60 protein-coding genes (1 of these 60 only partly in view) are annotated in these 54,765 nt (G+C 71.3%); 38 read left to right on the top strand and 22 right to left on the bottom strand.

Going from position 1 to position 54,765, the window contains the following annotated elements:
* Positions 1–122: 122 nt before the first annotated feature.
* Complete coding sequence (locus ACT4N7_RS18470) at positions 123–1,172, bottom strand: fatty acid desaturase family protein (protein WP_444830011.1); 1,050 nt, start codon at positions 1,170–1,172, stop codon at positions 123–125.
* A 218-nt stretch (positions 1,173–1,390) separates the two neighbouring features.
* Here ACT4N7_RS18470 and ACT4N7_RS18475 point away from each other — a divergent pair, with 218 nt between their 5' ends.
* Positions 1,391–2,230: a class I SAM-dependent methyltransferase gene (locus tag ACT4N7_RS18475; protein ID WP_444830012.1), complete on the top strand. Its 840-nt coding sequence runs from the start codon at positions 1,391–1,393 to the stop codon at positions 2,228–2,230.
* A 57-nt stretch (positions 2,231–2,287) separates the two neighbouring features.
* On the top strand, positions 2,288–3,646 hold the full coding sequence (locus ACT4N7_RS18480; protein ID WP_444830013.1) for an aspartate aminotransferase family protein: 1,359 nt from the start codon (positions 2,288–2,290) through the stop codon (positions 3,644–3,646).
* On the opposite strand, the gene ACT4N7_RS18485 is transcribed toward ACT4N7_RS18480, so the two are convergent.
* The 4 genes from ACT4N7_RS18485 to idi all read right to left on the bottom strand — a co-directional run bounded on the left by ACT4N7_RS18485 (position 3,607) and on the right by idi (position 6,704).
* Positions 3,607–4,116, bottom strand: coding sequence for an SDR family NAD(P)-dependent oxidoreductase (locus tag ACT4N7_RS18485; protein ID WP_444830014.1), 510 nt, complete (start codon positions 4,114–4,116; stop codon positions 3,607–3,609). The two genes, ACT4N7_RS18480 and ACT4N7_RS18485, sit on opposite strands and share 40 nt — an antisense overlap.
* Positions 4,113–5,591 (bottom strand): flavin-containing monooxygenase, encoded by a 1,479-nt coding sequence (locus tag ACT4N7_RS18490; RefSeq protein ID WP_444830015.1) that lies wholly within the window; start codon positions 5,589–5,591, stop codon positions 4,113–4,115. The genes ACT4N7_RS18485 and ACT4N7_RS18490 overlap by 4 nt, the downstream gene beginning before the upstream one ends.
* An 86-nt stretch (positions 5,592–5,677) precedes the next feature.
* Positions 5,678–6,118, bottom strand: coding sequence for a PaaI family thioesterase (locus ACT4N7_RS18495; RefSeq protein ID WP_444830016.1), 441 nt, complete (start codon positions 6,116–6,118; stop codon positions 5,678–5,680).
* Between the two features lie 4 nt (positions 6,119–6,122).
* Complete coding sequence (idi, locus tag ACT4N7_RS18500) at positions 6,123–6,704, bottom strand: isopentenyl-diphosphate Delta-isomerase (protein ID WP_444830071.1); 582 nt, start codon at positions 6,702–6,704, stop codon at positions 6,123–6,125.
* 174 nt (positions 6,705–6,878) lie between these two features.
* On the opposite strand from idi, the gene ACT4N7_RS18505 reads away from it, so the two are divergent.
* Positions 6,879–7,295 carry a DddA-like double-stranded DNA deaminase toxin gene (locus ACT4N7_RS18505; RefSeq protein ID WP_444830017.1) on the top strand — a complete coding sequence of 139 codons (417 nt, stop codon included), beginning with the start codon at positions 6,879–6,881 and terminating at the stop codon, positions 7,293–7,295.
* A complete protein-coding gene (locus ACT4N7_RS18510) occupies positions 7,283–7,675 on the top strand; it encodes an Imm1 family immunity protein (protein ID WP_444830018.1) in 393 nt (130 codons plus the stop codon). The genes ACT4N7_RS18505 and ACT4N7_RS18510 overlap by 13 nt, the downstream gene beginning before the upstream one ends.
* 54 nt (positions 7,676–7,729) lie before the next feature.
* Here ACT4N7_RS18510 and ACT4N7_RS18515 read toward each other — a convergent pair whose 3' ends face one another.
* The gene (locus ACT4N7_RS18515; protein WP_444830019.1) at positions 7,730–8,632 is read right to left on the bottom strand and encodes an FHA domain-containing protein; all 903 of its coding nucleotides are present in this window, start codon (positions 8,630–8,632) and stop codon (positions 7,730–7,732) included.
* 17 nt (positions 8,633–8,649) lie between these two features.
* On the opposite strand from ACT4N7_RS18515, the gene ACT4N7_RS18520 reads away from it, so the two are divergent.
* Positions 8,650–9,108, top strand: coding sequence for a hypothetical protein (locus ACT4N7_RS18520; RefSeq protein ID WP_444830020.1), 459 nt, complete (start codon positions 8,650–8,652; stop codon positions 9,106–9,108).
* 296 nt (positions 9,109–9,404) lie between these two features.
* Here the strand turns inward: ACT4N7_RS18520 and ACT4N7_RS18525 are convergent, their stop codons facing one another.
* Entirely contained in the window at positions 9,405–10,847 is a 1,443-nt protein-coding gene (locus ACT4N7_RS18525) for an amino acid permease (protein WP_444830072.1), read from the bottom strand.
* Positions 10,848–11,132: 285 nt separating this feature from the next.
* Here ACT4N7_RS18525 and ACT4N7_RS18530 point away from each other — a divergent pair, with 285 nt between their 5' ends.
* From ACT4N7_RS18530 to ACT4N7_RS18570, 9 genes are all read left to right on the top strand, one after another.
* Positions 11,133–12,497, top strand: coding sequence for a glutamine synthetase family protein (locus ACT4N7_RS18530; RefSeq protein WP_444830021.1), 1,365 nt, complete (start codon positions 11,133–11,135; stop codon positions 12,495–12,497).
* A complete protein-coding gene (locus ACT4N7_RS18535; protein ID WP_444830022.1) occupies positions 12,478–13,209 on the top strand; it encodes a gamma-glutamyl-gamma-aminobutyrate hydrolase family protein in 732 nt (243 codons plus the stop codon). The genes ACT4N7_RS18530 and ACT4N7_RS18535 overlap by 20 nt, the downstream gene beginning before the upstream one ends.
* Positions 13,206–14,567 (top strand): aldehyde dehydrogenase family protein, encoded by a 1,362-nt coding sequence (locus ACT4N7_RS18540; RefSeq protein ID WP_444830023.1) that lies wholly within the window; start codon positions 13,206–13,208, stop codon positions 14,565–14,567. The genes ACT4N7_RS18535 and ACT4N7_RS18540 overlap by 4 nt, the downstream gene beginning before the upstream one ends.
* 13 nt (positions 14,568–14,580) lie before the next feature.
* Positions 14,581–15,348, top strand: a complete 768-nt coding sequence (locus ACT4N7_RS18545) for a 3-oxoacyl-ACP reductase (protein WP_444830024.1) — start codon at positions 14,581–14,583, stop codon at positions 15,346–15,348.
* Positions 15,332–16,060, top strand: coding sequence for a FadR/GntR family transcriptional regulator (locus ACT4N7_RS18550; RefSeq protein WP_444830025.1), 729 nt, complete (start codon positions 15,332–15,334; stop codon positions 16,058–16,060). The genes ACT4N7_RS18545 and ACT4N7_RS18550 overlap by 17 nt, the downstream gene beginning before the upstream one ends.
* 90 nt (positions 16,061–16,150) lie before the next feature.
* Entirely contained in the window at positions 16,151–17,329 is a 1,179-nt protein-coding gene (locus tag ACT4N7_RS18555) for a class E sortase (RefSeq protein WP_444830026.1), read from the top strand.
* Positions 17,330–17,548: 219 nt separating this feature from the next.
* Positions 17,549–18,265, top strand: coding sequence for a class I SAM-dependent methyltransferase (locus tag ACT4N7_RS18560; protein ID WP_444830027.1), 717 nt, complete (start codon positions 17,549–17,551; stop codon positions 18,263–18,265).
* 105 nt (positions 18,266–18,370) lie between these two features.
* Positions 18,371–19,024, top strand: coding sequence for a 4'-phosphopantetheinyl transferase family protein (locus ACT4N7_RS18565; protein ID WP_444830028.1), 654 nt, complete (start codon positions 18,371–18,373; stop codon positions 19,022–19,024).
* A gap of 57 nt (positions 19,025–19,081) precedes the next feature.
* Positions 19,082–20,110, top strand: a complete 1,029-nt coding sequence (locus ACT4N7_RS18570; RefSeq protein ID WP_444830029.1) for an MBL fold metallo-hydrolase — start codon at positions 19,082–19,084, stop codon at positions 20,108–20,110.
* A gap of 20 nt (positions 20,111–20,130) precedes the next feature.
* On the opposite strand, the gene ACT4N7_RS18575 is transcribed toward ACT4N7_RS18570, so the two are convergent.
* The 3 genes from ACT4N7_RS18575 to ACT4N7_RS18585 all read right to left on the bottom strand — a co-directional run bounded on the left by ACT4N7_RS18575 (position 20,131) and on the right by ACT4N7_RS18585 (position 22,052).
* Complete coding sequence (locus tag ACT4N7_RS18575; protein ID WP_444830030.1) at positions 20,131–20,658, bottom strand: methylated-DNA--[protein]-cysteine S-methyltransferase; 528 nt, start codon at positions 20,656–20,658, stop codon at positions 20,131–20,133.
* Between the two features lie 75 nt (positions 20,659–20,733).
* Complete coding sequence (locus tag ACT4N7_RS18580) at positions 20,734–21,075, bottom strand: hypothetical protein (protein WP_444830031.1); 342 nt, start codon at positions 21,073–21,075, stop codon at positions 20,734–20,736.
* Positions 21,076–21,389: 314 nt separating this feature from the next.
* A complete protein-coding gene (locus tag ACT4N7_RS18585; RefSeq protein ID WP_444830032.1) occupies positions 21,390–22,052 on the bottom strand; it encodes a hypothetical protein in 663 nt (220 codons plus the stop codon).
* Positions 22,053–22,188: 136 nt separating this feature from the next.
* Here ACT4N7_RS18585 and ACT4N7_RS18590 point away from each other — a divergent pair, with 136 nt between their 5' ends.
* Entirely contained in the window at positions 22,189–23,115 is a 927-nt protein-coding gene (locus ACT4N7_RS18590) for a cobalamin-binding protein (protein ID WP_444830033.1), read from the top strand.
* On the opposite strand, the gene ACT4N7_RS18595 is transcribed toward ACT4N7_RS18590, so the two are convergent.
* The 4 genes from ACT4N7_RS18595 to ACT4N7_RS18610 form a co-directional block, all read right to left on the bottom strand.
* A complete protein-coding gene (locus ACT4N7_RS18595) occupies positions 23,090–23,536 on the bottom strand; it encodes a rhodanese-like domain-containing protein (protein WP_444830034.1) in 447 nt (148 codons plus the stop codon). The genes ACT4N7_RS18590 and ACT4N7_RS18595 overlap by 26 nt on opposite strands.
* A gap of 75 nt (positions 23,537–23,611) precedes the next feature.
* A complete protein-coding gene (locus tag ACT4N7_RS18600) occupies positions 23,612–24,658 on the bottom strand; it encodes a hypothetical protein (RefSeq protein ID WP_444830035.1) in 1,047 nt (348 codons plus the stop codon).
* Positions 24,659–24,681: 23 nt separating this feature from the next.
* Complete coding sequence (locus tag ACT4N7_RS18605; protein WP_444830036.1) at positions 24,682–26,319, bottom strand: alkaline phosphatase D family protein; 1,638 nt, start codon at positions 26,317–26,319, stop codon at positions 24,682–24,684.
* Positions 26,320–26,339: 20 nt separating this feature from the next.
* Positions 26,340–27,596, bottom strand: a complete 1,257-nt coding sequence (locus ACT4N7_RS18610; RefSeq protein WP_444830073.1) for a DUF2252 domain-containing protein — start codon at positions 27,594–27,596, stop codon at positions 26,340–26,342.
* Between the two features lie 204 nt (positions 27,597–27,800).
* On the opposite strand from ACT4N7_RS18610, the gene ACT4N7_RS18615 reads away from it, so the two are divergent.
* Positions 27,801–28,565 (top strand): bestrophin-like domain, encoded by a 765-nt coding sequence (locus tag ACT4N7_RS18615; protein ID WP_444830037.1) that lies wholly within the window; start codon positions 27,801–27,803, stop codon positions 28,563–28,565.
* Positions 28,562–29,776, top strand: a complete 1,215-nt coding sequence (locus ACT4N7_RS18620; protein ID WP_444830038.1) for a DUF6923 family protein — start codon at positions 28,562–28,564, stop codon at positions 29,774–29,776. Before ACT4N7_RS18615 ends, ACT4N7_RS18620 begins: the two co-directional genes overlap by 4 nt.
* 62 nt (positions 29,777–29,838) lie before the next feature.
* Here the strand turns inward: ACT4N7_RS18620 and ACT4N7_RS18625 are convergent, their stop codons facing one another.
* Together ACT4N7_RS18625 and ACT4N7_RS18630 are read right to left on the bottom strand one after the other, a co-directional pair.
* Positions 29,839–30,036, bottom strand: a complete 198-nt coding sequence (locus tag ACT4N7_RS18625) for a DUF397 domain-containing protein (RefSeq protein WP_444830039.1) — start codon at positions 30,034–30,036, stop codon at positions 29,839–29,841.
* Positions 30,037–30,058: 22 nt separating this feature from the next.
* Complete coding sequence (locus ACT4N7_RS18630) at positions 30,059–30,922, bottom strand: helix-turn-helix domain-containing protein (protein WP_444830040.1); 864 nt, start codon at positions 30,920–30,922, stop codon at positions 30,059–30,061.
* 490 nt (positions 30,923–31,412) lie between these two features.
* Here ACT4N7_RS18630 and ACT4N7_RS18635 point away from each other — a divergent pair, with 490 nt between their 5' ends.
* From ACT4N7_RS18635 to ACT4N7_RS18665, 7 genes are all read left to right on the top strand, one after another.
* On the top strand, positions 31,413–31,745 hold the full coding sequence (locus ACT4N7_RS18635; RefSeq protein WP_444830041.1) for a hypothetical protein: 333 nt from the start codon (positions 31,413–31,415) through the stop codon (positions 31,743–31,745).
* Positions 31,742–32,113, top strand: a complete 372-nt coding sequence (locus tag ACT4N7_RS18640) for a hypothetical protein (RefSeq protein ID WP_444830042.1) — start codon at positions 31,742–31,744, stop codon at positions 32,111–32,113. The genes ACT4N7_RS18635 and ACT4N7_RS18640 overlap by 4 nt, the downstream gene beginning before the upstream one ends.
* A 199-nt stretch (positions 32,114–32,312) precedes the next feature.
* Positions 32,313–32,705 carry a hypothetical protein gene (locus ACT4N7_RS18645; RefSeq protein ID WP_444830043.1) on the top strand — a complete coding sequence of 131 codons (393 nt, stop codon included), beginning with the start codon at positions 32,313–32,315 and terminating at the stop codon, positions 32,703–32,705.
* A gap of 237 nt (positions 32,706–32,942) precedes the next feature.
* Positions 32,943–33,620, top strand: a complete 678-nt coding sequence (locus ACT4N7_RS18650; protein WP_444830044.1) for a hypothetical protein — start codon at positions 32,943–32,945, stop codon at positions 33,618–33,620.
* Positions 33,598–35,061, top strand: coding sequence for a B12-binding domain-containing radical SAM protein (locus ACT4N7_RS18655; RefSeq protein ID WP_444830045.1), 1,464 nt, complete (start codon positions 33,598–33,600; stop codon positions 35,059–35,061). Before ACT4N7_RS18650 ends, ACT4N7_RS18655 begins: the two co-directional genes overlap by 23 nt.
* Positions 35,058–35,699, top strand: coding sequence for a dTMP kinase (tmk, locus tag ACT4N7_RS18660; protein WP_444830046.1), 642 nt, complete (start codon positions 35,058–35,060; stop codon positions 35,697–35,699). The genes ACT4N7_RS18655 and tmk overlap by 4 nt, the downstream gene beginning before the upstream one ends.
* 44 nt (positions 35,700–35,743) lie before the next feature.
* The gene (locus ACT4N7_RS18665; RefSeq protein ID WP_444830047.1) at positions 35,744–36,202 is read left to right on the top strand and encodes an NUDIX hydrolase; all 459 of its coding nucleotides are present in this window, start codon (positions 35,744–35,746) and stop codon (positions 36,200–36,202) included.
* A 55-nt stretch (positions 36,203–36,257) separates the two neighbouring features.
* Here ACT4N7_RS18665 and ACT4N7_RS18670 read toward each other — a convergent pair whose 3' ends face one another.
* On the bottom strand, positions 36,258–36,425 hold the full coding sequence (locus ACT4N7_RS18670; RefSeq protein WP_444830077.1) for a hypothetical protein: 168 nt from the start codon (positions 36,423–36,425) through the stop codon (positions 36,258–36,260).
* Between the two features lie 469 nt (positions 36,426–36,894).
* Here ACT4N7_RS18670 and edd point away from each other — a divergent pair, with 469 nt between their 5' ends.
* The 4 genes from edd to ACT4N7_RS18690 are packed head-to-tail and all read left to right on the top strand — an operon-like array spanning position 36,895 to position 41,138.
* A complete protein-coding gene (gene edd / locus ACT4N7_RS18675; RefSeq protein ID WP_444830048.1) occupies positions 36,895–38,763 on the top strand; it encodes a phosphogluconate dehydratase in 1,869 nt (622 codons plus the stop codon).
* A complete protein-coding gene (gene eda / locus ACT4N7_RS18680; RefSeq protein WP_444830049.1) occupies positions 38,760–39,380 on the top strand; it encodes a bifunctional 4-hydroxy-2-oxoglutarate aldolase/2-dehydro-3-deoxy-phosphogluconate aldolase in 621 nt (206 codons plus the stop codon). Before edd ends, eda begins: the two co-directional genes overlap by 4 nt.
* A 58-nt stretch (positions 39,381–39,438) precedes the next feature.
* Positions 39,439–40,317 (top strand): SIS domain-containing protein, encoded by an 879-nt coding sequence (locus tag ACT4N7_RS18685; RefSeq protein ID WP_444830050.1) that lies wholly within the window; start codon positions 39,439–39,441, stop codon positions 40,315–40,317.
* Positions 40,311–41,138 carry a class II fructose-bisphosphate aldolase gene (locus ACT4N7_RS18690; RefSeq protein ID WP_444830051.1) on the top strand — a complete coding sequence of 276 codons (828 nt, stop codon included), beginning with the start codon at positions 40,311–40,313 and terminating at the stop codon, positions 41,136–41,138. Before ACT4N7_RS18685 ends, ACT4N7_RS18690 begins: the two co-directional genes overlap by 7 nt.
* Before the next feature lie 58 nt (positions 41,139–41,196).
* On the opposite strand, the gene ACT4N7_RS18695 is transcribed toward ACT4N7_RS18690, so the two are convergent.
* Positions 41,197–42,297 carry a S1 family peptidase gene (locus ACT4N7_RS18695; RefSeq protein ID WP_444830052.1) on the bottom strand — a complete coding sequence of 367 codons (1,101 nt, stop codon included), beginning with the start codon at positions 42,295–42,297 and terminating at the stop codon, positions 41,197–41,199.
* A 308-nt stretch (positions 42,298–42,605) separates the two neighbouring features.
* Between ACT4N7_RS18695 and ACT4N7_RS18700 the strand changes: the two genes are divergently transcribed.
* From ACT4N7_RS18700 to ACT4N7_RS18725, 6 genes are all read left to right on the top strand, one after another.
* Positions 42,606–42,974, top strand: a complete 369-nt coding sequence (locus tag ACT4N7_RS18700; protein WP_444830053.1) for a YidH family protein — start codon at positions 42,606–42,608, stop codon at positions 42,972–42,974.
* A 376-nt stretch (positions 42,975–43,350) separates the two neighbouring features.
* Positions 43,351–43,800, top strand: coding sequence for a helix-turn-helix domain-containing protein (locus tag ACT4N7_RS18705; protein WP_444830054.1), 450 nt, complete (start codon positions 43,351–43,353; stop codon positions 43,798–43,800).
* A 439-nt stretch (positions 43,801–44,239) separates the two neighbouring features.
* Entirely contained in the window at positions 44,240–44,434 is a 195-nt protein-coding gene (locus tag ACT4N7_RS18710; protein ID WP_444830055.1) for a hypothetical protein, read from the top strand.
* Between the two features lie 23 nt (positions 44,435–44,457).
* A complete protein-coding gene (locus ACT4N7_RS18715; RefSeq protein ID WP_444830056.1) occupies positions 44,458–45,258 on the top strand; it encodes a phosphate ABC transporter ATP-binding protein in 801 nt (266 codons plus the stop codon).
* A 73-nt stretch (positions 45,259–45,331) separates the two neighbouring features.
* Positions 45,332–45,691, top strand: coding sequence for an STAS domain-containing protein (locus tag ACT4N7_RS18720; protein ID WP_444830057.1), 360 nt, complete (start codon positions 45,332–45,334; stop codon positions 45,689–45,691).
* Positions 45,692–45,847: 156 nt separating this feature from the next.
* A complete protein-coding gene (locus tag ACT4N7_RS18725; RefSeq protein WP_444830058.1) occupies positions 45,848–47,281 on the top strand; it encodes an ankyrin repeat domain-containing protein in 1,434 nt (477 codons plus the stop codon).
* A gap of 64 nt (positions 47,282–47,345) precedes the next feature.
* Here ACT4N7_RS18725 and ACT4N7_RS18730 read toward each other — a convergent pair whose 3' ends face one another.
* A complete protein-coding gene (locus ACT4N7_RS18730; RefSeq protein ID WP_444830059.1) occupies positions 47,346–49,724 on the bottom strand; it encodes a Tex family protein in 2,379 nt (792 codons plus the stop codon).
* Positions 49,725–49,853: 129 nt separating this feature from the next.
* Between ACT4N7_RS18730 and ACT4N7_RS18735 the strand changes: the two genes are divergently transcribed.
* The 3 genes from ACT4N7_RS18735 to ACT4N7_RS18745 are packed head-to-tail and all read left to right on the top strand — an operon-like array spanning position 49,854 to position 52,617.
* A complete protein-coding gene (locus ACT4N7_RS18735; RefSeq protein ID WP_444830060.1) occupies positions 49,854–50,585 on the top strand; it encodes a (Fe-S)-binding protein in 732 nt (243 codons plus the stop codon).
* Positions 50,586–50,602: 17 nt separating this feature from the next.
* Entirely contained in the window at positions 50,603–52,003 is a 1,401-nt protein-coding gene (locus ACT4N7_RS18740; protein WP_444830074.1) for a lactate utilization protein B, read from the top strand.
* Positions 52,000–52,617, top strand: a complete 618-nt coding sequence (locus tag ACT4N7_RS18745; RefSeq protein ID WP_444830075.1) for a LutC/YkgG family protein — start codon at positions 52,000–52,002, stop codon at positions 52,615–52,617. The genes ACT4N7_RS18740 and ACT4N7_RS18745 overlap by 4 nt, the downstream gene beginning before the upstream one ends.
* 57 nt (positions 52,618–52,674) lie before the next feature.
* On the opposite strand, the gene ACT4N7_RS18750 is transcribed toward ACT4N7_RS18745, so the two are convergent.
* The 3 genes from ACT4N7_RS18750 to ACT4N7_RS18760 form a co-directional block, all read right to left on the bottom strand.
* Positions 52,675–52,878, bottom strand: a complete 204-nt coding sequence (locus ACT4N7_RS18750; protein WP_444830061.1) for a cold-shock protein — start codon at positions 52,876–52,878, stop codon at positions 52,675–52,677.
* Positions 52,879–53,033: 155 nt separating this feature from the next.
* Positions 53,034–53,408: a hypothetical protein gene (locus tag ACT4N7_RS18755; protein WP_444830062.1), complete on the bottom strand. Its 375-nt coding sequence runs from the start codon at positions 53,406–53,408 to the stop codon at positions 53,034–53,036.
* A gap of 20 nt (positions 53,409–53,428) precedes the next feature.
* Positions 53,429–54,004 (bottom strand): TetR/AcrR family transcriptional regulator, encoded by a 576-nt coding sequence (locus tag ACT4N7_RS18760; RefSeq protein WP_444830063.1) that lies wholly within the window; start codon positions 54,002–54,004, stop codon positions 53,429–53,431.
* Between the two features lie 54 nt (positions 54,005–54,058).
* Between ACT4N7_RS18760 and ACT4N7_RS18765 the strand changes: the two genes are divergently transcribed.
* On the top strand, positions 54,059–54,765 hold the 5' portion of the coding sequence (locus ACT4N7_RS18765) for an FAD-dependent monooxygenase (RefSeq protein ID WP_444830064.1). The gene runs 391 nt beyond the window's last position; only the first 707 of its 1,098 coding nucleotides appear in the window; it begins with the start codon at positions 54,059–54,061; the stop codon falls past the right edge of the window.

The raw sequence follows: 54,765 nt of genomic DNA on the forward strand, positions 1-54,765 counted from the left end.
CCGGTGTTCTCGATCTTCTTGGTCGTTGATCGATCTACCGGAGACCTCGCCTATTTGATCAACGACACGCCGAGACCGCGCATCACTGCCGATGTTGACCGGTACGGACTTCGAGACACTGCCTAGCCCGCCGCGGGGCTCAGTTCGCGCCCGCGCAGGGGAGCGCCGACGGCGTGCAGGTGCTCCAGGACGTGGCCGTAGGAGCGGAACAGGCCGCACTCGGCGTAGGAGATTCCGTTGCGGCCGCAGTACTCGCGCACGATCGACTGGGCCCGACGCAGGTTCGGCTGCGGCATGCTCGGGAACAGGTGGTGCTCGATCTGGTAGTTGAGGCCGCCCAGCGCGAAGTCGGTCAGCCTGCCGCCGCGGACGTTGCGGGAGGTGAGCACCTGCTTGCGCAGGAAGTCCAGGGTGGTGCCCGCGGCGATGGTCGGCATGCCCTTGTGGTTCGGCGCGAACGAGCATCCCATGTAGACACCCCACAGTCCCTGGTGGACGGCGATGAACACCACGCCGACGCCGGGGGACAGCACCACGAACACGGCGGTCAGGTACGCGGCCAGGTGGCCGAGCAGCAGCGCCTTCTCCAGCCTGCGCGCCTTCACCTCGCCCGCCCACACCGCCTGCGCGCTGGACACGTGCAGGTTGAGGCCCTCCAGCAGCAGCAGCGGGAAGAACAGGAACGCCTGGTACTTCACGGTCCAGCGGACGAAACCGCGCTTGGCGCGGGCGTCGGCGACGGTGAAGGCCAGCGGGCCGATGTCGAGGTCGGGATCCTCGTCCTCGTGGTTCGGGTTGGCGTGGTGGCGGTTGTGCTTGTTGATCCACCAGCCGTAGCTCAGGCCGGTGAGTCCGCCGTGGACCAGGCCGACCGCGTCGTTGCCGCGCCGGGTGCGCAGGATCTGTTTGTGGCCGGCGTCGTGGCCGATGAAGGCGAGTTGGGTGAACACCACGGCGAAGAACGCGGCCAGGAACAACTGCCACCAGCTGTCGCCGAGGTAGGCGAAGGCGACCCAGCCGCCCGCCATGGCGAGGATGTTGAGGGTGATGCGCACCGCGTAGTAGCGGCGGCGGCGCTCCAGCAGGCCCGCCTGCCGGATCGAGCGGGACAGTTCGGCGAAGTCGCTGCCTCGCAGGGCCTGATCTCGGGAGGGGTTGTCGATCGATGTCATGGGCGGAACCGCGCTCTCGGGGGGTCGGCTGTGCTCGGTGGTCCGGCCTGCTGCACGTGAGGTCCGGTGAGGGGCAGTACCCAGTTCCCGCCGAACTGGACTCGCGGGCGCGCCGGTCCAGCGGCACGGCCTGTCTCAACATCCCGGGGTTCCGGGCTTGGGCAGCCGAGGGTCATCGTACCCGGTGATTCGGCGCCGAAGGCCGGCACGATGGGTCCATGAGTGACGACGCGCCCACACTCCTGGCACGGATGTACGGCGAGGACGACCTGAGTTCACTCCCCGTTTTCGCCGGTGGGTTCATCAACTTCGGCTACTGGCGCGACATCCCGCTCGGCCCCGGCGAGATCACCGTGGCGCAGCGCGTGTGCAGCCAGCTCGCGCTCTACCGGCTGGTGTTCGGTGAGGTCGAGGTGTCCGCCGAGGACCGCGTGCTGGAGGTCGGCTGCGGCCTCGGTATCGGCGGCACCTGGGCGGCGACCGAACTCGGCGCGGGCGAGCTGCACGGGGTCGACCTCAACCCGGCGCAGGTGGCCCGGGCGAGCGAGCGCAACGCGGCGGCGATCGCGGCGGCGGGCGGCAGGCTCACCTTCCGGCAGGGCGCCGCCGAGGCGATTCCCTTCCCCGACAACACGTTCGACGTCGCGGTCTCGCTGGAGGCCGCGCAACACTTCGCCGACCTCGCGGGCTTCGCCGCGCAGGCCCACCGGGTTCTCGCCCCCGGCGGGCGGCTCGCCGTCGCCACGTTCTTCCTGCCCGACGCCGACCACCTCGGGGAGCTGCCGCGCAGGCTGGAGACCTTCGGCAGCGGCGTCGACCGCGAGCACCCGCTGCCCGTGTTCCTCGACCACCTCCGCGCGGCCGGGTTCACCGCGGTGCGCGCGCGGTCCATCGGCGCGCACGTCTGGCCGGGCCTGGACCGCTGGATCGCCCAGCTCGGCGCCGCCGAGTCCGCGTGGCCGCGCCGCTGGCTGCCGTCGTGGCGCGAAGGGCTCATCGATTACTACCTGGTCACCGCCACGACACAAAAGGTTAGGCAAACCTTACCCGGTGCGTGAGGGCCGCCTGCCTGGTGCGATGCTGACGGCACACCCGTTGTGACGGACAGGAGCCGCATGACACCCGTTGTGCCGACATCCGGTCGCCGGACCGAGATCCCGGGCCCGCGCAGCCGGGACCTGCTGGCCCGCCAGGACCGCCGCGAGTCCGCCGCCCGGTCCTACCCGCGCAGGCTGCCGATCGCGCTGGTGCGCGGCGCCGGGAGCTTCGTGGAGGACGCCGACGGCAACGTCTTCATCGACTTCCTCGCGGGTGCCGGGGCGCTCGCGCTCGGCCACGGGCACCCCGAACTGGTCGCCGCCGTCCGCGCGCAGGTCGGGGTGCTCGCGCACGCGCTGGACTTCCCGACCCCCGCGAAGGACGAGTTCACCACGCGGCTGCTCGACATCCTGCCCGCGCCCATGCGGGCCGACACCCGCCTGCACTTCTGCGGCCCGACCGGTGCCAACGCCGTCGAGGCGGCCATCAAGCTCTGCAAGACCGCGACCGGGCGCGCCGAGATCGTGGCCTTCCAGGGCGGGTTCCACGGCATGACGCACGGCGCGCTGGCCGCGTCCGCCGAGAGCGGGCTGCGCGCGCGGGTCGGCGGTCTGGCCGCGGGCGTGCACTTCCTGCCGTTCGCCTACTGCCACCGCTGCCCGCTGGGCCTGCGGCGCCAGACCTGCGAGACGAACTGCGCGGGCTACGTCGAACGCGCCCTCACCGGCACGCACACCGGCATCGGCAGGCCGGCCGCGGTGCTGTTGGAACTGGTGCAGGGGGAGGGCGGAACCGTCGTGGCCCCACCGGACTTCGTGCGCCGGGTGCGGGAAGTGACCGCCCGGCTGGACATTCCGCTCATCGTGGACGAGGTACAGACCGGGTGCGGGCGCACCGGGCGGTGGTTCGCCTTCGAGCACTACGACATCGAGCCGGACGTGGTGGTGCTGTCGAAGATGCTGTCCGGGGTCGGCATGCCCGCCGCGGTGATCGCCTACCACCGCAGGCTGGACACGTGGGCGCCGGGCGCGCACACCGGCACGTTCCGCGGCAACCAGGTCGCGTTCGCGGCGGGCTCGGCATTCCTCGACGTGATGGTTCGCGACGGCGTGCTGGCCAATGTCCGCGCGCGGGGGGCGCAGGCGTTGGCCGGGCTGGAGCGCTTGCGGGGCAGGCATTCCGGGTTGGTCACCGACGTGCGTGGGCTCGGCCTGATGCTCGGCGTCGAGTTCCGCGACGGGGCGGCGGCCACTCGGGTGCAGCGGGCGGCACTGGACCGCGGGCTCATCGTGGAGGTCGGCGGGTACGACGACGCCGTGGTGCGCATGCTGCCGCCGCTCAACGTCGATGAGTCCACTATGGACAGTGCGCTGGCGATCCTGGCGACCGCGATCGATCAGGTCGGCTCGGACTGCGCGGCCACCCTGCGGTCGTAGTCGGCGCGGGCGAGCGGGTCGAGCGAGGTCAGCGCGCGGTCGTCGCCCGCCAGCCTGCGAAAGACGCGCATCACGGGCTCCGGGGTCACCGCGGCCACCAGATCCCAGGCTGCCATCGCCCCGGGCACCGGGATCTCCGCCCGCAGGGTCCGGCAGCTCCGCAGCACGGCGGCGGCGATCGTCTCCGGGTCCACTGTGGGCAGTCCGCGGCCGAGCGGGACACCCGCGGTGAGTTCGGTGCGCACTGCCCCGGGGAGCACGGCGCTCACGCTGACCCCGGTGCGCGCGTACTCCGCGCGGACCGCGGCGGTGAGGCCGACGACGGCGAACTTGCCGGCGTTGTAGACCGCCATCCCCGGCACGGCGAACTTCCCGGCCATCGAGGCGATGTTGACCACGTGGCCGCGTCGGCGCGTGATCATGCCCGGCAGCACGGCGTCGGTCAGGTCGATGGCGGTGTAGCGGCTCATCGCGGCACGTCCTCGGTCGCGCGCACGGTGTACCCGGCGGGGTCGAACCTGGCGATCCGCGCGCGCATCCGCGCGGTCGACCACGGCCAACTGAAACTGTTGCGCCCGTTGACGTCCAGGTAGTAGCTCGAACAGCCGCCCGCGTTGTAGACCGTCGTCGGCAGGGCGGCCTGCACCTCGGCGTTGAACGCCGCCTGCACGTCGGCCCGCACGTCCACGGTGGGCCAGTTGTGCGCGCGGAGCTGGCGCACGGCGTCCATCACGTAGCCGAGTTGGGCTTCCAGGATCATGAACGCCGACGTGTGTCCGGTGCCCAGATTCGGTCCCAGCAGCAGGAAAGCGTTGGGGAAGCCGGACACCGCGGTGCCGAGGTAGCCCTGTGGGCTGCCCTGCCAGTGCTCCGCCAGGCTGCGCCCCGCCGCGTCGAACACCAGGTTCGCCAGCGGCATGTCGAGGATGTGGAACCCGGTGCCGAAGATGATGGCGTCCACTTCGGACTCGACGCCGTCCGCGCCGACCACCGTTGAGCCGCGGATCTCCTTGACCGCATTGGGATGCACCGTGACGTTGGACTGGGTCAGCGCCGGATAGTACACATTGGACATCAGCAATCGCTTGCAGCCCAACGTGTAGTCCGGGGTGAGTGCTCGGCGCAGCCGCGGGTCGCGCACCGTCGCGCGCAGGTGCGCGAGCCCGACGCGCTGCACGGCCCGCAGCAGCCACGGGTGCCGGAACCCGTAGCCGAGGGTCTCCATGCCCGCGTACTCCGCCGTGCGCAACGCCCGCTGTGTGCCGGGGAACCGGCGCAGCAGCCACCGCTCGGCCTTCGACACGGCGTGGTCCGGTTTGGGCAGCACCCACTGCGCGGTGCGCTGGAACAGGTGCAGCCGCCCGACGATCGGCTGGATGCGCGGCACGAACTGCACGGCCGAGGCACCCGTGCCGACCACCGCGACGCGCTTGCCGGTCAGGTCGTAGTCGTGGTTCCACCACGCGGAGTGGAACATCTCGCCGGTGAAGTCGACCAGTCCGGGCAGCTCCGGGATCAGCGGCTCGTTCCACGGCCCGGCGCCCGCGATGAGCACCCGGGCGCGGTACGGGCCGCGCGTGGTGTCCAGCAGCCAGCGCCGCCGCTCCTCGTCCCATTGCGCGCGCACCATCTCGGTGCCCAGCCGCAGGTGCGCGTCGACGCCGTACCGGGTGGACACGTCGCGCAGGTAGCCGAGAATCTCTTGCTGTCCGGCGAAAGCGCGAGTCCACTCGGGATTCGGCGCGAACGAGAACGAGTACAGCGCCGAGGGCACATCGCAGGCGCAACCCGGGTAGGTGTTGGCCCGCCAGGTGCCGCCGATCTCGTCCGCCTTGTCCAGCACCGCGAAATCGGTGACCCCCTGCTGCCGCAGCCGAATCGCGGCGCCGAGGCCGGAGACACCCGCGCCGATCACGATCACGTCGAAGTCGCGCTGGTCGGTCATCGTGCTCCCCTGGTCGGCTGCCGCCGCGCTGTAGATACCGGCAGATTTCGGAGACTAGCAGTATCCGAAACTCGCCGGTAGGTACTTCAGTGGGCGCGCAGTTGGTAGGTTCCGACCGTGGTGGCGACGACGTGACCCTCGGTGTCGGTCAGTTCCGCTTCCAGGATGAACGTCGACTTGCCGTGGTCCTCGGCCTCCGCGCGCACGCGCTCGATCGTCTCCGCGGTGAGGGTGGCGGCGGCCCGGACATCGCTGCGCGCCGGTCGGCGGAAGTCGATCCGCAGGTCCTTGACGATCGGGTAGAACCGCGACAGGTCGAAGATCGGCAGGCAGATGCCGCCGCCGAGCACCTCCGCGACCGTGAACAGCACCCCGGCGTACATCGTGCCCAGGTGATTCCCGTTGTCCGCCAACGGAACCGAGCACACCACCCGGCCCGGCGCCAGCTCGACCGCGGTGACGCCCATCCGGTGCGCCTGCGGGATCAGGTGTTCGATCGCCTGGTTGAAACCGTCGAGGACCGGCACCGGGTCACCGCACCGCGGCGGGCAGCGCGGCGAGGTCGCCTACCGGCCAGGCCAGCGGGTCGGGGCCGAGCGCGGCCAGTTCGCGCACCTGCAGCACGCACCACGGCGACACCGCGCGCGTCCCGTCCAGCACCGTCGCCGCGAAGTCCCGCCACGGCAACCACTTCGCCACGTCCACCTCGTCCGGGTTGGCCATCGGCTCGGGCGCGCCCGCCACCACGACCCGGAACACCGGGCACATCTCGTTCTCCACCACGCCGTTGCCCATCACCGCGCGGTAGCGGAAGCGCGGCAGCACCAGGTCGATCTCGTGTGGACCAGGCAGCCCCAGCTCGTTCGCCAGCCGCCTGCTCACCCCGTCGGCGATCGGCTCCCCCGGTGCGGGATGGCCGCAGCACGAGTTCGTCCACACCCCGGGCCAGGTCTTCTTGTGCCCGGCCCGCCGGGTCAGCAGGAACCGGCCCTCCCGATCGAAGACATAGCTGGAGAACGCCAGGTGCAGCGGGGTGTCCGCGTGGTGCACCCCCGCCTTGTCTGCCACGCCGATCTCGTTGCCCGCATCATCGAGCAGCAGCACCTGTTCCACCATCACGTGCCAACCTTGCCCGCCGCGTCCTGGCGAGGCAACTCACGGATCACGCTCGTCGAGGATGGCGAGGTGTGGATGGCGACGCCGAGGTCTGGCGAGCCCACTTGTCTCCAGGCGCCCACGGGAAGCCGCCTCGTTCTACGCTGGCAGGCCGCCGACGGAGGGGGACGGGTGTCAGTCGAGAAGATCGCCGCCGAACTTGGGCAGGTGCTCGCCCTACTCGACCTCGCCGCCCTCGTGCAAGCGCTTGAACTCATCGACCAGGCCGAGAGCACCTTTGGCCTACGCCACCCAAGGCTCAGCGGGGAGGATGCCGAGTCCGACGAGGTCTGGCAGCGGCTCGTTGCTGCTGGTGTCCCGGAGAAGTTCAAGCCCATGTCCATCGACCATGTCGAGATGAAAGTGGCCTTGAGGATGGTCAAGAGTGGTTCTCGGGACGTTGAGCTGGCCATAAACAATCGGCCTTGCCGGGGACTTTGGAGCTGCCGGGTACTCCTGCCAATCCTGCTGCCCGAGGGTTATACCCTTACCGTCTACGGCCCGCACTACCAAGGCACTTTCACGGGAGGAAAGAAGTGGTCGAGCTAGCTGTGTGGTACGACCAGGACGAGGATCAGGACGAAATCGTAGTCCGCACGGTGGATGAACTGAACACCCTCATCGACCGCGTACTGGCGGAAACCACAGGCCACCGCTGCCCGGCCGCCATCCAGGTCAACATCAGCGGTCAAGACGGCTTTCCCATCCTGGAGGTCGGCCTCGGCCAAGACAAAGGCTTCATCCGCTACTACGCCGACGTCGCCGGTAGCACAAAGGGCGACGGCGACCCCGACGCACGAGCCGAGTACATCTACATGAGCAACCTCAGCGTAGTTCCGGCTGACGTTGAGGTGGATATCCAACAGGTTCGCAGCGGGCTCATTGAGTTTCTGGAAACAGGGAAACGGCCTGCGGTGGTACGGGGCTGACCGGGAGCCTTTCTTACAGCGCACGAGTGATTCCGGGTACTGTTTTTTTATCACTCACGGATCACGCTCGTCGAGGATGGCGAGGTCCTGGGGGACGAGCGTGGTGGTCAGCATCAGCTCGCGGATCAGGTTGTGGTTGAGCGAGTTGCCGATCGGCTCGGGGATGTCCTCCTTGACCACTCCGAACACCCCCGCCGCGGACAGCCGCTGGCGGATGTCGGCGACCATGTGCTCGACCCGCTTGAGCCGCCAGCCCGCGTGCGGCCGCAACTCGGCCATCTGGTCGGCGACCTGCCGGCGGGACAACGGCTGCGGATGCGGTTCGTGGCGCAGGTAGCGCTGGCCGAGAACGATCAGGACCAGCCGTTCGTCCGGGGTCAGCGGCCAGGTCTTCGGGGGTCGGGTCACATCGCCGGGGTGGGGCATCGGGCGTCCTCCGTCTGGTCCGGCCACATACAGCTCCAGCAGGTGCTCCCGGTCACGGGAGCCGCGGACGAACAGCGGCGTGTACCCGCCCGCCAGCGGGATCGGCGCCTCGTTGCTGAACAGCAGCCGCGCGCCCGGCAGGCCGATGGGCGTCTTCCCGAGATTGCCGACCCACCACAGCCCGCGCCGGTAGGTGAGCACCCCGTGCCTGCGGCTCACCTGCCGGTCGTCCTCGCCGACGCAGACCTGCACCTCACCCGGGTTGCGTCCGAAGTGGACAGTGCGGTCCTCGCGCGGGTTCACGGTGATCCCGCCGGTCAGGGCCAGTGCGAAGATCGCGCCGGGGGTGGCGCGCGAGACGCCGTTCGCGAGGCTCGCGTGGCTGCGCGGGAGCCACCGGCCCTCGTCCGCCCTGTCGGTCACACCGGCCTCCCGGACCGTCGTCGAGTACTGCCGCACCGTAGCCACGAGACCGGCAGGCGCGTCGGCGGACAGCATGATGCGGCCACGCCGGGACCGGTCCCGGTACACCGGTTTAGGGTCGGGGCATGACCTACCTCGATCGGCCGCGACGGTCCGCGGCGGGCATCGCGGCGCTGGCCGCCGTGCTCGCGGGCTGTGGAACCGTGCAGGGCTCGCCCACGGGATCGGACGCCGTGATCTCCACGATCGGCACGAGATCGACCACCGCCGCGCCGACCACGACCTCGTCGGTGCCGCCCGCGCGCGAGCCGCGCATCCTGGTCTTCACCGCCACCGGGACCGCCAAGGTCGACTCCATCACCTACGTCCTCGACGGGCAGACCTACGAGGAGCAGGCGGTGACCCTGCCGTGGCGCAAGTCGCTGACCGTTCCCGTCGACGGCGGGCGGCACGAGTGGAGCCTCACCATGAAGCACCGCGCGGGCACGGTCGAGATCCTCTCCATCCTCGACGGCAAGGTCCTGACCACCGGCTACGGCTCCGGCACCGGAACCGGCACGGCGAGCCTGGGCGGCGGCTTCTGAGGCGTCAGATCGGACCGGCGTCGTTGCGCCACCAGTCGAGCATGGCGGCCGGGTCACCGCCCTGGAACGCGAACCCCTGGATCGCCAGCCGGTCGTCGGTCCAGATCAGGTAGCGCGAGCCCGACTCGGTGGTCCGGCACAGCAGCCTGCCCGTGGCGCCGCCGCGCGAATACGGGGCGGAAGCGGTAGCCGGGCAGCCGCCGCGCCGTCTCGGGCCTGATCACGTACGGGTCGTACGTCGAGTCCGTCGAGTCCACTGCCACCCCCCGTGCACGAAAGGGTAGCCCGCACCGAACTCAGGGCAGGTCCAGGTCGCGCTCCACCGCGGCCAGTTCCTCGGCCGTGCCCTGGACTTTCGGCCCGGTGAACCACTTGCGGGCCGAGACGAGCCACCACAGCCCCGCGCCGCCGAGCACCACCAGGAAGGCGATCGGGGTGTAGTTGAACTTGTCCCAGGTCACCGGATACACCTGCGGCAGCATGAAGAGCACGAAGATGAAGCACACCCACGCGGTGGCCACGATCCCGATCGGCCGACCCCAGCGGCCCAGGTGCCACGGGCCGCGCTCGAAGGCGTCGCCCTTGCGCACCCGCAGGAACACCGGGATCACGTAGGCCACATACAGGCCAACGACGGCGATCGAGGTGACGGCGGCGTAGGCGGTCGCGCTCCACAGGTAGGGCACGGCGAGCAGGAACGCGCCCGCGGCGGCCAGCCAGACCGAGTTCGTCGGCGTCCGGGTGCGCTTGTTGATCCGGTGCCAGATCCGCGATCCCGGGATCGCGCCGTCGCGGGCGAAGGCGTAGATCATCCGGGAGTTGCCGGTGACCGCGGCCATGCCGCAGAACAGTTGCGCGCCGATGCAGATCAGCAGCAGGAACTTGCCCGTGGTCGCGCCCGCCGCGTCGATGAAGACCTGGGCGGGCGGCACGCCGGTGCCCGAGGCCAGGGCGCCGTCGTAGCTCTGGATGGCGAAGGTGAGGCCGATCAGCAGCACCCAGCCCGCGACCAGCGACACCACGATCGAGTTGACGATCCCGCGCGGCCCGGCGACCGCCGCGCCGCGGGTCTCCTCGGTCATGTGCGCGGACGCGTCGTAGCCGGTCAGGGTGTACTGCGCGAGCAGCAGGCCGAGCAGGAACACGTACACCGGCGAGGCCCAGCCGGTGTTGTTCACGAACTCGCCGAAGACGAAGGACGCGGGCTGGTGGTTGTCCGGCACCACGATCAGCACGCCGACGATCACCAGCACGCCCGCCAGGTGCCACCACACGCTGATGCTGTTGAGCAGGGCCACCACCCGCACGCCGAAGGTGTTCAGCGCGCCGTGCAGGACCAGGATGATGCCCAGCAGCAGGATCGTGTTGCCCGGTGTGGCGGCGAACCCGAACTGCAGGTCGAGGAACGCGTTGAGGAACAGCGCCGCGCCGAAGTCGATGCCCGCGGTGACCGCGACCTGGCCGACCAGGTTGAACCAGCCGGTGAACCAGGACCAGGCGGCCCCGTTGCGCGGCGCGAGCTTCGCCGCCCAGTAGTAGAGCCCGCCCGCGGTCGGGTAGCTGGAGCACACCTCGGCCATGCCGAGGCCGACCATCAGCACGAAGAACCCGACCAGCGGCCAGCCCCAGATCATCGCCACCGGGCCGCCGGTGTTCATGCCGAAGCCGTAGAGCGTGAGGCAGCCGGACAGGATCGAGATGATCGTGAACGACACCGCGAAGTTGCTGAACCCGGACATCGAGCGGCGCAGTTCCTGGGCGTAGCCCAGGCCGTGCAGCCGGGCCTCGTCGTCGTCGCGGGTGAGTTCGGTCGAGGCCACGGGCTGCTCCTCAAAGGTGCGCGGGTGATCCTTTGGACAGCCGCCCCAGTGTGCTGCCGGTCACAAAGCACGGTCAAGACCCGTTCGCGGTAACCGGCGGACTGTTTCCCGTCCGGTGGTTGCGGGCCGGGTGCCCGCGCTGTCAGCATGCTGGGGCACGGCGGCCAATGGGCACACGCTGATCCTTTGGGAAGGGACTCGGCCATGCGGGACAACTCGGGTCTGCTGTCGGTCGCGCAGCTCCGCGAGCTGGTCGACCTCGGCCGCGTCGACACCGTGCTGGTCGCGATGACCGACATGCAGGGCAGGCTCCAGGGCAAGCGCTGCTCGGCCCGCTACTTCGTCAAAGAGGTCCTGGCGCACGCCACCGAGGCGTGCGACTACCTGCTCGCCGTCGACGTCGAGATGAACACCGTCGGCGGCTACGAGATGTCGTCGTGGGACACCGGGTACGGCGATTTCGTGCTCCGCCCCGACCTGGCCACGCTGCGGCTGCTGCCCTGGCACGAGGGCACCGCGCTGGTGCTCGCCGACGTCGAGCTGGTGGCGGGCGGGCCGGTGCCGGTCTCGCCGAGACAGGTGCTGCGCCGCCAGCTCGCTCGGCTCGCCGAGCGCGGGCTCACCGCGTTCGTCGGCACCGAGTTGGAGTTCATCGTCTTCGCCGACACCTACGAGCAGGCGTGGGACCGCCGCTACCACGGCCTGACCCCGGCCAATCAGTACAATGTGGACTATTCGCTGCTGGGCACCGGCCGGATCGAACCGCTGCTGCGCGCCATCCGGCTCGCGATGACCGGCGCCGGGCTCTACGTCGAGTCCGCGAAGGGCGAGTGCAATCCCGGCCAGCACGAGATCGCCTTCCGCTACACCGACGCACTGTCCACTTGCGACAACCACGGCATCTACAAGACCGGGGCGAAGGAGATCGCCGCGCAGCACGGCAAGAGCCTGACGTTCATGGCCAAGTACGACGAGCGCGAGGGCAACTCCTGCCACATCCACGTCAGCCTGCGCGGGGCGACCGGCGAGCCGGTGCTCGCGGGCGACCGGCCCGGCGGATTCTCCCCGCTGATGGAGCACTTCATCGCGGGCCAGCTCGCCTGCCTGCGCGAGCTGACCTACTTCCTCGCGCCGAACATCAACTCCTACAAGCGGTTCGCCGCCGGGTCGTTCGCGCCGACGGCGGTCGCCTGGGGCACCGACAACCGCACCTGCGCGCTGCGCGTGGTCGGCCACGGCGACTCGCTGCGGGTGGAGAACCGGGTGCCCGGCGGCGACGTCAACCCCTACCTCGCGGTCGCGGCGCTGATCGCGGCGGGTCTGCACGGCATCGAGCGCGAGCTGCCGCTGGAGCCGGAGTACCGCGGCAACGCCTACACCTCGGACCGGCCGCGGGTGCCCGCCACCCTGCGCGAGGCCGCGGGCCTGCTCGCGGACAGCGCGGTCGCCCGCGGCGCCCTCGGCGACGACGTGGTCGAGCACTACCTCAACGCCGCGCGCGTCGAGCTGGCCGCCCACGACGCCGCCGTCACCGACTGGGAGCGGGTCCGTGGCTTCGAACGCCTCTGAGCGGCCCCCGGTCATCGGGATCACCACCTACCTGGAGCACTCCGCGTTCGGCATCTGGGAAGCCGAGGCCGCGGTGCTGCACCGGGCCTACGTCGAGTCGGTGTGCGCGGCGGGCGGCAACGCGGTACTGCTGCCGCCGATCGGCGACTGGCGCGCGGAGACCGTCGACTGGCTCGACGGCCTGGTGCTCTCCGGCGGCGCCGACATCGACCCGGCCCGCTACGGCCAGGCCCCGCACCCCACCACCGGCACCCCGCAGCCCGCCCGCGACACGGCCGAGTTCGCGCTGGTCGAGGCCGCGCTGACGCTCGGGCTGCCGCTGCTCGCGGTGTGCCGGGGCATGCAGGTGCTCAACGTCGCCCTCGGCGGCACGCTGCACCAGCACACCCCGGAGCTGGTCGGCACCACCGACCACCAGCCCGAGGTCGCCATGTTCGGCAAGACCGAGCTGACCGTCCACGCGGGCTCCCGGCTCGCCGACGTCCTGGGCCGGTCCGTGCACGCCCACTGCCACCACCACCAGTCGCTCGACCGGCTCGGCGCCGGGCTCGACGTGGTGGCCACCGCCCAGGACGGCACCGTCGAGGCCGTCGAACTCCGCGGCGCCGTCTTCGTGCTCGGCGTGCAGTCGCACCCCGAGCAGAACGTCGATGACGTGCGGCTGTTCGCCGCCCTCGTGCGCGCCGCGCAGCAGCGGAAGGGAGCCCGGTGACGACCTTCGACGTCCGCAACCCGGCCACCGAGGAGGTAGTGCGCACGGTCGAGCTGGCCTCGGTGGACGAGACCGACGCCGCGATCGCCCGCGCGCACGCCGCGCTGCCGGGGTGGCGCGCGGTGGCCCCGGCCGACCGGGCGCGGCTGCTGCGCCGCTTCGCCGACGCCGTCGACGCCGACCTGGAGAACCTGGCGCGGCTGGAGGTGGCCAACTCCGGGCACACAATCGGCAACGCGCGCTGGGAGGCGGGCAACGTCCGCGACGTCCTGCACTACTACGCCGCCGCGCCCGAGCGGCTCTTCGGCAGGCAGATCCCGGTGCCGGGCGGGGTGAACATCACCTTCGCCGAGCCGCTGGGCGTGGTCGGGGTGATCGTGCCGTGGAACTTCCCGATGCCGATCGCGAGCTGGGGGTTCGCGCCCGCGCTGGCCACCGGCAACGCCGTCGTGCTCAAGCCTGCCGAGCTGACGCCGCTGACCGCGCTGCGGCTCGGTGAGCTGGCTCGTGCGGCGGGCCTCCCGCCGGAGGTTTTCCAGGTGCTGCCGGGAAAGGGCTCGGTGGTGGGTGCCCGGTTTGTCACGAACCCGTTGGTGCGCAAGGTGGTCTTCACCGGCTCGACCGAGGTCGGCAGGCAGCTCATGGCGGGCTGCGCCGACCAGGTGAAGCGGCTGACCCTGGAATTGGGCGGCAACAACGCCAACATCGTCTTCGCCGACGCCGACGTGTGCCGGGCCGCGGCGACCGCGCCGTACGCGGTGTTCGACAACGCGGGCCAGGACTGCTGCGCGCGCACCCGCATCCTGGTGCAGCGCCCGGTCTACGACCGGTTCATGGAGCTGTTCGAGACGGCCGTGCGGGCGGTGGTCGTCGGCGCCCCCGGCGACGAGGCGACCGAGATGGGGCCGCTCATCTCGGCCGAGCACCGCGACCGCGTGGCGTCCTATGTGGACGACGCGCCGGTCGCCTTCCGCGGCACGGCGCCGACCGGCGCGGGATTCTGGTACCCGCCGACCGTGCTCGCGCCGATCTCGCCCGACCACCGCGCGGTCACCGACGAGGTGTTCGGGCCGGTGGTGGCGGTGCTGCCGTTCGACGACGAGGACGACGCGGTGCGGCTGGCCAACGACACCGAGTACGGCCTGTCCGGCTCCATCTGGACCCAGGACGTCGGCCGCGCGCTGCGGGTGGCGCGCGGGGTGGAGGCGGGCAACCTGTCGGTCAACTCGCACTCGTCGGTGCGCTACTGGACCCCGTTCGGCGGCTTCAAGCAGTCCGGCCTCGGCCGCGAACTGGGCCCGGACGCGGTCGCCGCGTTCACCGAGACCAAGAACGTCTTCATCAGTACCGATCGCTGACAGGGGAGCGCGGATGACCAAGCGGCTGGACGGCCGGGTGGCCGTCGTCACCGGCGGGGCGAGCGGGATCGGCCTGGCCTCGGTGCGCAGGCTGGCCGCCGAAGGTGCCCGGGTGGTGGTCGCCGACGTCGACCTCGACGCGGGCAAGGCCGCCGCCGACGAGGTCGGCGGCCTGTTCGTGCGCACCGACGTCACCAGCGAGGCCGAGGTCGAGGCCCTGTTCCAGGCCGCCGTCGACACCTACGGCTCGCTCGACGTGGCGTTCAACAACGCGGGCATCTCCCCGCCCGACGACGACTCCATCCTCACCACCGGCCTCGACGCCTGGCACCGCGTGCAGCAGGTCAACCTCACCTCGGTCTACCTGTGCTGCAAGCACGCCATCGGCCACATGCGTCGCCAGGGCAAGGGCTCGGTGATCAACACGGCGTCGTTCGTCGCGGTCATGGGCGCGGCCACCTCGCAGATTTCCTACACCGCGTCCAAGGGCGGCGTGCTGGCGATGAGCCGCGAGCTGGGCGTGCAGTTCGCCCGCGAGGGCATCCGGGTCAACGCGCTGTGCCCCGGGCCGGTGAACACGCCGCTGCTGCGGGAACTGTTCGCCAAGGACCCCGAGCGCGCCGCCCGGCGCCTCGTGCACATCCCGATGGGCCGCTTCGCCGAGCCCGCGGAGATCGCCGCCGCTGTGGCCTTCCTGGCCAGCGACGACTCCTCGTTCATGACGGCGTCCTCCTTCCTGGTCGACGGGGGGATCTCCGGCGCCTATGTCACCCCCCTCTGAGCCGGACGACCTCGTCGCGGTCGCGGTGTTCCGGCCGGTCCGCGCGGGCAACGCGTTCGAGGAGACGATGGAGCGCATGCTCCAGGCCATCCGCCTCGGCGTGGTGGCCCCCGGCGCCCGGCTGCCCCCGGAGCGCGAGCTGTCCGCGCGGCTGGGCGTGAGCCGGGTCACCCTGCGCGAGGCGCTGCGGGCGCTGCAGGAGTCGGGCTACGTCGAGTCCCGGCGCGGGCGCTACGGCGGCACGTTCGTCCGCGCCGCCCTGCCCGCCCGCGGTCCGGCGCTGCCGCCCGCCGACCTCGCGGCCGAGTTGGCGGACACGCTGACCCTGCGCCACGTCCTGGAGACCGGTGCCGCCGAGGCCGCCGCGGGCCGCGCGCTCACCCCAGCCGTGCGCAGGCAGTTGTCCGCGCGGCTCGACGATTGCGCTGGTGCGGGGCCTGTGGAGTACCGGCGCAAGGACTCGCGGCTGCACCTCGCGGTCGCCGAGGCCACCGCCGCGCCGTCGCTGACCCGCGCCGTGGCCGACGTGCGCACCCGGCTCAACGCCCTGCTCGACGCCATCCCGCTGATCCCGGCGAACATCGGGCACTCCGAGCGCCAACACCGCGCCGTGGTCGAGGCGATCCTGCGGGGCGACCCGGTCGCGGCCCGCCGGGCGATGGCCGAGCACCTGGAGGGCACCGCGTCGCTGCTGCGCGGATTTCTCTCCTGAGCGCCCCGGGCCGCGCCCGATTCACACCATTCGAACGCCCGTCTGGCTTATGGTCGGGTCCGAATCGCCGGAGCGAGGGGGTGATCAGCGGTGGACCAGCCGAACGACCGGCGCCTGCCGCCGCGCGGGGCCATGCCGCCGCGCGGCCTGCCGCCGACCCCGCCCCGCCCGCCGCTGCCGCCCCGCAGGCTCCCGCCGCCCGCGCAGGGCATCCGACCCGGTCCGCCGCCGCCGCGCAGGCCGCCGCCCCGCCGTCCGCTCCCCGCCGAGGCGCACACCGAGCTGATTCCGCCCGTGCGGCCGGTCGATGACCCCACCGAGTACATCCCGGTCCATCGCGGCGACCTGACCGGCGACGAGTACCGCGCTGAACACGATGACTACGACGAGTACGACGACGACTACGACTATTACGACGACGAGGACGACTACTACGACGATCCGCCGCGCCGCGCGAGCCTCGGGTCGGTGATCGTCCGCACGGTCGGCGAGCTGATGGTCACCGCGGGCATGGTCGTGCTGCTGTTCGTCGGCTACGAGGTGTGGATCACCGACCTGGTGTCCGCGGGCAAGCAGCGCGACGTCACCTCCGCGCTCGACGAGCAGTGGCAGGTCCCGGCCGCGCCCGACCCGGAACGCACCCAGCGCTTCGAGTTCGCCGACGGCGAGGGCATCGCCAAGCTCTACATCCCCGCGCTGGGCGAGGACTACAAGTTCACCGTGGTCGAGGGCACCTCCGAGCAGAACCTGGAGATCGGCCCCGGCCACTACAAGAACTCGGCGCCGCCGGGGGAGCCGGGCAACTTCGCGGTCGCGGGCCACCGGGTCGGCAAGGGCGCCCCCTTCAACGACCTCGACCTGCTCGAATCGTGCGACGCGATCGTGGTCGAGACCCGCGAGAGCTGGTTCGTCTACCGGATGCTGCCCACCACCGCCGACGCCAAGGGCTGGGCGAACCGCGCCGCCGACCCGCGCTGCGCGGGCGCGGCCGGTTCGGCCCCGGTCGAGCCGCTGACCGGCGACTACGCCGCCGCCGTCGGTCGTCAGATCGTCACCCCCAAGCAGAGCGACGTGGTGGCGCCCGTGCCCGGCAACGCGGCCGCCGCCGTCCCGGACGCCGAGCGGCGCAAGCTGATCACGTTGACCACCTGCCACCCGAAGTTCTCCAACCGGCAGCGGATGATCCTGCACGGCGTCCTGGTGCGCGAGCAGCCGAAGAGTCCGGCCGACCCCGCCGCCGTGCCCGCCGAACTGAGCGAGACCGGGTGACGCCGGTCCGTCCACTTGGGTCAGTCCACAAAGGATTGTCAAGCCGGATGGCGGGGTTCGGTCGCGGTGATCAAACTCTGGGTGATCATGATTTACCCACCGTGGTGGCTCGCGTTACAGAATTTCACCTGAATAGCGCAACTGTCGATCAAGTACTTGTCATCGTTGCGGTTGAGCCGTAAACCAAGCAGCCACTAGCGGGCTAACGGTGGAGGAGTTATGGACCAACCGGTGAACTCGAACTGGCAGCGCTTCTGGCACGACCTGCCGCAGGAGCGCGGACTGCCGATCTGGGACAGCGAGGGCAGCGTCACCGCGACCGCCCACCTGCCCTGGTTCCAACCGCACTTCGCCGATGGCCTGCCGGTGCTCGACGTCGGCTGCGGCAACGGCACCCAGACCGCGGCCCTGACCACCCACTACGACCGGGTGATCGGCCTCGACTTCGCCCCCGCGGCGATCGAGCACGCCCGCGCCCTGCTCGCGGACACCCCCGCCGAGTTCCGCCGGTTCGACCTCGGCGACACCGCCGCCGCCCGCGACCTGCACGCCGAACTCGGCGACGCCAACATCTACATGCGTGGCGTGCTGCACCAGATGCCCGACGAGCTGCGCGCCGCCGCGGCCGCCTCGCTCGCGGTCCTGATCGGCGGGACCGGCCACCTGTTCGCCGTCGAACTCGCGCCCGCGGCGGCGGACACCATCCAGTCGGCGCTGGCCCAGAGCGCCGACGCCGTGCCGAAGATGCAGCGGGTCTTCAAGTACGGCCTCACCCCGGCCGCCTGGCAGGACGGGAAGCTGGAGTCGGTGCTCGACGCGGCCGGGATCGAGATCGTCGAGCACGGCAGCACCATCCTGCACAGCACCGACTTCGTGCCCAGCGGCGCGACCCTGGACCTGCCGATGAACTACGTGGTGGCCAGAACCAAACGGTGAGGACGCCCGGGGAACCGCGCTCCGCGGTTCCCCGGTCCATGATCCCGGACACCACCCCGGCCGCGGTTCCGGGCCGCCGGTTAGGGTCGACGCCATGGGGCACCGATGATCGAGCGCATCCTGCCTGCCGCCGTCGCCGCGGTCGAGGCCACCGACGACCCGCCGGATGCCGTGCTGCTGCCGGCGGAAGTGGCGGTGGTGGCCAAGGCCGTCGACAAGCGCAAGCGGGAGTTCACCACCGTCCGGCACTGCGCCCGCCAGGCCCTCGCGCGCCTGGGCAGGCCGCCCGCGCCGATTCTGCCCGGGGAGCGCGGCGCGCCGCAGTGGCCGCACGGCATCGTCGGCAGCATGACGCACTGCGCGGGCTACCGGGCCGCCGTGCTGGCCCTGGACTCCGAGATCGTCACGGTCGGCATCGACGCCGAGCCGCACGTGCCCCTGCCCGACGGCGTGCTGGACGCGGTGAGCGACCCCGACGAGCGCCGCGCAATTGCCGCCATGGCCGCCGCGCACCCGGACACGCACTGGGACAAACTTCTGTTCGCCGCCAAGGAAAGCGTCTACAAGGCGTGGTTCCCGCTGACCCACAAGTGGCTCGGCTTCGAGGACGCGCACGTCCGCTTCGCGTCGGACGGCACGTTCACGGCGCGGCTGCTGGTGCCGGGGCCGGTGGTGGCGGGCGCGGCGCTGGAGGGGTTCTCCGGCCGGTGGCTGGTCGAGGACGGCATCGTCGTCGCGGCCATCGCGATCACCACCTGAGCGCTTGCTACTGTGCGGTCTGGGATGTTGCGTACGGCAACCAACCAGGAGGCGACGATGTCGGCAGGCGCTGGCCAGTGGACCGAGCCAGGGGCGTTCGAGGTGGCGCCCGGCGTGCACCGGATCCCCTTGCCGCTGCCCAATGACGGGTTGCGCGCGGTCAACGTCTACGCGATCGCGGCGGACGGCGGCCTGGTGCTGGTCGACTCCGGGTGGGCGCTGCGCGCGGCCCGCGACGTGCTGGAATCGGCGCTCGGCTCGATCGGGTACGACTTCGGCGACGTCCGGCGCTTCCTCATCACCCACGTGCACCGCGACCACTACACGATGGCCGTCGAGCTGCGGCGGATGTTCGGCGCCCGGATCGCGCTGGGCATCGGCGAACAGCCGAGCCTGGAGCGGGTGATCGCGGGCGAGACGCACCGGCAGTTCGCCGACCTGACCCGCTGGGGTGCCGCCGACCTGTACGGACAGCTCGGGGGCCTGTTCAGCGCGGCCGAGACGGCGGCCGCCGTGCGCGACTTCGAACTCCCCGACGAGTGGATTCCCGGCACACAGGACATCGGTGTCGGTGACCGGGTGCTGCGCGCGGTGCCCACCCCCGGCCACACGCGCGGGCACGTGGTGTTCGCCGACGTCTCGGCGTCGCTGCTGTTCGCGGGCGACCACGTGCTGCCGCACATCACCCCGTCGATCGGCTTCGAGCCCATGCGCGCCGAACTGCCCCTCGGTGACTACCTGGACTCGCTGCGGCTCATGCGCACCCTGCCCGACCTGCGCCTGCTGCCCGCGCACGGCCCGGTGTCCGACAGCGTGCACACCCGCGTCGACGAACTGCTGGTCCACCACGCGGACCGGCTCGCCGAGACCGCCGCGGCGGTGCGCGATGGCGCGGGCACGGCGTTCGAGGTGGCGCGCAAGCTCGGCTGGACCCGGCGGGCGCGCCGGTTCGACGACCTCGACCTGTTCAACCAGGTGCTGGCGGTGGGCGAGACGGCGGCGCACCTGGACGTGCTGGTGGTCCGGGGCGAACTCAAGGCGTCCACTGTGGATGGTGTGACGGAGTATCTGTCGATTCCGGCCTGAGGTGTCCGCTGTGGACAGTGTCAGAACAGGCTCGGCTGGCCGCCGGGGGCGGCGTCCTCGATGGTGAGCATGCGCAGCTTCGTCGCCGCGCCGCCGCCTGCCGAGAACCCGCCGATCTTGCCGCCCGCGCCGAGAATCCGGTGGCACGGCACGACAATCGGGTACGGGTTGCGCCCCAGCGCCTGGCCGACCGCCTGCGCCGACCCCGGCGCGCCCAGCTTGGTCGCCACCTCGCCGTAGGTTAGCGTCCGGCCGGGCGGGATGGCGCGGGCGATGGCGTAGACCCGTTGGTGGAACTCGGGTACGCCGGTCGGGTCCAGCTCGATGTCGGCCAGATCGTCGCGCTCGCCGCGCAACAGGGCCGTCATCCGCTTGATGGCCACCCGCACGGACTCTGGCGGCTCGGCCTCGGCCGCGCCGGGCGCCAACCGGGCCACGGTGGCCGCGTCGTCGCGTTCCGGGAGTTGGACGGCGGTGATGCCGCGCGGTCCCCAGGCCACGCCGCAGCGCCCGATCTCGGTGTCGAACAAGGAATATCCCGCGGCCACGGGTCCATCCTCCCACGCAGATCCCCGCACCGGGCCAGTGCCCGATGCGGGGACCCTCGCGCTCGCCGCCCCGCGTCAGGCGTCGAGGAGCTGGTTGAGGAATGAGCGGTAGCGGCGCAGCGCCACCCGCAGATCCTCGGTCTCGACCTCGGCCCCGCTGCGCCACTGGCCTTCCAGGTCGCGCTTGTGGTCGGCGAAGGTCGCCGCGAGCGTCTGCATCACCTCGGCCACCAGGTGGTCGGCGCCCTGCACGGCTTCCTGCGGGTCGTCGACGAAGTTGGTCTGGATGGTCTGCCACTGACCGCGGAAGCGGGTGACCTCGTCGGAGGTGAACAGCTCCGCGGCGGTGTCGTCGGACGGGCGCGAGTCCGTTGGGGGAGCGGCGTGCGTCCGCGCGGCCATGGCATCTGTCGACACAGCGTCTGTTGGCACGGTGTCGGTCGGCGCAGTATCTGCGCGCGCTCCGTCTGTGCGTGCGGTGTCCGTCGGCGCGGACTTGTCGCGGTCGCCCGGGGTGCGCTGGTCGGGGTCGACCGCGGGTGTGCTCGCCTGGGTGGCGCGGGGGACCGGGGCGCCCGCGCGGGCCGCGTCCGGTACGAGGTCGGCGGTGTTGAGCCGCTTCTCGGTGCGTTCAGTCGGTCGGTTCTCGGTCGGACGGTCGGTGGGTAGCTGTTCGGTGGGGCGGTTTTCGGTGCCGGGTTGCACGGGAGTGCCTTCCGTGGGGTGAAGGGTCAGCGCGGGGTGTGGTCGGCCGCCGGGCCGTTCTGGTCCGCACTGCGGTGATCGGCGTTGCGGTGATCTGCGCCGCGGTGTTCGGTGCCGCGGTGTTCGGTGCCGCGGTTCGCGGTGCCGTTGTGCGCCTGCGGGTGTCCGAGCAGGTCTTCGAACAGCGCGCGGTAGCGCACCATCGCCTCGCGCAGTTCCTCTGTGGACACCTGGCTCTGGCCATGTCGACTGCGGATGTCGTGCGCGGCCCGGTAGTGGTCCAAAGTGGACGCGTGCTCGACGGAAAGCACCGCCACCCGCTGCTCGTAGTCGCCGTCGGTGGGGTAGCCGCGCTCGCCCATCAGCACCGTGACGAGCCGGTCGGCCTCCTCGACCGCGGGGCCGGGTCGGTCGACGAACTGCTCCTGTACCAGCGCCCACTGTTGGGTGTAGCGCTCGCGGGTGGTCGTGGACAGCGGCTTGATGTCCAACTGGGAGTGTTGCTTCTCGCGGTCGGCCAGTTCGCGTTCGGCCGCGCGGCGAGGCTGTTCGCGCACGGTTCTGTCGTACTCGGAGCCGAATTGTTCCCGCAGATGCTTGCGCCGAAGCTGGGCCTTGGCCAGCACTGCGAGGACCACCACGACGATGGCAACTCCGACGATGACGCCGATGATCGCACCTGTCGACATTGAAGTCTCCTTCCAGGGCAGGGAAATCGGGGTCGGATGCCTGGTGGTTACCCGTGCGGACAAAAGGTGAAACCGAGTCGGGCGGTCATTGGGCCATTGAGCCCAATGACCGCCGCGCGTCGACTACGCTCCGGTGGTGCGCATAGTCTCGCTGTTACCGGCGGCCACGGATCTGGTGGCGATGCTCGGCCGTGCCGCGGACCTGGTCGGCCGGACCCACGAGTGCGACTGGCCTGCCGCGGCCGTCGCGGGTGTTCCCGTGGTCACCGGCAGCGACATCGAACACGACCGGATGAGCAGCCGGGAGATTTCCGCCGCGGTCGGCGGCGCGGCGCACCGCGGCTCGTCACTGTACACAGTGGACACCGAGCGGCTGGCCGCGCTGCGGCCGGACCTGGTGCTCACCCAAGACCTGTGCGCCGTCTGCGCCGTGTCCTACCGGCAGGTGTCCGACGCGGTCCGCGTGCTGGACGCGGACACCCGCGTGCTCAGCCTGGAGCCGCGCACCCTGGCCGACGTGCTCGACACGGTGCGCACGGTCGGCGCCGTGCTGGGCGTGCCCGCCGCCGGGATCGTCGCCGACCTGTCGGCCAGGGTGGACCGGGTGCGGGCGGCGGTCGCGGACCGGCCGCGGCCGCGCGTGCTGGCACTCGAATGGCTCGACCCGGCCTGGCCCGCGGGTCACTGGGTGCCCGACCAGATCGCCGCCGCAGGGGGAGTTTCGTTGCTCGCGGAGTCCGGCGAGCACACCCGTAGCGTCGAGTGGGATGCCGTGGTGGCCGCCGCGCCGGAGGTGATTCTGTTGCTGCCGTGCGGTTTCCCGCCCGCGCGGACCCTGGTCGAGTTGGCGGCGTTGACCGACCGTCCGCAGTGGACGGACCTGCCCGCGGTGCGCGACGGGCGGGTGTGGGTGCTCGACGGTCCGGCGTACTTCAACCGCCCCGGCCCCCGCGTGGTCCGCGGCGTCGAGGTGTTGGCCCATGTGCTGCACGGGATCGGCACGGTCACCGACGACGAGGCAAAACCTGTCGACGGGTTCAGCAGCCGCAGGCCGGGGCCGTGAGCGGGTCGACGTGGTTGTCCGCGCGGCCCGCCGCCGTGTCGACGGGGAAGCCCTCGCGCACCCAGTACTCGTAGCCGCCGATCATCTCCTTCACCCGGTAGCCGAGCCGCGCGAACTCCAGCGCGGCCCGGGTGGCGCCATTGCAGCCGGGGCCCCAGCAGTAGGTGACGACCGTCGCCGACGTCGGAACCACATCGCGCGCCTGGCAGGCGATGAGGGCTGTCGGCAGATGCACGGCGCCGGGCAGGTGGCCTTGGTCCCACGCCTGCGTCGACCGCGAGTCGACCACCACCAGGCCGGCGACCCCGGCGGCGAGGTCGGCCTGGACATCACTGACATCCGCCTCGAACGTCAGACGGGCGGCGAAGTGGGCGGCGGCCTCGGCGGGCGGCGCCGCCGGGATGCGGAGAACCGTTGTCATGCGGCCCATCCTGCGGCCGCCCGCCCGCGCCGAGAAGTGGCGGTGACGCCGTTGTTCGTCAATATCCTGCCAAGGTCACCCGGGGTAGTGCTCGACCGCCAAGTAGGGGTGCAGCACCTCGGTGCCGCGCGGCAGGAACCACTCGTCGAAGTCCAGGCCGGGGGTGCCGAGCAGGTCGATCTCGTCCTCGCCCGAGTCGGTCTCCAGGTCGTAGAGCCGCTCGTGGTCGCGGTCGGCGAACACGTGCTCGTCGAACGCGGCGAAGATGTCCTTGAGCGGCAGCTCGTCGGTCAGGCCCGCGAGGTCGAGCTGGACGACCGCCTCGGCCTTGAGCACGTGCAGCGCAAGCGCTTCCGCGGTGCACAGCGGCGGCGTCCAGCCGGGCTGGGCGAGCCGGTAGCCCAGGATCGAGGCGACCACCAGGAACTGCTTGGCGAACAGCGCGCCGTAGTGATCGGCGTAGCGCAGCGGAAGCTGGTTGAGCACGCTGAGCGCCTCCAGCTCACTGGCCGCGGACTCGGCGTCCTCCAGCTCCTGCACGTCGGCGAACAGCTCGTCGGTGAGGATCTCCACGCCCTGGACCAGGGCGCCCGCCACCAGCCGCGCGGCCAGCGCCGACACCGCGCACTCGGGGTCGTCGGCGACGTGGCCGAACGCCGCCGGGCCGAAGGCGCGCAGCGCGTCCGCGGAGACCAGCAGTTCGTCGCGCAGGGCGGCGACCTCCTCGGCGGACAGCTCGTCCTCGTCGTCCTCGTCCTCCGCCGTGTCCGCGCCGCTGAGCGCCTTCTCCAGCTCGTCGTCGGTGGCGATGACCTCGCAGCGGCCCACCGTCCAGCCGGGCAGCAGGTCGGTCTGCGCGAGTAGGTCGGTGAGCACGTGCCGGGCCGCCTCCTCGGCGAACGCCAGCCCCGGCGCGTCCAGCAGCCAGGTGATGACCGCGCCCTTGGGGTGCACGGCGACCCGGTGGTCCAGCGGCTCCACCTCGACCCCGTCTGGACCCTCGATGCCCGCGAGCAGGTCGAGCTGTTCGTCGAGCAGGGCGGCTACCCCGTGCCGCTGCAGCGGATCGAGTTCGGGGACGTCCTTGCCGGGGGACACGTCGGCGGTGAGCTGGTATTCCACGCCGCGGATTCTAGGGTGACGGCCTAGGGCCGCGGCTCGTCGGTCAGTGCGAGGGGCGGCATCGGCCGCAGGTAGGGGCCGTCCTGGCCGCTGTCCGCGCACTCGATCACCAGCTCGGCGGCCCGTCCGCGCACCTTCAGCGTCGCCACCGCGTTGCCGAAGTACGGGCCCGCCACCTTCGACCAGTCGACCGGCAGTGGCTCGATCCGCGGCGACCGGAACATCCACCGCCGCAGCACACCCGCCAGCGGTCGCCACCAGGCGAGCCGGAACAGCGGCCGCATGTACCGCTCGACGCTGTTGTGCACCGGGGAGCAGGTGAGCTGGTACACCCGGGCGCGCACCGGCCGGTCGAACGTCGCCTCCGCCGCGTACACGTGGTGCACGTCGCCCGACAGGACGCACACGGTCGACGCGGAGCCCTCCGCGATGCGCCGGATGAGTCGGGTCAGCCGGTCGTAGGACTGCCGGAACGACGGCCAGTGCTCCAGGTCCGCGGTCTGGCGCAGCTTCTCCGCGAGCCGCCCGCGCCAGTCGGTCCGCCTGCACGCGACCTCGTTCATCGACTGCACGTGGCTGATCACGTGCGGCATCAGCCACGGCAGCGACGAGCCGATCAGCAGGTGGTCGTAGTCGCCGTCGGCGTTGGTCTCGATCCACTCGAACTCGCTGTCGCCGACCATGGACCGCTTGCCGTCCTTGAGGATTCGGCCCGAGCGGGTGTCGATCACCAGCAGCCGCACGTTGCCGAAGTCGCGCCGGTAGCTCCACCGGGTGCCCTTGTGCCCGTTGACCTCTTGGGCCGCCGCGTCGGCGAACTCGCGCAGCACCCCCGCGGCGTCGCCGTCGCGGCCCGCGGCCAGTACGGCGGCGTAGGTCTTGTCCTCGTCCAGTTCGGGCGGCGCCAGGTTGCCGATGTGCTGGTAGACCCAGTACGACGCCAGTGCCCCGCGCTCCCGGTTCGCCCACCAGGAGGTGCGCTCGATGTCGTCGCGCCAGGTCTGCGAGGTGTTCCAGTCGTCGCGCACGTCGTGGTCGTCGAAGATCATCGAGGTGGGCACAGTGGAGAACAGCCAGCGCACCAGCGGGGTCGACCAGGACTCGTGGTAGAGCCGGACGTACTCCTCGAAGTCGGCGACCTCCTGGCCAGGCGGCTCGTCGAGGCTGCGCCGCCCGGAGAGCCACTCGATCGTGGCCTTGCTGGTCTCGTCCGCGTACACCTGGTCACCGAGCAGCATCAGCGCGTCGGGCCACTCCCGCTCGGGCTGTGTGCCCATCCGCACCGCGTACGCGGCGAGCGCGTCGGTGCCCCACTGCTTGCGCTCCTGCCGGTCCTCGCTCTCGGGCTTGCGGCACGAGCCGAACACCAGCAGGAAGTCGTGGTCGCCGCCATCGGGCAGCGTGCGGATGCGGCTCGGCGGCAGGTCGGACCCTGGCTCGGGCCACCTCGCCGCGCCGTCGAGCCGGACCTCGTACTCGGTCACCGTCGCGGGCTCCAGCCCGGTCAGCGCGACCAGCGCGTAGTGGTGGCCCGACACCTGGAATGTCGGCGTCGAGCGGCCCGCGACCTCGACCGTGCACGCGGTGTCGGTCTCCACCCACACCGTGGCCGATCGCGCGTCGACGTGCCGTAAGAGCGGCCCCAGTACCAATTCAGCCATCGGACCTCTCTCGGGTTCGCTCAACCGGTGGTCGCGTCGACCCCGCGGATCTCGCCGCCGCGGAACGCGTCGACGAACCGGCGGTGGTCCTGCCGGGTCTGCTCGGCGTAGCGCAGGGCGAACTCGACGATAGACCCGACGAACTCGTCCTCGCGCCCGCCGATCGCCGCGGCGATGGCCTCCTCGCTCTGGAACTCGACCAGGGTCTGCTCCGAGTCCGAATCGGACACACAGTGCGCCTTGGCCGTCGCGCGGCCCAAATAGCCCAGCACGGGCAGCAGGTCGGCGGGCTCGGTCAGCTCCGACCAGTCCAGATCGGTCGTGTAGGGCGACAGTTCGGCGACCACGAACCCGGTGCCGTCCAGGTCGGTGTAGCCCAGCCACGGGTCGGCGTGGGCCTGCAGCGCGCGCTGCGAGACCGCGGTGCGGTGGCCGTGGTGGTGGAAGTACTTGCGGATGCTCTCGTCGGCCACGATCCGGCTCGGCGCGGCCACGCTGGCCTGCTTCATCGACAGCACCACGTCGTTCTCCAGCGCCTGGGTGCGCCCCTCGACCAGCACGTTGTACGCGGGCAGGCCCGCCGAGCCGATGCCGAACCCGCTGCGCCCGACCACGTCCTTGACCCGGTAGGACAGGCTGCTGCTGGCGCGCTTGCCGCTGGGGATGGTGTCGAGGTAGGTCTCGAACGCCCGCTCCACCCTGGCCCGTTCGTCGGCGTCGAGCGCGCGGACGCCGGGGCCGATTCGGAAGGCGCGGTCGAAGTCGCGCACGGTGGTGACCTCGTCGAGCAGGCCAACCCGGGTGGCCAGCCGGGCGCGCAGCAGGACGTCGTGCAGCACGCCCTCGGTGCTGTCCAGTCGCAGGTCGACCTTCTCGTCGTCGGGGTTCTCCGCGAACGCGCGCACCTGCTTGACGTAGGCCACCACGTAGGTGCGGACCAGTTCGGTGATCGCGTCGTCGGGCAGCGCCTTCGTCCAGCCCATCAGCGCCATGCTCGCGGCGAAGCGGCGCACGTCCCAGGTGAAGCAGCCCAGGTACGCCTCGTCGAAGTCGTTGACGTCGAAGACCAGCGAGCCCTCGGAGTCCATGTAGGTGCCGAAGTTCTCCGCGTGCAGGTCGCCCTGGATCCACACCCGGCTGGTCCGTTCGTCGGCCCACTCGTCGGGTTCCTCGGCCATGTCGGCGTAGAACAGGCACGCGCTGCCCCGGTAGAAGGCGAACGGCTCGGCGGCCATCTTCCGAAACTTGTGCCGGAAGGCCGCCGGGTCGGCCGCCATCAGGTCGGCGAAGGCGTCCTCCAGCACGGCCACGATGCGCGCTCGGCGTTCGGCGGTCACACGGTCTCCTCTCGTCGGGTGCCGAAGATAGCCCCGATCGAGGCGCGGCGGTCACACGATCGAGTTGTCCGGTCACCCGGCATGGGCGTGTCGCCGATCTTTACGGGATATTGGTGCCGTTTTGCCGCGCTGGGAAGGGAAGAAATGAACATCTACGTCACCGGTCTCCTCTGGGTAGTCGGTGCGGCCGTGGTCGCCGCCGCGGTCGCCTACCTGATCCGCCGCATCGGCGAGACCGAGGGCACGGTGTCGAACAACGAGGCCGCGGGCCAAGTGTTCACCATTGTCGGCGGCCTGCACGCGGTGCTGCTGGCGTTCGTGCTGATCTCCCTGTTCGACGCGGTGAGCGCCGCCGAGGACGGCTCCTACCGCGAGGCGGACGGCCTTGTCGCGGCCTCCTGGGCGGCCGAGTCGCTGCCCGAGCCCGCCCGCACCGAGGTGCGCGACCTGTCCGCGTCGTACGCGAGCACCGTCGCCGACGACGAGTGGCCGCTGATGCGGGAGGGCAGCGGCGACGTGGCCGACCAGGGGTGGGCCGAACTCGACCAGCTCCGCGCCGCCGTGAGCCGGGCGCAGGCGACCGACGAGTGGCAGAACAGCCAGAAGACCGAGGCGGCCGAGAAGCTGCTGGAGGTCTACCAGGCGCGCCAGGAGCGGCTCAACACCGCGGGCAGCGACGGCGTCAGCACCGTGGTGTGGTTCGCGCTGATCGCGGGCAGCGTCATGTCGATCTCGCTGCCGCTGCTGTTCGGCGGGCCGCGCCCGGTGACGCACATCATCATCGTCTCGATCCTCGCGGGCACCCTGTCGCTGCTGCTGTTCGCCACCAGCCAGCTCCAGAACCCGTACGCGGGCGGCGCGATGGTCGGGCCCGACGCGTTCGAGTCGGTCCTGGCCCGGCTCCGATGAACCGACGTCTCGCCCTGGCCGCCACGGGCGTCGTCTGCGTGCTCCTCGCGGGCGGCGCGGTGCTCGCGGGCGGGGAGGGCGAGGCGGCGCCCGTGCCCGTGCCGCCGGTCGACTGCGAGTTCCTGCGCGTGCACAGCGTCGGCCACGACGGCCTGTCCGTGCTGACCAGGATTCGCCTGTCCGACCGCACCGAGGTGCGGGTGCGCACCCTGGACCACCATGTCAACGCGATCGGCTACGCCCGCCGCGGCGACCTGGTGTTCGGCCTGTCCACCCGCGACCGCACCCGCTGGTTCGCCGACGGCGCGCACGTGGTCACCCTCGGCCGCGACGGCACCCTCGCCGACCTCGGCCCGGTGCGCCGCGTCGGCCCGGTCCCGGTGCCGCGCGACGGCCTGGCCGACGCCACCGCGGGCGCCGTCGATGGCGACCTGCTGCACCTGCGCGCGGGCCGCACGCTCTACAGCGTCGACGTCAACCCGCGCAGCCGCACGTATCTCGGGCTGGTCAACGCCGTGCCGCTGTGGCCTGCCGAGCTGGCCCGCACGGTCGACGACTTCGACCTCCGCCCGGCCGATGGTCTGCTCTACGGCGTCACCACGCACGTGCCGTACTACGGCCGCGTCGTGCGGATCGACCCGCGCACCGGCCGGGTCGACCACGTGCCCGGCCCCAAGCTGCCCGGCGGCAGGCCCTACGGCGCCGCCGTCCTCGGCCCCGACGACGCCCTCTACGCCGCGGGCAACCGCACCGACGGCCGCAGCAGGCTGTTCCGGGTCGGCCTCACCCCCGCCGCGACGGTCACCCCGATCGCCGTCTGGCCCGCGGTCGACTCGTCCGACGCCGCCGGGTGCCTGCCCGCCCCGGTGCCCCCCGCGCCCGCGCCGCCGCCGGTGGTCCCGCCCGCGCCGGTGGTCCCGCCGCCCGTCCCCGCGCCGCCGCCCCCCGTGGCCCCGGTGGTTCCGGTCGTTCCGGTCGTTCCGGTGGTCCCGCCCGTGCCCATGATCCCGCCACCAGTTCCGCCGCCGCCCCCGGCTCCGCCCGCCCCGCCGCCCCCGGCTCCGTCCTTCCGCCCGCAGCCGCCGAGCGAGCCCAGGGCGGTCAGGGACCGGTCCGAGACGGAGAAGAAGCGCCGATGGGGCCTGACCGTGCTGATCCTGGTCCTCAGCGCAGGCGCGGCAGGCGCCGCGAGCCGCGGCAGACACCGGTAGCGGCCTGAGCAGGGCGGGGCTGTGCCGCGTAAGTCGGCACAGCCCCCGCGCTCTGCGGTGTCTCAGTGGGCGACTCTGCCGCCCTGCACTCCGTTGAGGAAGGGTCCGAACGCGGCCAGGTCGAATATGAGCATCGGGCCTGTCGGGTGCTTCGAGTCGCGGACAGCCCTTCCACAGTTGAGGTCCGCTACCTCGACGCAATTTTGATTGTTGGTGCTGCGGCTGGACCTCCGCCAGCGAACGGCGGCGCTGACATCCATGTTGATCGCTCCTTCGGGCGTCCTACGAGTAGTCGGCTGCCACGCGAAGCACGTAGTTCCGGGACTCCACCGGGTCAAGAGCCGCGCCGGTCAGCCGAGCCCACAAACTACTGTAAGCCTGGACCGAGTCGGTGTCGTCGAGATACCGGCCGTCGTGGACGTCTTCGAGGTAGACGAACTCCAACGGTCCCGACTTGCCCGGCGACGGAATGCGGAAGCTCGTGAAGGGTGAGGCAACCTCGCCGGGCTGGGTCCGAGCCCTGAACGGCAGCACCTGAATCTGAACGTTCGGCAGCTCTGCGACTCTCGCGATGTGCGCCAACTGCTCTCTCATGATCTCTGGACTTCCGGCCATCCGAAGCACGGCCGACTCAGAGAGGATGAACTCGACCTGTGGCGCATCGGGCTTCGTGAGTACCTCTTGGCGCGTCAGCTTGGCCTTGACTGCGTTCTCGACGTACTCGTCGACCTCGCGCGGGACGGCCATCGAGAACAGGGCACGGCTGTACGCCTCGGTTTGTAGTAGGCCGGGCGCTAGCTCGACCTGGTACTGCCGGATGACAGTGGAGTCCGCTTCGAGGTCGACCGCCATTCGAAAGTTCTTGGCGTACGTCGACCGGTAGCCGGTCCACCGGCCTCGCTGCTTGCAGTGTTTCGCGGTCTCGACTGCCCACGTGCGATCCGCCTCGGTGGCCGAGTAGCGGTCGAGCAGGACGACCACGTCAGAGGCGCGGACGCTGCTCTGTCCTCGCTCCAATCGGCTGAGCTTGGTTGCGGTGAAGTCGAGCAAGGGCGCTACGGCCTCGTTCAAGGTCAGGTCGTGGTCTTCGCGCATCCGCTTCAGCTCGTTGCCGAGCACAAGCTGGCTCCATGTCGGCGTCGGCATGTTGGTTACTTTGCCATGCCCTTCTCGTCGGGATCACGGCTAGTACGGTGATATGTCATCGTGGCAACGCAGCGTGACACATGCAATCATCCGATTGGACGACTTGCCACAGTGACATGTCACCGTAGGATTCCCTTGTTCATGGTAGTTCGCTTGCCATGGGTGCACACCCGCCCGGCAGCCGCAACGCCGGGCGCATGTCGAGCGTTCGGCGCCTCCGGGACTCCCGTCGACGCTCGACGGAGGGGACCGGCATAACCCGCGGGCCGTCCCCTCCCCAAGCCGCGGGACCGGGGGGCGCGCCCCCGACCGGTCACCGGTCCCGCAACCAACCCGCGGCAGGTGTGACGGGAGTTGCAATGCAAGTCACCGGTGGTGAGATCGCGGCCGTCGTTCTGGTTGGTCTGTGGTTTCTTTGGCGTCTGGGTAGATCGCTGTGGGCGACCTGGGAGGACGGCAACGCCGTCCGGCGTCGGAAAGCGGCGGGCCGATGACCGTCGATCCGGTGGTGTTGCGGCTGTCTGATGCCGGGTTCTCGGTGGTACCGATCTTGAACATGCACGGCGGCTATACCGGCCTGCTTGCGTGGCGTCGCGACGTGTTGGACCTGGTCATTGTTACGGCGTGGTCTGACGATTCGGCGTTCGGTGGCCGCGTACCTCGCGGCCGAGACTGGTCGCGCCCGTTCGCTCCGACCATTGGCGTCCGCTACGGTCCGGCGCCGTTCGCCGAGGTGGCCGACCGGTTGCTCCGTCCGCGTCACGGTCTCGTTGTCGAGCCCGAGGGCCTCGACTCCGCGCCGTTCGCCGAGGGGGCTCGGTGACTCCCGACGACGCCCTGCGGGCGCTCATGCGCAAGGGCTTCCGGTCGATGCCCGTGCCCGGTGAGGTCTTGGTTTTCACCTACGGGTGGGAAGAAGGATTCACCGACGTTGTTCAGGTCCGCGCCGAGAACGACGTCACTGCGGTTCGCTCGTCGGACCACGATGCCGGGGTCGACCTGTTCTCGGATGACGCCGTGGTGTGGAAGGCCGAGGGCGACCTCGTCGAGGCTGTCGCCGACTTGCTTGCGCTTCCGGCGCCTGGTGAGCCGGGCGCCCCGTCTCTCGTTATTCATGCGCCGAGCCGGTTGTGGACCCCGGCGGGTGGCTCTCCGGCGCGCACGCTGTCCGGTCCCATTCCATTTATTTGAGATTGCATAGCCAACGACATTATGAGCGATGATTCTCCGCCCGATGCTTGTACCTGTGACTACAGCGAGTCGACTCGTCGTAAGACGACTCGCGATGGTGAGGTTTTTGTTGGAAAGCTGGTGAGGGTCTCGACGGACCAGGATTGCCCGCTACACGGCTAGACGGCCGGTACCAATTCTTCGTTTTGGGAGGTTCTTCATGCTGGCAATGTTCGATTTCGGTTTCGCACTTGTGGTTATCGTCGTGCTCGTTCTCGGTGGCGCGGTCAGGTACTACTTGCGCCCCTCGCACGGTCAGCACGCCGACCCCCGCGGCGCGGCGACGACGGTCGCCTCGCTCGTCGCCCGGTCTCAGGCTGTCAGGTCTGCGGACCCGCCTCCTGTCCCGCGACCGGGCAACACGCACGGCCTGATGTGCGGCTACGACAACTCGCCGACCGAGACGTTCTTCGACCCGGAGTTACCAGACGCGCCCGCAATGATCCGCCCGTACCTCGACGATGCCGACCACCGGCGGGCGGCGCTTGCGCGGATGGCGGCGCGTCAGCCGACCGAGCGCCTGCAGCCTGTCGTCCTTGTCTCGGCGGCGTGAGTCGCCCGCTTGGGCTAGTCGGCCATCCGAACGTGTGGTGCCCGGCGCGTGCGCCCCCGCGGGAGAATGACCGGAAATCGCTGCCGCGGAAGGAACTCCATGCCCAACCTGTCGATGATGCTTGACCACCCCGCGTGGATGACGGCCGACGACGGTCGGGCGGCGCGCGCGTGCCGTGTCGGTGGCGCGGTCTTCTCGATCGTGTGCACCCCGCACGGGATCGGGCACGCCGTCGAGGTGGTTCGGGTCGCCGGTGATGGTCCGGCGCGGCCGGTCGTCGACGTCGTCGACCCGGCTACGGTGATCGCGCCCGGCGCGCTGGTCGACCCGTTGCGCGTCGACGGTCCGGTCGGAAGGCTGCGCAACCCGGATCTCTGGGAAGCGCTCGCGACGTCGATCGTGCGGCAGGTGATCAGGGCCGGGCAGGCGCGCAAGCTCTACCGCGGGTTCTGTCAGGCGCACGGCGAGCAGGTCGACACCGTGGCCGGTCCGGCGCCGCTGTTCCCGACGCCTGAGACCGTGCTCGCGCTGCCTGATGACGAGTTCGTGCGACTGGGTATGAAGTTCTTCCGCCGAGCACTGCGAGCCGGTGCCGAGGCGCACAACAAGTTCGGCGACGACTGGTCGACGCTCACGGCCGAGCGGCTCGTCGTGGAGCTACAGACCGTGCCGCGGATCGGCCCGTGGTCGGCCGGGGCGACGGTCGCCGACCTCACCAACGATTACAGGCTTTACCCGTACTCCGATCTGGCCGTGCGCACGTGGGCGGCGCGTCTCGCGCCGTCGATCGAGTGGGCCGAGGCTGAACGCGATTTCGCGAAACAATGGCGGTCGCTGATCGGAGACGGGTTGTCCGAGTTGACACTACTTACCCTTGCCTGGGGAGCCCGTCATGCAACCGGAGTCGCCATCTAGATACGTCGTCGGGGCTAATCCATCCCGCACCCTCGACGCGCTGTTCGTCAATGCACCATTGCGGGACTACAGCGAACGACCACGGGTCAACGACTTCACGTTGCCCGTGCTGGGAATGGCCTACATCGCAACCTATGCGGCCGAACGTGGTTTCAACGTCGGCGTGTTGGACGCCGAGGCGCTCGGCCTCGGCATCGACCAAACCGCGGCCATCACGAACGGCCTTGCGCCGAGGTGGGCAGGGTTCAACCTGCTGGCCCCCACCTACGAAGTCAGCGCCCGAATCGCCGCAGGGCTCGACCCCGGCATCCAGGTCATGCTCGGCGGGCACCAGGCGAAAGCGATGCCCGTCGAGATCCTGAACGATCCGCGCATGGCGCGCTGTGGGGCGCTGGTCATCGGTGAGGGCGAGACACGGGTCGCCCGCCTCCTCGACGACCACCACACCCGCGGTGAGCTTCCCGGCGTGATGTGGCTCGACCCGATCATGGGCACCCCAGTCACCGGCGGCCGTCCCGGCTCGTCGCACCATCTCGCCCCGGACATCGACGCGTTGCCGTTCGTCGACCGGCGGTACCTGGTTCAAGACCCGCACAACGACAACGGGCGCCGTGAAGCGAACATGGTCGGCGCCCGCGGCTGCCCGTATGACTGTTCGTTCTGTGGCGCCGCGGTGAGCGCGAACAAGGACGTCACGATCCGTACCCGCGACCCGTACAACATCATCGACGAGATGCACGAACTACGGCGCGGCGACGACGTCACGGCGTTCCGGTTCGTCGACGACCTGTTCCTCGGCGCCCGCCGGGTCATCCGCGACATGATGGCCGCGTTCAGCGTCGACAAGGTCGGCGAGTGGGCACAGTGGGACGCGACCGGCCGTATCAACGTGCTGAACCGGGAGGACGACGAGTCTCTCGACCGGCTCGCGGCGAACGGCCTGCGTGAGGTCGCGCTCGGCATCGAGTCCGGCAGCGAACGCATGTTGACCCTGATCGACAAGCGGATCACACCCGACATCGCTGTGTCGGTCGTGCGGCGGCTCGCCGAGCGCGGGATCAACGTCAAGGGCTATTTCATCCTCGGATTCCCGACCGAGACGCGCGAGGAAATCGACGCCACCGTACGACTCGTGCATGAGCTGTGGGAGACGACCGACGGCCTGCCCGGACGGTTCCGCGCCTCGGCGTTCGAGTACCGCCCGTACCCCGGTACCCCGGACTGGCACCGGCTCATGGCGACCGGGAAATACACCGCGGCGCAGCTTCTCAACTACAGCGCCGTTGACCTCACCTCCGACGGCGTCGACGAGTCGATGCGCGAGCGCGACGAGTTCAACTTCTCGGTGAACCTGCAACTGAGTGACGCGCCGATCAGCTACATCCGGTCGGCGCTCGTCGGGCTCGCCCGCGCACAATTCGAGCGGAAGGCGGCAGCATGATCGGCAAACACCGCGGATTACTGGTGACCTTGGACGGACCCGCCGGGGTCGGCAAATCCACCACGGCAAGCCACCTGTACCGCTACCTCGACTCGCTCGGCTACGACGTGCACGGCACCACCCAACCCTCGCGCGGCACGCTCGGCGAGATCGCCAGACACCACACCGAGACCTATCGCGGGCTCTCGCTGGCCTGCCTGGTCGCGGCCGATCGGTACGACCATCTCGGCGCCGACCTACGGCCCAACCGTGACGCCGGGCGCATCGTCATCTGTGATCGCTACGTGGCGTCTTCCTATGTGCTGCAACGTATCGACGGCGTGCCGCTCGACTTCGTCGCGGCCCTCAACTCGGCGGCCGACGTGCCCGACCTCGCCGTGTTGCTCACAGCCGACCCGGCGGTCGCCGCAGCGCGCGTCGTTCATCGGGGAGCCCATGACCGGTTTCACGACGGGATCGAGTCCACCGAACGTGAAATTGACCTGTACCGGGACACGGCCGAGCGACTCAGGGGCAAGGGGTGGCCCGTCGTCGGAATCGACACCACCAACACCCCACCCGCACAGGTCGCCCTCTACATCGCCGCGTGGATAACACACCTGGTGGATGAACCCGACGTCACCTCGGCGACGGCGTAGCCTGCCCGTGTCCCTCGACAACAACCGCACGGGGAATCCAGCGAATGTCTGACCGACACATCATCGACGTACACGTCTTGCTCGTGCGCGACGGTGAGCTACTGCTCATCGAACGTCGCGGCGCCTACGGCGGGGGTATGTGGCACCTTCCGTCCGGCAAGCTCGACGCGGGCGAATCGGTGCTCGCCGCGGCCGTGCGCGAGGCACGCGAGGAAGTCAGCGTGATCGTCGAACCGGGCGACCTGCGCCACGTGCACACCGTGCACGTCGCCGGTTCGGGGCCGGTGCCGCGGCTGGGCATGTTCTTCGAGGTGCGGAACTGGATCGGCGAGCCGGTCAACGCCGAGCCCGAGAAGTGCTCGGCCGTCGAGTGGTTCCCGGTCGACGCGCTGCCTGAGGACGTGATCCCGTACCCGCTCGCCGGAATCCGCGCCTACCTCGACGGCACCACGTTCGACGTGCTCGGCTGGGATGACCACGCACCCGTTCCCGCCATGGCGTAGCCCGCAACGCGCCGACGGCAACGCGCGATCAGGGTGCGGGGCGCCGTTCGTTGGATCACCGCGGCGGCGCGGCGGTCGGGTCGTAGTTGGGCGGTCGAGCCTCGGCGCGCAGTATGTCGGCCTCGGCCGGATTCCACTCGACGACGTACTCGCGGATGTCGAGCCCGGTCAACACCGCGACGTGCGCGCGGGACAGGCCGAGCGTGTCGAGCTGCTCAGACACCAGGCCCAGCAACAGTTTCTCCGCCCGGCGACGTGGCTCGACCCGGCTGAAGCGGCCCGGATCCGTCCTGGCAGCTCATCGAACATGGCCTGCCGGCGGGCAGGGTTTTCTGCGGCCCGCGGGCCGCAGATGATCTTGGGAAGTCCACACAACCGACCATGATCAACTGGCGGCAGTCCCCTCTCCGGCGCCCCCTCACCAACTCCGATCACGAAGTCCGGCTGGAGTACTAGCTGGAGTACTAACTACGCCTCGTAAGCGGCGTGTCAGCAGTGGGGCGCATGCTCGTGCCCGGTAGGAGTCGAGGCCGAGCAGGCGGTTTCGGGAGCTGAATCGATTTTGACAGCCCGCGCGGCCGCTCGGTAGCGTCGTCGGCGCCACGACCGGTGGATCGCCAGCGCAGTCGTTTCCCGGCACCTTCCTCGACCCGTTTCGGCCGACCGGAAGCGAGACCGGAGATGACCTCGACATGACGAGCGCGCCCGCCCCCCTGAATCCGGTGATCGCCGCGGTGACCGGGCGCATCGTCGCCCGCAGCGCCGCGAGCCGGTCCGCCTACCTCGCCAGGATGGTCGCGGCCGTCCCCCCGACGACGATGCGCGCCGGGCTCGGCTGCAGCAACCTCGCGCACGGGTTCGCCGCCTGCGAGGGCCCCGACCGGTTCGCGGTCAAGAGCGCCGCCAAGCCGGGTGTGGCGATCGTGTCCGCGTACAACGACATGCTCTCCGCGCACCAGCCGTTGCAGGAGTTCCCGGCGTGGCTCAAGGATTCGGTGCGCGCGGCGGGCGGGGTGGCGCAGTTCGCGGGCGGCGTGCCCGCCATGTGCGACGGGATCACGCAGGGCCGCGCTGGCATGGAGTTGTCGCTGTTCAGCCGCGAGGTCATCGCGATGGCCACCGGCATCGCCCTCGCGCACGACATGTTCGACGCCACGCTGCTGCTCGGCGTCTGTGACAAGATCGTCCCCGGGCTGCTCATCGGCGCGCTCGCCTTCGGCCACCTGCCGACCATCCTGGTGCCCGCGGGCCCGATGGCGTCCGGCCTGCCCAACGGCGAGAAAGCCCGTGTGCGCCAAGCGTTCGCGGAGGGCAAGGCCGACCGCGAGGACCTGCTGGCCGCCGAGTCCGCGTCCTACCACTCGCCGGGCACCTGCACCTTCTACGGCACCGCGAACTCCAACCAGCTCGTGGTCGAGGTGATGGGCCTGCACCTGCCGGGCGCGAGCTTCGTGCCGCCGGGCACCCCGCTGCGCCGCGCGCTTACCGAGGCCGCGGGCCGCCGCGCGGTCGAGATCACGGCCGACTACACGCCGATCTCGCGGGTGGTCGACGAGCGCGCGGTCGTCAACGGGGTCGTCGCGCTGCTGGCCACGGGCGGCTCCACGAACCACACGCTGCACCTGGTCGCGATCGCCGCCGCCGCGGGCGTCCAGCTCACCTGGGACGACTTCGCCGACCTGTCCGCGGCGGTCCCGCTGCTCGCCCGGATCTACCCGAACGGCACCGCCGACATCAACCACTTCGCCGCCGCGGGCGGCGTGCAGTTCCTCATCGGGGAGCTGCTCGACGCCGGCCTGCTGCACGCCGACGTGTCCACTGTGGCCGGTCACGGGCTCGACCGTTACCGGCAGGAACCCGTGCTGGACAACGGAGTCCTGGTCTGGCGCGACGGTCTGTCCCGCTCGGCCGACCTGGACGTGCTGCGCCCGGTCGCCGCCCCGTTCGCCGCCGACGGCGGCCTGCGGATGCTCGCGGGCAACCTCGGCCGCGCGGTGATCAAGGTGTCCGCGGTCGCCGAGCGGCACCGCGTGGTCGAGGCGCCCGCGCGCGTGTTCACCACCCAGGAGGCCGTCGCGGCGGCGTTCCAGGCGGGCGAACTCGACCGCGACGTGGTGATCGTGCTGCGCCAGCAGGGGCCGCGCGCCAACGGCATGCCCGAGCTGCACTCGCTGACGCCCGCTCTGAGCGCGGTGATGAGCCGCGGCCACCAGGTCGCGCTGGTCACCGACGGCCGGATGTCCGGCGCGTCCGGCAAGATCCCGGCCGCCATCCACTGCACCCCCGAGGCCGCCGCGGGCGGCCCGATCGCGCTCATCCGCGACGGCGACCCGATCCGCCTCGACGCCACCGCGGGCCGGGTGGAGGTGTTGGTGGACGCGGACATCCTGGCCGCGCGGGTGCCGGTCGACGCCCCGCACGACGACGGCGCGTGGACCGGAACCGGCCGCGAGCTGTTCGCCGCGCTGCGCCGCTCGGTCGGCCCAGCCGACCATGGCGCCACCGTTTTCGGCCCGGCCTTCGCCGACGCCGACCTGGACGAGTTGGAGTACTCGGCATGACCAGTCTGCTGGACCTCTCGCCGGTCGTTCCGGTCGTGGTGATCGGCGAGGTCGAGCACGCCGTGCCGCTGGCGGAGGCGCTGCTGCGCGGCGGAATCGGCATCATCGAGGTCACCCTGCGCACTCCCGAGGCGCTGGCGGCGATCCGGCGTATCGCGGCCGAGGTGCCGGACACGGTGGTCGGCGCGGGTACCGTCACCGCGCCCGAGCATGCGAAGGCCGCTCTCGCCGCGGGCGCGCGGTTTCTGGTCACGCCCGGCAGCACCGACGCGGTGCTCGATGCCGCCGCCGACACCGGGCTGCCCGTGCTGCCCGGCGCGGCCACCGTGTCCGAGGCGATGCGGCTGGCCGAGCGCGGGTACACGGAGCTGAAGTTCTTTCCGGCCGAGGCCGCGGGCGGCGTGCCGTACCTGAAGTCCATCGGCGGCCCGCTGCCCGGCCTGCGGTTCTGCCCGACCGGCGGCATCACCCAGGCCACCGCCCCCGGCTACCTGGCGCTGCCGAACGTCGGTTGTGTCGGCGGGAGCTGGCTCGCCCCGGCCGACGCGCTCGCCGCGGGCGACTACGCCGAGATCGAACGCCTGGCCAAGGAGTCCGCCGCCCTTCGCTTGCCCTGATCTGCTCGAAGTTGCATCATTAGATGGACAAAGTTGCAGATATGAGCAGGGGGCGTCAGTGTTCGTCGAGGCCGAGATCGCCAGTCAGCCCGCGTGCTGGCTGCGCGCGGGAGAGGTGCCGACATCGGGCCTGCCCGTCGAGGGCGAGCGGGTCGCCGTGGTGGGCTGCGGCACGTCCTGGTTCATGGCGATGGCCTACGCGAGCCTGCGCGAACGGGCGGGCCAGGGGCACACCGACGCGTTCGCCGCCTCCGAGGTCCCGCGCGGCCGGGCCTACGACCGGGTGCTGGCCATCTCGCGCTCGGGCACCACGACCGAGGTGGTCGACCTGCTCCGGGCGTTCGAGCGCGTCCCGACGACTGTGGTGACGGCGATCGCGGACAGCCCGGCTCGTCGGATCGCCGATGACGCCGTCGTGCTCGACTTCGCCGACGAGCGCTCGGTTGTGCAGACCCGTTTCGCCACAACGGTTCTGGCGCTGCTGCGCGCGTCCCTCGGCGAAGACCTGACGCGGGCCGCCGCCGACGCGGCCACCGCGCTCGACGCCCCGCTCGGCGCGCTGCCCGCCGCGGCCCAGTTCGCGTTCCTCGGTCGCGAGTGGACAGTCGGCATCGCCCAGGAGGCCGCGCTGAAACTGCGCGAGGCCGCGGGCGTGTGGACCGAGGCGTACCCGGCGATGGAGTACCGGCACGGCCCGATCAGCATCGCCGAGCCCGGCCGGGTCACCTGGATGTTCGGCGCCGCACCGGAAGGGTTGGCCGCCGACGTCGCAGGCACGGGCGCCACCTGGGTCGAGAGCGGCCCGCTCGACCCGATGGCGCACCTGGTCCTCGCCCAGCGGGTCGCGGTGGCCGCCGCGCTGGGGCGCGGGCTCGACCCGGACCGCCCGCGCAACCTGACCCGCTCGGTCATCCTCCACAAAGGACAACCGTGCTGACGCCGACCGGCGAGATCCTCGCCTGCCACGATGGGCGCGGAGTCGGCGCGTTCAACGTCATCCAGCTCGAACACGCGTACGCGATCGTCGCGGGCGCCGAGCGGGCGGGCACCGCCGTGATCCTGCAGATCAGCGAGAACTGCGTGCGCTACCACGGTTCCCTGGCCCCCGTCGCGCACGCCACCCTCGCCGTGGCGCGGGCGGCGAAGGTTCCGGCCGCCGTCCACCTCGACCACGTGACCTCGCCTGACCTGGTGGCCGAGGGGATCGGGCTGGGCATCGGCTCGGTCATGTTCGACGCGTCCGCCCTGCCCTACGCGGAGAACGTCGCGCTGACCCGGGCGGTCGCCGCGGACTGCCGTGCGCACGGCGTGTTCGTCGAGGCCGAGTTGGGTGAGGTGGGCGGCAAGGACGGCGTGCACGCGCCGGGCGCGCGCACCGACCCCGCCGAGGCCGCCGCGTACGTGCGCGCCACGGGGGTCGACGCGCTGGCGGTCGCCGTCGGGACCTCGCATGCCATGCGCAGCCGTGACGCCGCACTGGACTTCGACCTGATCCGTCGCCTCAAGTCCACTGTGGAGGTTCCGCTGGTGCTGCACGGGTCGTCCGGTGTCGCCGACGAACACCTGGCCGATGCGGTCCGCGCGGGCATGGCGAAGGTGAACATCTCGACCCGGCTGAACACTGTCTACACCGGACGCGTCCGCGCGATTCTCGACGCCGAGCCGGATCTGGTCGATCCGCGCAAGTACCTCGGCCCCGCCCGGGACGCGGTGGCCGCCGAGGTGGCCCGGCTGCTCGGCGTGCTGGCCGCGGTGTGAGAACGCGCCGCGCCCGCCCGGTCCAGGGGAACCGGGCGGGCGCGGTGTCACCGGGGGATCAGCCCGTGTAGAGGGTCAGGCCGTAGCGCGAGAGCACCTCGTTCACCGGCTGGAAGAACGTCGTGCCGCCGGAGGTGCAGTTGCCGGAGCCGCCCGAGGTCATGCCCTGGGCCTGGACCCGGCCGGTCGAGTTCGGCGCGCTGACGAACGAACCGCCCGAGTCGCCCGGCTGGGCGCACGCGCTGGTCCTGGTCAGGCCGTACACGATGCCGCTGGAGCCGTAGTTGACCGTCTGGTTGTACGCCTGGATCGTGCCGCAGCGCCAGCCGGTGGTGGAGCCCGAGCGGCAGGTGGTGCCGCCGATCGGGGTCACCGACGAGCCCGCGACGATCACGTCCGAGCCGCTGGAGTAGCGGTCGACCAGTGCCGTCGACGCGGCCGAGGTGCTGCTCACCCGGATGATGCCGTAGTCGTTGGTGGGGAACGACGATCCGGCGACCGGGCCGATGGTCCCGCCCGTGCCGGACACGGTGCCGCCGAGGTTGGTGCAGTGCCCCGCGGTGATCACGTAGCGGGTGCCCGCGGAGTTGCGGGCGTTGAATCCGACCGAGCAGCGGCCGCTGCCGAAGTAGATCGCCTGGCCGCCGATGATGCTCCACATCGGACGCACCGCGTCGGTCGCGTGCTCGACCCGCAGGCCCGGCACGCCGGCCGCCTTGGCCCAGGCCACACCGGCCGGGTCGGACTTGAGCACCGACACCACGACCTCGTTGGTCGTGACGTCGACGTACCAGCCGGTGACCGTGGCGGGCACCCCGGCGGCGGCCTTGCTGTCCAACGTGGACTTACTGGCGTTCAGGGTGGCGGCGCTGTGCTTGACCACCTTCGCCAGGGCGCCGGACGCACGGACCTCGTCGGCGCGGGCGGCGTCGGTGACACCGACGACGAGCTTGCCCGTCGTGGCGTCGAACCAGGAGTTCGCGAACGAGCCGCCCAAACGCTGGCTCAGTGATTGTTGGGTCGCGGCAATGGTGTCCGGGCTCGCCGAAGCGTCCAAAACGGACGGTGCGGCGGCGGCCGACACGGGCGCCACGAGCGCTACCGCGGTGACGGCAACGCCCGCGGCGGCAACTAAGGTATGAAGGAATCGTCGACTCACGTACGGCCTCCAAAGGCAGGGAGATCGGGCCGGAAGTAGTGGACGGTGTACACCTGTCGAGTGACGCTACGGCAGCGCTGTAGCTGTCGGTAGCGGCTATCTGTGGGCTCTGCGCAGCGGAGATTTCGGTTACTTAGTCACGAACTGTGCATATGTCCGGCATGTGGGTGACGCCGCCGCGCGGGCACCTACCCCGCTTGCCCTAAAGGGCACACTCCCCGTGCGCTTCCCAGTTTTCCCAGTTCCCGATCGGCGTCCTTACGATGGACCTCCGGTACGGCAAGAGGGGCGGCCAGGTGGGCAGCGGCATGGACAGGGTGCGGGGGCTGGGGCGCGTCGAGGAGGGCGCGGAGCCGGACTACCGGTTCACCCTCGCCAACGAGCGGACCTTCCTCGCCTGGGTGCGCACGGCGCTGGCGCTGATCGCGGGCGGCGTCGCGGTCGCGCAGTACCTGCCGGATCTCGGCACCCCGGTGGTCCGCGCGCTCATCGGAGTGGGCCTGGTGGCGCTGGGCACCGCGCTCGCCGCGCTCAGCCACCGCCGCTGGCGGCGCACCGAACGCGCCATGCGCCTGGGGCAAGCCCTGCCCGCCAACCCCCAGATCCCGCTGCTGGCGTTCGGCGTCACGGCCGTCGCCGTCGCGGCTCTCGTGCTCGTCGTGCTCGACACCCGGTGAATGCACAAGGTCGTGTCCCGTGGGACACGACCTAGCGCCCTGGGGCCGGTCCGGCACGGCCTGGCCCCAGGGCGCGCACTGTGCCACGGGTCTCGCCCCGTCGAGGAGGGTTGCGACGGGCCTCGATGCGGAACCGTGCGTCTGGTGCCCAGGCAGTATCTGCTTGTCCCAGGGTCCGGTCTAGGTCTACCGACCGGTAATCGAACAGGCGGTGATCCGCGCACGCACCGTGTGAATCAGTCACTCGATCGAGGGGCAGTCCGCCCGAAGCGGGTGCTTTCCAGACAAATGTGCGTAGCGTGGCCGCCTAGAGGGAAGTCGCAGGTCAGACTGCTGTCGGGGACGGCGTCAGGACAGCCGGGCAGGGGTGTGACAGTTGGACGGATCGGCATATCAACGGGCGCTTGGGCGCGAACTGCTGCAGTTGCGCGTCCGGCGCAAGTGGACACGGGCGCAGTTGGTGCAGCGGCTGCCCGGCGAACTGTCCGCGCAAGCGCTCGCCTCCTATGAGACCGGCACCCGCTCGTGCACCGTGGTCCGCTTCGTCGAACTGTGCGCGGCGCTCGACGCCTCGCCGCACGCGCTGCTGGAGCGGGTGCACGGCCAAGTGTCCAACGAGGACTACCCGGCCTACCTTCGGATCGACCTGGTGCGCCTGGCCGCCCACGACCACCACAAGCTCGCGCCCGCGCGGCGGTGGGCGGCCGCCGAGGTCGCCCGGCACGCCGCGCCCACCCGCGATCTCGACCTCGGCGCGCTGGAGGCGCTCGCCGCGCTGTGCGGGCTGCCCGCGATCGAGCTGATCCGGGTGCTGCGCGCGGGCTGATTTCCGGCGGGGGCGGGGTGTCGATTCAGCCGGTGAATTTCTTTCCACCGGTGGCGCAATGTCACGCCACTGGGGGTGGTTGTCGGCACTGCGTGAGAATTCCGATCCCGCCGTCCGTCGTGAGGATGATCGAAACCTGCAGGTTGCCCGTTCTTTTCTGCTGTCCACTCGTGAACCTGACGATTTCGCCGCACGGTCGGGGTGCACCAGTCGACAGGAGAAATCCCGATGGCCGTCGCCCGCTTCCAGCTCTACCGATCCGCTGACTCGGGTGTGACCTGGCGCTTCCTCTCCGCCAACAACCGCAGTATCGGCCAGGCGGCCACCGTCTTCGCCGACGCCGGAAGCTGCGCGCGAGCGGTACTTGAGCTGCGCGAACGACTCGCAGGCGCGTCCGCGATCACCAGCAGGGAAGGGTCGGCCGGAGAACGAGCAGCTCATGGTCGGCGACCCGGACGCGCTGGTCCCCGTGGTGCTGTGGGCGCTGATCCTGGCCGCCGCCGCGTTCGTGGTGGTCTACCTGCGGTCCCGAGTCGGCCGCTGGCACGCCTGGGTGATCGGCGTGCCGCTGATCGGCGCGCTCGGCATCACCCTCGCCGACCAGGCCGCCGCCCTGCTCCCCAACCTGCTGTGACCGACCTGAGCACGGAGACCGCGATGACCCTCACGATGCCCACCACGACCCTGGCCGCGATCGACGCGCGCTCGGTGTCGGCCTGGTTCGGCGAGCGCAAGGTGCTCGACCGGGTGTCGCTGCTCATGCCCGCCGGGACGGTGACGGCGCTGATCGGGCCGTCCGGCTGCGGCAAGTCGACGTTCCTGCGGATTCTGAACCGGATGCACGAGCTGATCCCCGGCGCCACCCTCGCAGGCGAGGTACTGCTCTCCGGCGCGGACATCTACGACGCGGGCCGCAAGCTCACCGACGCGCGCAGGCAGATCGGCATGGTGTTCCAGAAGCCCAACCCGTTCCCGGCGATGTCGATCTACGACAACGTGGTCGCCGGGCTCAAGCTCACCGGCAGCCGCGTCCGCAAGTCCGAAAAGGACGCTCTGGTGCAGGAGTGTCTGGCCAAGGCCGGGCTGTGGAACGAGGTCCGCGACCGGCTGCGCCAGCCGGGCGGCGCCCTCTCGGGTGGCCAGCAGCAGCGGCTGTGCATCGCGCGCTCGCTCGCCGTGCGGCCCAAGGTGCTGCTGATGGACGAGCCGTGCTCGGCGCTCGACCCGACCTCGACCCGGCGCATCGAGCAGACCATCGCCGAACTGGCGCACGAGGTGACGATCGTGATCGTCACGCACAATATGCAGCAGGCGGCCCGCGTCTCGCAGCAATGCGCGTTCTTCCTCGCCGAGCAGGGCACCCCGGGCGTCATCGTCGAGGCGGGCCCGACCAGGACGATCTTCGACTCGCCCACCGACCAGCGCACCTCGGACTACGTGCACGGCCGCTTCGGCTGACCCCTCGCCCGCGTCCGCTCGCCCGCGTCCGGTCGTGCGGCACCCGCCGAGCAGGTAGCGTGCGGTGCCAGGGATGTCCGACGTCGGGGGTTTGCGCGTGGATCTGCGCCTGGAGGAGCCGCCCGCTGCCGGGGTGGTGTTGGTGGCCATCGGCGGGGAGGTCGACCTGGTGGCGGCGGGGGTGCTGGAGCGGTTCCTGCTCGGCGCGGTCGCTGAGCAGCGCAGCGCGGCCCCGGGCCTGATCATCGACCTGTCCGACGCGGAGTTCTTCGGCTGCGCGGGCCTCAACGCGCTGCTCTCCGCCCAGCGCAGACTCGAACGCGACGGGGGCTGGCTGCGCCTGGTCGACCCGTCCGCCGCGGTGGCCCGCGTGCTCGACGTCGAGGGCATGAACACCACGCTGCGGATCACCTGCGCGGACGACGAGGACTGATCCGGCGATTTCCGGGTATCCTGGGCGCCGCGTCCCAGGGCGCACCCGGTCCGCGGGAAGGGCAGAGCCCACCTGGTCGACGCGGTACCTCGCAGTGCCCCTCTTTCTTCGGCCCGAGCACGCGGACACCGGGCGCACCTGGAGAAGGAGGCCGCCGTGCCCGTGTATCCCCTGCCCGACAGCGCCAGCCTGGAGCACCTGCGCAAGCAGGCCAAAGACCTGCTCGCCCAGCACCCGACGGGCGGTGAGTGGGCCACCGGTCTGGTCGCCGAGTTCCACCCCGACCCGGCCGCCCCGCTCAAGCTCTCCGGCGCGCAGCTCGTCGTCGCCCGGCAGTACGGCTTCCCGAGTTGGCCGAAGCTGGTCGCGCACCTGCGTGTCGTCGCCGAGTACTCCCGGTCGCCGCACCAGGTCACGGAGTTCGCCGACCCCGAGGCCGAGTTCCTTGCGCACGCCTGCCTTGTCTATGGCGGCGACAGTCCACTTCGGAGGGACCGGGCCAGGGCGCTGCTCGCCGCGCACCCGGAGATCGCGACCGCGAGCATGTACACCATCGCCGCGCTCGGCGACGCCGACGCGGCGCGCGCCCTGCTGGCCCGCGATCCCGCGCGGGCCCGGCTCGCGGGCGGCCCGTACGACTGGGAGCCGCTGCTCTACCTCGCCTATTCCCGTGTGGACGGTGGCGACCCGGTTGCCGTCGCGCGGCTGCTGCTCGACGCGGGCGCCGACCCGAACGCCGGGTATCTGTGGGAGGGGCTGACCTCGCCGTTCACCGCACTGACCGGCGTGTTCGGCGAGGGTGAGGGCGGGGTGAACCAGCCGCGGCACCCGGCGCAGGAGCCGCTGGCCCGGGTGCTGTTGAGCGCGGGCGCCGACCCGAACGACAGCCAGACCCTCTACAACCGCATGTTCAACGCCGACGACAGCCACCTGCGGCTGTTGTTCGAGTTCGGTCTCGGCCGCGGCGACGGCGGTCCGTGGCACGCGCGGCTCGGCTCGGCCCACCAGACTCCCGCCGAGATGCTGCACGACGTGCTGCTGTGGGCCGCGTCCCACAACCAGCGCGACCGGGTCGCGCTGCTGTTGGCGAACGGCGTGCACCCGGCCGGGCCGCACCAGGGCCATCCCGCGCACGGCGGTCGCGGGCCGCTCGAACTCGCTGTCCGCGCGGGCAGCCCCGAGATCGCCGACCTGCTCGTCGCGGCGGGCGCGTCGATGGTGGAGTTGGACGAGGTCGCCCGCTTCCTCGCCGCCGCCATGCGCGGCGACGCCGACGCGGTCCGGGCGGCCAGCCCCGACCTGGTCGCGCGGGCCATCGCCCGGGAGCCGACGGCGGTGGTCTACGCCGCCGAGGTCGGCAGCCTCGACGCGGTCCGGCTGCTGGCGGGCGCCGGTTTCGACGTCAACGCCGCCAGCCGCGAGACCGCGCTGCACCAGGCCGCCTTCACCGGCAACCTCCCCCTGGCGCGGCTGCTGCTCGATCTCGGCGCCGATCCGTCCATAGCGGACTGTTCGCACAACTCGACGCCGTTGGGCTGGGCCGAGTACAACGAACAGCACGAGGTCGCGGCCTTCCTGCGCACCCGCTGACCAGGGCGGCGAGGCCTGGTGTGGTCGGGGTTCATGGCGCGGCGGTCTCCCGCGCGGGGTGGGGTCAACGGTTGTACCCCGCGCGGCGGAGGGCGTCGGCCAGGGAGCCCGCCGCGGGTGGGGAGTCGGCGCGTTTGCCCTGGGGGGTCTGGCCGCGCGGGCTCTCGCTGCGACCGCCGCCCTGGCCGCGACCGCCGCCCCGGCCACCCTCGCGGCGCTGGCCCGCGGGGGACTGACCCGGGGTAGGTACCTCGTCGTCCAGGCGGAGGGTGAGGGAGATCCGTTTGCGCGGGATGTCGACCTCCAGCACCTTGACCTTCACCACGTCGCCCGACTTGACCACGTCGCGGGGGTCTTTGACGAAGGTCTTCGACAGGGCCGAGACGTGCACCAGGCCGTCCTGGTGGACACCGACGTCGACGAACGCGCCGAAGGCGGCCACGTTGGTGACCACGCCCTCCAGCGTCATCCCCGGCCGGAGGTCGGACAGCTTCTCCACGCCCTCGGCGAACGTCGCCGTCTTGAACGCCGGGCGGGGGTCGCGGCCGGGCTTCTCCAGCTCGGCCAGAATGTCGGTGACGGTGGGCAGGCCGAAGGTCTCGTCGACGAACGACTGCGGGCGCAGGGCGCGGAGCCTGCCCGTGTTGCCGATCAGCGCGGGCAGGTCACCGCCGGTCTCGGCCAGGATGCGCCGGACCACCGGATACGCCTCCGGGTGCACGCTGGACGCGTCGAGCGGGTCGTCGCCCGTGGGGATGCGCAGGAAGCCCGCGCACTGCTCGAACGCCTTCGCACCCAGGCGGGCCACGTCCTTGAGGCCCTTGCGGGACCGGAACGGGCCGTGCGCGTCGCGGTGGGCGACGATGTTCTCGGCGAGCCCGGCGCCGATGCCCGACACGCGGGTGAGCAGCGGCGCGGACGCGGTGTTCACGTCGACGCCGACGCCGTTGACGCAGTCCTCGACCACCGCGTCGAGCGAGCGCGACAGCTTCACCTCGGACAGGTCGTGCTGGTACTGCCCGACGCCGATGGACTTCGGGTCGATCTTGACCAGCTCGGCCAGCGGGTCCTGCAGGCGGCGCGCGATGGACACCGCGCCGCGCAGCGACACGTCGAGCTCGGGCAGCTCGGCCGAGGCGAACGCCGACGCGGAGTACACCGACGCGCCCGCCTCCGACACCACGATCTTGGTCAGCTTGAGGTCGGCGAACTTCGCGATCAGCTCGGCCGCGAGCTTGTCGGTCTCCCGTGACGCGGTGCCGTTGCCGATGGCGATCAGCTCGACCCGGTGCCGCGCCGCGAGCCGCGCGAGCACCGCGAGCGCCTCGTCCCAGCGCTGCTGCGGCACGTGCGGGTAGATCGTCTCGGTGGCGACCACCTTGCCGGTCGCGTCGACCACCGCGACCTTGACCCCGGTGCGGAAGCCCGGGTCGAGGCCCATCGTGGCCCGGCTGCCCGCGGGCGCGGCGAGCAGCAGATCGCGCAGGTTCGCCGCGAACACGCGCACCGCCTCGTCCTCGGCGCCCTGGCGCAGCCTGCCGCGCAGGTCGATGCCGAGGTGGACCAGGATGCGTGTGCGCCACGCCCAGCGCACCGTGTCGCACAGCCACTTGTCGCCGGGGCGGCCGCGGTCGGCGACGCCGAAGCGTTGCGCGATCCGCAGCTCGTAGTCGGTGCGGACCGGCGGGACCACCGTCTGGTCGACCTCCGGGCTCGGCTCCAGCGCGAGGTCGAGCACCTCTTCCTTCTCACCGCGGAACATCGCCAGGATGCGGTGCGATGGCAGCTTGCCGAACGGCTCGGAGAACTCGAAGTAGTCGGCGAACTTCGCGCCGTCCTCCTCCTTGCCCGGACGCACCGCGGCGGCCAGCACGCCGCGGTTCCACATCCGCTCGCGCAGCTCGCCGATCAGGTCGCCGTCCTCGGCGAACCGCTCGACCAGGATCGACCGCGCGCCGTCGAGCGCGGCTGTCGCGTCGGCGACGCCCTTGTTCGCGTCGATGTACCCGGCCGCCACCTCGCGCGGGTCGTGCGTCGGGTCGCCGATCAGCCGGTCGGCCAGTGGCTCCAGGCCTGCCTCGCGCGCGATCTGTGCCTTGGTGCGCCGTTTCGGCTTGAACGGCAGGTAGATGTCTTCCAGCCGGGCCTTGGAGTCGGCCGCCATGATCTGCGCGGCCAGCGCGTCGTCCAGCTTGCCCTGTTCGCGGATCGAGTCGAGGACGGCCGCGCGGCGCTCCTCCAGCTCGCGCAGGTACCGCAGCCGCTCCTCCAGGGTGCGGAGCTGGGTGTCGTCCAGGGTCTCGGTGACCTCTTTGCGGTAGCGCGCGATGAAGGGCACCGTTGCCCCGCCGTCGAGCAGGTCGACGGCGGCGGCGACCTGCCGCTCCCGCACCCCGAGCTCTTCGGCGATGCGCTGGTGGATCGTCTGCGCTGGCGCTGTCATCCGCTCCCGCTCCACTTTCTGATCGGTGTTTCCCCTGATCTGCATTCTGTCGGACGACGGGGCATCGTGGGCGCAAGGGCTCGGACCTGTGGACAATTTGGGCGGTTGTGGACAACTGGAAGGCGGCGCATGCGGATCGGGCTGTTCGTGACGTGCTTCAACGACACGGTGTTCCCCGAGTCGGCGCGAGCGGTGGTGCGCGTGCTGGAGCGGTTGGGTCACCAGGTGGTCTTCCCGCCCGCCCAGACCTGTTGCGGCCAGCTCCACTTCAACACCGGCTACCAGCGCGAATGCGTGCCCCTGGTGCGCAAGTTCGTCACTGACTTCGCCGGGCTCGACCACGTCGTGTCGCCGTCGGCGTCCTGCGTGGCGATGGTGCGCGAGTACCACGCGCGGGTGGCCGAGGTGTCCGGCGACGCCGGGCTGGCGCGGGCGGTCGCCGAGACCGCGCCGCGCGTCCTGGAGTTCACCGAGCTGCTGGTGGACGTGCTCGGGATGACCGACGTCGGCGCCGCGTTCCCGCACCGGGTCACCTACCACCCGACCTGCCACGGCCTGCGCGTGCTCGACCTCGGCGACCGACCCACCCTGCTGCTGCGGGCGGTGCGCGGCCTGCGGCTGCTCGACCTGCCCGGCGCCCGCGAGTGCTGCGGGTTCGGCGGCACGTTCGCGCTGAAGAACGCCGACACTTCGGTGGCCATGGGCGCCGACAAGGCAAGGCACGTCGTGGAAACCGGCGCCGAAGTGCTGGCGGCTGTGGACAACTCCTGCCTGATGCACGTCGGTGGCCTACTGTCGCGGCAGCGAGCGGGCGTGCGGGTCATGCACGTCGCGGAGATCCTGGCCGAGGAGGGCGCGTGACCGGTGTGTGGATGGGCATGCCCGCGTTCCCGGCAGGCGCGCGCGAAGCGTTGGCGGACGGGCAGTTGCGGGCGAATCTGCGCACCGCCACCGGCACGATCCGCGCCAAGCGGGCCGCGGTCGTCGCCGAGCGCGCCGACTGGGAGCAGCTTCGCCTGGCGGGCAAGGCGATCAAGGACAGGGCTCTGCGCGACCTCGACACGCACCTGGTTCGCCTGGAGGGCAAGGTAACCGCGGCCGGGGGAGTGGTGCACTGGGCGCGCGACGCCGCCGAGGCGAACCGGATCGTGGTCGGGCTGGTTCGCGCGGCGGGCGCGGCCGAGGTGGTCAAGGTGAAGTCCATGGCCACCCAGGAGATCGAGCTGAACGAGGCGCTGGCCGCGGCCGGGATCACCGCGCACGAGACCGATCTGGCCGAGCTGATCGTCCAATTGGGACACGACCGCCCGTCGCACATCCTGGTGCCCGCGATCCACCGCAACCGCGCGCAGATCCGCGACCTGTTCCGGCGCGCGATGCCGGGCGCCCCCGCCGACCTCACCGACGACCCGGTCGCGCTGGCCGGTGCCGCACGGGCGCACCTGCGGCGCGAGTTCCTCTCGGCGCGGGTCGCGGTGTCGGGGGCCAACTTCGCCGTGGCCGAGACGGGGTCGCTGGTCGTGGTCGAGTCCGAGGGCAACGGCCGGATGTGTCTGACGCTGCCCGAGGTGCTGATCAGCGTGGTCGGCATCGAGAAGGTGGTGCCCACCTGGGCCGATCTTGAGGTGATGCTGCAACTGCTGCCGCGCTCGTCCACGGGCGAGCGGATGAATCCGTACACCTCGACCTGGTGCGGCGTCACCCCGGGCGACGGCCCGCGCGAGTTCCATCTGGTGCTGCTGGACAACGGCCGCACCGCCGCGCTGGCCGACGAGATCGGCCGCGACGCGCTGCGCTGCATCCGGTGCTCCGCCTGCCTGAACGTCTGCCCGGTCTACGAGCGCACCGGCGGGCACGCCTACGGCTCGGTCTACCCCGGCCCGATCGGCGCCATCCTCACCCCGCAGCTCCGCGGGGTCGACGCCGACCCGGTGAGCCGCAGCCTGCCCTACGCCTCCACGCTGTGCGGCGCGTGCTACGAGGTGTGCCCGGTGCTGATCGACATCCCGAAAGCGTTGGTACACCTGCGATCCCAGGTCGTCGATGCGCACCGCGGCAGGCCGTCGGCGGAGCGGGTGGCCATGCGCGCGGCCGCGTGGGTCTTCGGCCACGCGCGCAGACTGGCTGTCGCACAACGGTTTGCCGCGCTCGGTGGCCGAGTCCTGGGCAGCCGCGGCAGGCTCCCCGGCCCGCTAGCGGGCTGGACCGACGCGCGCGACGCGCCCGTGCCGCCGCCGGAGTCCTTCCGCGAGTGGTGGAAGAGCCGGGGGACAGGCTGATGGACGCCCGTACGGAGATCCTGGCCAGGGTGCGCGCGGCCCTCGGCGACGCCCGCGAAGACGTCGTGGTCCCGCGCGACTACCAGCGCGACGCGGGTGCGCACGACGTGGTGGCGCTGTTCGCCGAGCGCACCGCCGACTACCGCGCCGTCGTGCACCGGGTGTCACCGGCGGACCTGAGCGAGGCCGTCGCGGCCGCACTCCGAACCGCGGGCGTGCGTACTCTCGTTGTCCCGCGAGACATCCCGGCGGACTGGCTGTCCGAAGTGGACGCTGTGGTCCGAGCGGACGACCCACCGCTCACCGTGCGCGACCTCGACGCCGCCGACGGCGTGCTCACCGGCTGCGCGATAGCCGTGGCCGAGACGGGCACCATTGTCCTCGACGCGGGCCCGGCCCAGGGCCGACGCGCGCTGACCCTGGTGCCCGACTACCACCTGTGCGTCGTGCGGGCGGACCAGATCGTGGGCACCGTGCCCGAGGCGGTGGCCGCCGTCGCCGCCACGGCCCCGCTGACCTGGATCAGCGGCCCGTCGGCCACCAGCGACATCGAACTGCACCGGGTGGAGGGCGTGCACGGCCCCCGCACGCTCGTGGTGCTGGTCGTCGGCTGACGCGAACGGGCCCCACTCCACCCGCGGAGTGGGGCCCGGTCGCGGAAGTCTGGAACGTCAGAGCGGGGTCACGCCGGTGGCCTGCGGGCCCTTGGCGCCCTGTCCGACCTCGTAGCGCACCTTCTGGTTCTCCTCCAGAGTGCGGAATCCGCTCGACTGGATCTCCGAGTAGTGCACGAACACATCGGAGCTGCCGTCGTCGGGGGCGATGAAGCCGAAGCCCTTCTCCGAGTTGAACCACTTGACGGTGCCCTGGGCCATGCTTGTCTCCTAGCTGTCCTGCGTGTGTGCCGCGCTTGCGGACACCCTGTTCACCACTTGGGCGGACGCCCGCCGCGCCAACGCAACTACGGTGGCGACGCGAGCGACCACGGTCAGTCAACCACAAGCGGTGTCCGCCCGGGAGGGGTAAAAAGCTACTTCCCGGACGCCAGCGCGGACAGCGCGCACAGCACGGACCAGCCCCCCGCGACCACCGCCGACTTGCGCCGCGCGTCGGCGTCGGCCAGGCCGGTGCCGAACCCGACCGCGTCGCCGAGGTCGGACACCACGCGCACGGCGATCGCCGCGCGCAGCGGCGCCCCGGGAGGCGCGAACACCATCGCGAGCCCGGTGGCGATGTCGCGGACGCCGATGCTCCTGGTCAGCACCGCGACGCCGCGAGCGGGGGCGCCGTCGCTGTCGACCAGGCCGGTCGGCTTCGCCATCAGCTCGGGTCGGATGGTCACGGCGGCGCCGTAGACGGCGGTCGCGGCGCCGAGCGCCCGGGGGATCCATGTCAGGTTCGCCATTCCCGGGAGGCTACCGACGCTCACCCGACGATGCCGCGCAGAACCTCGCGCACCGACCGCCGGATCTCGTCCACCTCCAGCGCCCGGCGCCCGGCGCCCGCGATCCGGTCGAACATCAACCCGTCCAGACATGCCACCAGGGCCCGCCCCCGGCGCTCCGCGTCGCTCACCCCGGCCGCGGTGAGCAGGGTGGCCGCCAGCTCGCGGTATTGCTCGCCCACGGCCACCAGCGCGGCCCGCAGTTCGGGTCGGCGGGTGGCCTCCAGCGACAGTTCGTACCGCGCCAGCAGCCGCTCCCGGTCGACGGTCGCCGCCCGGTCGATCACCCCGGTCATCAGCTCGGCGAGCAGGCCGACGTCGATCCGGTCCGGCAGGGGCGTCACGGGTGCCAGGGCGGCGGAGTCCAGCTCGGCCAGCCGGGTCACGGTCGCGGCCAGCAACGCCTGCCGGGTGCGGAAGTAGTACGAGCACGATCCCTCGGCCAGCCCCGCGGCGCGGTCGACGGCCCGGTGGGTCAGGCCGCGCAGGCCGTCGCGGGCGAGCGTGGCGATGGCGGCGTCGGTGATCCGGTCGCGCCGCTCGATGGCCGTTGTCATGCGCCCACTCTACAGGTGTAGAGTGACTCTACGGATGTAGAGGAGGTGGTCGGCATGCGGACCGCGGCGATCGTCGGCGGCGGCATCGGTGGTCTGGCGACCGCGATCGGGCTGTCCCGGCGCGGCTGGCAGGTGCGGGTCTACGAGCAAGCGGCGGGCTTCACCGAGGTGGGCTCGGGGATCTCGCTGTGGGCCAACGCGCTGCGCGCGCTCGACGCGCTCGGCGTCGGCGAGCAGGTGCGGGCCAGGGGAATCCGCCCCGGCCGCGGCGGATTCCGCGACCGGCGCGGCCGGTGGATCATGCGTGACGCGGTCGCACCGACCGAGCTGGTCATGCTGCACCGAGCCGACCTGCTGCGCATCCTGCTCGACGCCGTGCCGCCGGAATCGCTGCGCCCCGGCGAGCGCGTCGACACGCCCGGGATCGAGGACGGCCGAGCCGTGGTCGGTTCGTCCACTGTGGACCTGCTGGTCGGCGCGGACGGCCTGCGCAGCCGGGTGCGGCGGACCTTCTGGCCGCAGGCACCCGAGCCGCGCTACACCGGGCGCTCCGCCTGGCGGATGCTGGTGCCCGCCAAGGAGATCGCGCCCTTCGACGGCTGCGAGACCTGGCGCGACGGGCTGGTCTTCGGCGCGTTTCCGATGGGCGAGCGCCTCTACTGCTACGCCGCGGCCGTCGTGCCGGAGAACGGCCGCGGCAAGCTGGCCGAACTGCGCGCGCGGTACGCGGGCTGGCCCGACCCGATCCCCGCGGTGCTCGC

This window comes from Actinokineospora sp. (assembly GCF_052390155.1).
In the GTDB taxonomy this organism is placed as follows: domain Bacteria; phylum Actinomycetota; class Actinomycetes; order Mycobacteriales; family Pseudonocardiaceae; genus Actinokineospora.

Coding starts and splice junctions, on each gene's coding strand:
- ACT4N7_RS18470 (WP_444830011.1), bottom strand. CDS start 1,172: ATGACATCGATCGACAACCCCTCCCGAGATCAGGCCCTGCGAGGCAGC.
- ACT4N7_RS18475 (WP_444830012.1), top strand. CDS start 1,391: ATGAGTGACGACGCGCCCACACTCCTGGCACGGATGTACGGCGAGGAC.
- ACT4N7_RS18480 (WP_444830013.1), top strand. CDS start 2,288: ATGACACCCGTTGTGCCGACATCCGGTCGCCGGACCGAGATCCCGGGC.
- ACT4N7_RS18485 (WP_444830014.1), bottom strand. CDS start 4,116: ATGAGCCGCTACACCGCCATCGACCTGACCGACGCCGTGCTGCCGGGC.
- ACT4N7_RS18490 (WP_444830015.1), bottom strand. CDS start 5,591: ATGACCGACCAGCGCGACTTCGACGTGATCGTGATCGGCGCGGGTGTC.
- ACT4N7_RS18520 (WP_444830020.1), top strand. CDS start 8,650: ATGACCTACCTCGATCGGCCGCGACGGTCCGCGGCGGGCATCGCGGCG.
- ACT4N7_RS18525 (WP_444830072.1), bottom strand. CDS start 10,847: ATGTCCGGGTTCAGCAACTTCGCGGTGTCGTTCACGATCATCTCGATC.
- ACT4N7_RS18530 (WP_444830021.1), top strand. CDS start 11,133: ATGCGGGACAACTCGGGTCTGCTGTCGGTCGCGCAGCTCCGCGAGCTG.
- ACT4N7_RS18545 (WP_444830024.1), top strand. CDS start 14,581: ATGACCAAGCGGCTGGACGGCCGGGTGGCCGTCGTCACCGGCGGGGCG.
- ACT4N7_RS18550 (WP_444830025.1), top strand. CDS start 15,332: ATGTCACCCCCCTCTGAGCCGGACGACCTCGTCGCGGTCGCGGTGTTC.
- ACT4N7_RS18560 (WP_444830027.1), top strand. CDS start 17,549: ATGGACCAACCGGTGAACTCGAACTGGCAGCGCTTCTGGCACGACCTG.
- ACT4N7_RS18565 (WP_444830028.1), top strand. CDS start 18,371: ATGATCGAGCGCATCCTGCCTGCCGCCGTCGCCGCGGTCGAGGCCACC.
- ACT4N7_RS18570 (WP_444830029.1), top strand. CDS start 19,082: ATGTCGGCAGGCGCTGGCCAGTGGACCGAGCCAGGGGCGTTCGAGGTG.
- ACT4N7_RS18585 (WP_444830032.1), bottom strand. CDS start 22,052: ATGTCGACAGGTGCGATCATCGGCGTCATCGTCGGAGTTGCCATCGTC.
- ACT4N7_RS18595 (WP_444830034.1), bottom strand. CDS start 23,536: ATGACAACGGTTCTCCGCATCCCGGCGGCGCCGCCCGCCGAGGCCGCC.
- ACT4N7_RS18605 (WP_444830036.1), bottom strand. CDS start 26,319: ATGGCTGAATTGGTACTGGGGCCGCTCTTACGGCACGTCGACGCGCGA.
- ACT4N7_RS18610 (WP_444830073.1), bottom strand. CDS start 27,596: ATGGCGGCCGACCCGGCGGCCTTCCGGCACAAGTTTCGGAAGATGGCC.
- ACT4N7_RS18615 (WP_444830037.1), top strand. CDS start 27,801: ATGAACATCTACGTCACCGGTCTCCTCTGGGTAGTCGGTGCGGCCGTG.
- ACT4N7_RS18620 (WP_444830038.1), top strand. CDS start 28,562: ATGAACCGACGTCTCGCCCTGGCCGCCACGGGCGTCGTCTGCGTGCTC.
- ACT4N7_RS18625 (WP_444830039.1), bottom strand. CDS start 30,036: ATGGATGTCAGCGCCGCCGTTCGCTGGCGGAGGTCCAGCCGCAGCACC.
- ACT4N7_RS18630 (WP_444830040.1), bottom strand. CDS start 30,922: ATGCCGACGCCGACATGGAGCCAGCTTGTGCTCGGCAACGAGCTGAAG.
- ACT4N7_RS18635 (WP_444830041.1), top strand. CDS start 31,413: ATGACCGTCGATCCGGTGGTGTTGCGGCTGTCTGATGCCGGGTTCTCG.
- ACT4N7_RS18645 (WP_444830043.1), top strand. CDS start 32,313: ATGCTGGCAATGTTCGATTTCGGTTTCGCACTTGTGGTTATCGTCGTG.
- ACT4N7_RS18655 (WP_444830045.1), top strand. CDS start 33,598: ATGCAACCGGAGTCGCCATCTAGATACGTCGTCGGGGCTAATCCATCC.
- tmk (WP_444830046.1), top strand. CDS start 35,058: ATGATCGGCAAACACCGCGGATTACTGGTGACCTTGGACGGACCCGCC.
- ACT4N7_RS18665 (WP_444830047.1), top strand. CDS start 35,744: ATGTCTGACCGACACATCATCGACGTACACGTCTTGCTCGTGCGCGAC.
- edd (WP_444830048.1), top strand. CDS start 36,895: ATGACGAGCGCGCCCGCCCCCCTGAATCCGGTGATCGCCGCGGTGACC.
- eda (WP_444830049.1), top strand. CDS start 38,760: ATGACCAGTCTGCTGGACCTCTCGCCGGTCGTTCCGGTCGTGGTGATC.
- ACT4N7_RS18700 (WP_444830053.1), top strand. CDS start 42,606: ATGGACAGGGTGCGGGGGCTGGGGCGCGTCGAGGAGGGCGCGGAGCCG.
- ACT4N7_RS18710 (WP_444830055.1), top strand. CDS start 44,240: ATGGTCGGCGACCCGGACGCGCTGGTCCCCGTGGTGCTGTGGGCGCTG.
- ACT4N7_RS18715 (WP_444830056.1), top strand. CDS start 44,458: ATGACCCTCACGATGCCCACCACGACCCTGGCCGCGATCGACGCGCGC.
- ACT4N7_RS18720 (WP_444830057.1), top strand. CDS start 45,332: ATGTCCGACGTCGGGGGTTTGCGCGTGGATCTGCGCCTGGAGGAGCCG.
- ACT4N7_RS18730 (WP_444830059.1), bottom strand. CDS start 49,724: ATGACAGCGCCAGCGCAGACGATCCACCAGCGCATCGCCGAAGAGCTC.
- ACT4N7_RS18735 (WP_444830060.1), top strand. CDS start 49,854: ATGCGGATCGGGCTGTTCGTGACGTGCTTCAACGACACGGTGTTCCCC.
- ACT4N7_RS18740 (WP_444830074.1), top strand. CDS start 50,603: ATGCCCGCGTTCCCGGCAGGCGCGCGCGAAGCGTTGGCGGACGGGCAG.
- ACT4N7_RS18750 (WP_444830061.1), bottom strand. CDS start 52,878: ATGGCCCAGGGCACCGTCAAGTGGTTCAACTCGGAGAAGGGCTTCGGC.
- ACT4N7_RS18755 (WP_444830062.1), bottom strand. CDS start 53,408: ATGGCGAACCTGACATGGATCCCCCGGGCGCTCGGCGCCGCGACCGCC.
- ACT4N7_RS18760 (WP_444830063.1), bottom strand. CDS start 54,004: ATGACAACGGCCATCGAGCGGCGCGACCGGATCACCGACGCCGCCATC.